This window comes from Enterococcus sp. LJL120 (assembly GCF_054871765.1).
This window is the reverse complement of the sequence record NZ_JBTXLV010000007.1, coordinates 115,344-173,014: the sequence shown is the minus strand read 5'-3', so window position 1 is coordinate 173,014 and position 57,671 is coordinate 115,344. Positions and strand designations below refer to the sequence as shown.

Sequence of the window (57,671 nt, the reverse complement as noted above, 5' to 3'; positions counted from 1 at the left end):
CTCCCTAATTTGACATTACACATTTATCCTTCTTTGTGGCTATTTGCCTGTGCTGTTTCAGTTGTTGGTTGTTTACTCGCCGGTTTATTGGCAATTTTCTCAGTCCTCAAGGAATTGCCGGCAGCATCCATGCGGCCGCGGCTGCCGAAAATGACGAAACGTAGTCTGTTTGAGCGAACTGCCTTTTTTTGGCAAAAATTGTCCTTTAACACACGTTATGCATTTAAAAGTAGTATTCGCAATAAAGGCCGTTTTTTAGTTATGGTGATCGGCATCAGCGCTTCGACTGCCTTACTTGTTTTTTCGCTGGGATTTAATGATTCGCTTCGTCAAGTGACGCGTCAATATTTTTCTGATTTCGCCTCTTATGATTTAGTCGTGGAAAGTGAAATAACGCCACTACAGCAAAATCTTTTGAGTCAGTACCCAACTATTTCTGCCAAGACACGGGCGTTGCAATTGCCGGTCAAAGTCAAAGGTGAAGATTATTCATTGACAATCACGGAAATTGATTCCCAGTTGCTTAATTTAAACTCCACTGCCTTAGAACACGGGGTTATTGTCCCAGAATACTACGCTGAAAAATGGCACGTTGCTGTGGGAGATTTGATTAGCATCGATGATGAAAAAGTTAAAGTATCAGAAATTATTCCCCTTGGCATGGGGCTTAGCATCTTTACTTCTTATAATTATGCTCAAAAGGTTTTTCCTGATTTACCACAGGCTTACAATCTAACCTATGTTAAAACAGATCAGCTAGCTCAATTAAAAGCTGCTTTACTCCGTGATAACCTAATGTTTTCGACGGCAGAGGACGATATTACTTCCTTTGATAATCTCTTGGAAAATTTACAAATTCTTATTTGGCTGCTTATCGCTTGTGGAGTCATTTTAGGGATTACAGTCGTTGCCTGTATGAATTTGATGAATCTTACTATCCGTGAATTTGAATACATGTTTATGAATATCATGGGCTATTCAAAAAGAAAAATTCTGATAGCGATTTTTAAAGAAGGCTTTGTGCAGCTTGCTTTAGCAATCCCCCTTGGTTTTGTTGCAGGCTATTTTTTACTAGTAGCGATTAAAGGGGAGTTTTCCCAAAACACCTTTGCGTTATATCCATTCATTACACCAACCAGCTTTATTATTAGCGGCGTAGTTATTTTTCTGGTCAGTAATTTGCGGTTAATTATGGCCAATCGGTTTATCAAGCGCTTAGACATTGTTGAAGGGCTAAAAATTCAAGATGATTAAGCCTAAATCAAACAGCAGCTGATCGAAAAATACTTCGCTCAGCTGCCTTTTTATTGTTCCCATCTTTGTATGTTCTTATTTCTTTATGAAATATTGTAACTACTTTTTTTTCCGTTAAACCCTGAGTTAGCAAAGTGATTAACTTCTCAATAAATTTAGTTCATTCTTTTAAATCCACAGAAACTCTTCGTAGTTACAGTGGATTCTCTCCTTAAGACGTCATTTCTGCGCTCTCCATGCCCGCAATATTCCCACTACATTCGCCAATACACCCTTGTGGTGAATCAACATAGCAAAGCCGACCATCAATACAAATGCGGCTAAGCTTACCGCTAGCGGTGGCCATCCAGAAAGTATCAAAAATTTTGTCACGTCTTCCTCAGGTGCTGACACCGTTAAGAGTGAAGCAATGGGCAATGCAACCCACACCAAAAGATTATACAGTGGCGTGATAGCCACTACAAAATAGCATAAATGATATCCGGCAAAGGCTACTTTGGGACGATACAGTAGTAAAGCAACTAGCACCACTAGAGAGGGTAATAGCATTCCTGCCGCCTGTAGTAACACTTCTCCGATAAACGTATAGCTAGCACCATAAGCGCTCACGTGAGCGCTTGGGCCAATTATCCAAAAGCTGTCAATGGTGCCGCCATAGGCCAGCATCACAAGAGCGTGACCGCCTTCATGTAAGATAGTATATTGTAGTAGCCACAACGGAGCAAATATCAGAAGACAAATGATAGATTTCTGCTGTTGGTTCATAGTTTGTCCACAGATTGACCAAAAGTAGAGTTGGCAAAATACAAAAAAAGTAACCCAATGAGTCTATCATCAATCGACAAACCTTGTCTCACTTTGTTTAGAAAAGGATATACACTCTCTTCATGAGAAAGTCGAAATGGTTCATTTATTGTTTGCCTTTCTTTTAGAGCTAGACTATATAGGGGATAGTGGTTACCCAGAATCTCTCTTAAAATGATGAATCTCTTCTTGAAAAAGTATGTCAATCTCAGTAAGTTTTTATTAAATTGGGTAAGACACTGCACTATGCCAAAGTTCAGTCGCTCGTTTACTTTTACGAGGTTTAAATTCATCGGTTACTCCTCCATCTTCAATGTTTATTCTAAAAAAACTTAATTTAGGCGAACTAGACAACTACACTTATTGATTAATTGGAATTCATACAAACCACATATACATTATGTGACCAGCTTACAATCCTAAAATAAAGATAAATCAATCAACTATAAGCTTTCGAGAATATTATGATTTCAATAGTGAAAAAATCAAAAATAACCTTTTGATCGCTTTTCTTTTTACAAATACTCCATTAACTGGATGCGGGACACACTGCGAATTTTTAAATAAAGATAACAAGCTGTACCTAATAAAAGTAGTAAATAACAGGCACTCAATAACAGGCTACTGTGAAACAAATAGATGATGCCAATCACTGGAATAAAAAAGACTAAGCCTAGAAAAGTGGCAAAATATAATCCTTTGCGGGGAGTTTTAGCAGCTAGACTTAATATTGCCATCGCAAAAATCATCACCAAACTAGTTGCTAAGCCAACACCAAATAATAAAATCAGTTGCGTTATGCTGTAGAAAATAAAGCCCTGCCCTAAACTCCAAGCAATCAGATTTGCACAAAGAATTGTTATTACAGCAGAAATAAGTAACATAATCCCCGAAATAAGCAAAGGTAAAAGAGCTTTGCCGAATAGTAAAGCTGTCGTTGAAAGCGGTGTGGCTAAAATAGCCTCCCCTGTCTTATAGACCTTTTCCCCACCCACCGCATAGGCAATTAGATTTGTTGGAATTCGTGGAATCATTGCGATTGTTAGTAAAATTGAATAATTTAAATCCAATTGTCCTAACAAAAGCCAAGCAGTCAGATAGATTCCCGCAGGGCATAATGAAAGAATAGTAAAATTAAAAGTCAAGCGTTTCAAAGTTTTGAAATAGTGATATTCGTGGGCAAAGACCGACATGTAGGCTGATTTTTTTTTCCCTGAATGATCACGGTTTGTTTGAGCTTTATCATGGACATCAATCTCAATTAGCTTCATACGACTCATATGAAATATTTTTCTTAACGTGACAAAGAGAATAAGCCCAGTCAAAATAAAATAAGCCGCAATAATAACAACTAATCCTATAAGAGGAAGTGTTTCTAACATTAGTGTACTTAAAACAATCACTACCAGTAGTGAGCAAAAATAAGTAATGATGGCTGGTTTTTTCCCAGCCTCACTAACTGTTGCCGAGATTCCTGAACAAAGAACGCCATAAAAGGCTGTGATCAAGATGACCATAATCGCTGATAGTAAATAAATCAGCCAATCTGTAGCTGAAAATTCTTGCGGTGTCTGAGTAACTAGTCTGGTGAAAAAAATTGCCAAAATAAGGAAACCACTATAAACAAGTCCACAACCCAGATTAAATAGGCTTTTACCTACTATTAAATGGGTCGTTTCCAATGGTGTACTTAGTAATGACTCCAAAGTTTTATTTTCTCGTTCACCTGCGATACTCTCAGCGGTCCACTGTTTCTGTAGTGTCGTGGTCATAAACGTGACGAGAGTCAATTGTGCAGTAATACTTTTGATAAAAAGCGGCAATACAATACCTAAACCTACTATTGTAACCCCATAAAAAACCAACATTCCCTTATCTTGGAAAAACAATTTTCGTTGGATTCTGACCACATTTTTGATGGCACTCATTTCATGCCACCACCTTCTAAGGTCAAGTAGAGTTTCTCAAGACTAAATTGGCCGTGTTCTTGATAGAGCTTTTCTTGGGCTAAAGAATCAATATCACTAGAGAAAACATTTTTACCATGACGGAAAATAATTATTTGGTCGCACATTTTTTGTACTTCATCTAAATTATGCGTGGTCATCACAATCGTAGCACCACTCTCTTTTGCCAAAATCACCAGCATTTCCCGCAATTCCTGAGTCATTACAGGGTCTAACCCGTTCGTAGGTTCATCCAAAAGTAAGAGTCGTGGCTGGTGCAGCATAGCCCGAATCAGTGCAACTTTCTTTTTCATTCCTCGAGAAAACCCCTTCACTGGAGAATCCATCACTTGGTACAGGTCAAATTTTTTCAATAGCTCTTCAATTCTTTGTTCTGCAACTGCTCTAGGTAGTCCATAAATATCTGCAAAATAAATTAAGTTGTCATAGACACTCAGCGGTTCATATAAACCGTCATCTTCTGATAACACACCGCAAATTTTACGAACTGCTTGACCATTTTGAATTGGATCTAATCCAAAAACAGAAATAGCTCCTTGGTCTGCCGCCAACAACCCAATTAATAATCGCAAGGTCGTTGTCTTACCAGCACCATTATGTCCCAGAAAAGCTACAATTTTTCCCTCTACAATCGAAAAATCCAAGCCATTGACTGCATGGACTTCTCCAAAAGATTTATACACATTTTCAACCCGAATCAACTTTTCTTTTTCCATTTAATCTCCCCGTTCCATAGCATTAGATGATGCCATTTTCATACTCACGTGAGTATGAAAATAAAAAAATCGTTATCAACCAAAGCCAATTGGTAGTGCTAGAAATGTAATAGCCTGTTTGAGTCCATAAAATCTGTCTTTTGTGGACTCACCAAATTAACTTTTTTAATTGTCCATTGCATGAAGGTTTTGAATATCAATCAAATCACTTTCCCGCAACTCATAGCCGCTGTGAAATAGTAATTGCGCCTTCTGTGAAATACAAGGAATTAGACGACCTTGATAATGAACGGATGTAAAAAAATCCTTCTCAAACTGATAGAAGCCGCCTTCTAAATCTGCTTGCTTTGCTGAGCCATCTGAGTCGAAGATAAAAGGATGAATATCTAAATAGCCATAGTCTGGATGCCACAATTCCATTCTGGCAGGTAGCCAATCTGTGACCGTTTCATAACCAAAGTCTTGCAATGTTGTTAACAACTCTTGCGTATAATTGGCGTCAAAATCAATATCAATGTCCCTGTGCTGACGGTGTTGCTTACCTGTCAAAACATCCACACCCCAACCACCATCAAGAAAATAGACGATATCAGTCTTATCAATGATATCAAGGACGGTAAATAAATCAGTTTCAGTAACAAGTTCTTTTTTCATTGGCTGTTTTTTCTCCTAAAAAATTTGTATTCTTCATTCAGTAGTGTATCAAACTAAAAATACCTATTCCAGTAAATTTAAAGCATCAAAATTAACCAATCGCTTTTTTTCATTATTTAGTCTTTTGATAGCTCCTCCTGATTCAATTAAACCCCAAGTTAGTTCACTCACGAAATCGATTAAACTTGGCAATTTCGTTTAATAAAAATACACTAAAACAATAAATGTAAAATTTATTTCTATTATATAACTTCACTATTTTCAGCCAGTCCCCATCTAAACAACTCACCCTAATTGCCTTTACATTCCATTATTCCCTTTCCATTTTACAAAAAGGCAAGGAGATTTCTACTGACCTCTTCCAGATTTATTCGAAATAAAAAAAGCGAGCTCGTTTGATAAGCTTGCTCTCGTTGACTACGGAAAAATAATCTTTATTTATCAAATTTTTTTGATCTAAAACAAATTACTTTCCAAATTCTCTGAATAAAAATAATTTGCCTACCAATCGCCAATCCTAACGTCGGCAAATGGTAGGCAAATCCTATGAAAGCTAATTAAATTCAATTTGTATGTTCAAACAAATACCTATTTCTTCGGATTATCGTCTTCATCCATTTTCAGCACAGCCATGAAGGCTTCCTGTGGGACTTCGACAGAGCCAATTTGTTTCATCCGCTTTTTACCTTCTTTTTGTTTCTCTAAAAGTTTGCGTTTACGGGAAACATCCCCGCCGTAACATTTGGCTAAAACATTTTTACGCAGGGCTTTGATATCAGACCGTGCGACAATTTTTTGGCCGATTGCCGCTTGGATTGGTACCTCAAATTGCTGACGCGGAATCAGTTTCTTTAATTTTTCAACAATCGCTTTGCCCCGTTCATAAGCAAATTCTCGATGGACGATAAAGCTTAACGCATCGACTTTTTCTGTATTTAATAAAATATCCATCTTGACTAGTTTGCTAGGACGATAGCCAGCCATTTCGTAATCTAATGAGGCATAGCCTTTGGTGCTGGATTTTAATTTATCAAAGAAATCAAAGACAATTTCTGAGAGTGGAATTTCGTAGACGACATTTACGCGATAATCGTCTAAGTAGTCCATCGTCACAAATTCCCCCCGTTTTCTTTGGGACAATTCCATCACCGCACCGACATAATCATTCGGTACCATGATTTGGGCTTTGACATAAGGTTCTTCCACACTGTCGATGGTCACAGGTTCTGGAAATTCTGCGGGATTATCAACAACGACTGTTGAGCCATCAGTCTTTTTCACATGATAAATTACTGATGGTGCCGTCGTGATTAATTCTAAATTAAATTCCCGCTCTAATCTTTCTTGTACAACATCCATATGAAGCAAGCCTAAAAATCCACAGCGGAAGCCAAAGCCGAGCGCTTGAGAGGTTTCTGGTTCAAATTGTAGAGCTGCATCATTTAGTTGTAATTTTTCGAGGGCTTCCCGTAAATCATTGTAGCGGGAAGTGTCGATGGGATAAAGACCACAATAAACCATCGGATTCATTTTTCGATAGCCAGGCAAGGCTTCTTTGGCCGGGTTGTTGGCCAAAGTAACGGTATCCCCCACACGAGTATCCTGAACGGTTTTAATGCTGGCGGTGATGTAGCCTACATCTCCCACCATTAGAAAATCTCGATTAACAGCTTTTGGTGAGAACACGCCAACTTCAGTCACTTCAAAAGTTTTGCCGTTACTCATCAATTGGATTCTATCACCGGGTTTGACAACTCCATCGGTAATGCGGACGTTTAAGACAACGCCACGATAGGCATCATAAACCGAATCAAAAATTAAAGCCTTTAAAGGTGCTTCCAAATCACCAGCAGGTTCCGGCACTAATTGGACGACTTGTTCTAAAATTTCTTCAATACCGATGCCGGCTTTAGCGCTAGCTAAAACGGCTTCACTGGCATCGATGCCGATGACATCTTCAATTTCTTTGCGTACCCGTTCTGGATCGGCTGCCGGTAAATCAATTTTATTGATGACTGGTAAAATTTCTAAATCATTATCCAAGGCTAGATACACATTGGCGAGCGTTTGAGCTTCAATCCCTTGAGCTGCGTCAACTACTAAGACGGCGCCTTCACAGGCTGCTAAGCTGCGGGAAACTTCATAAGTAAAATCGACATGTCCGGGAGTGTCGATTAAATGAAAAATATAGGTTTCGCCATCTTCTGCTGTGTAATTTAATTCGACGGCATTTAATTTAATCGTGATGCCCCGCTCTCTTTCCAAATCCATGGAATCCAATAGCTGGTCTTGCATTTCTCGAGAAGAGACGGTGTGGGTTTTTTCTAAAATTCGATCCGCTAACGTTGATTTACCGTGATCAATATGGGCAATAATCGAGAAGTTCCGAATTTTTTTCTGCCGTTCTTTCATTTCATTTATATTCATGTGTTTTCCTACTTTCCTAACAATCAGCACTTACGATTATAACAACGGAAGTCCTCCTTGAAAAGAGTTTTTAACATTTCTTGGGGAATAATCGCTAGAAAATCCCCATAAAAAAACTGACACTAGTTAAATTAGTGTCAGTAGATAGATTAAGCTTCGGTAATCGCGATTGCTTGCGAACCAAATTGTTCCCATGAAGCAATAAAGTCATTCAAGCTGGTTTGATAGTTTTCGTTGCCATAAGGGTCATTCAGATAAACATATTCTTCATCATAACCAATCAAAACAACACAATGCTCACTCATAGAAATTTCAACGGGGCCATTGACGGTTTCCCATGTTTCCAAATCATTAGTAGCGGCATAATTCGTCGTGGTGATTGCCCAGACTGGGCTGCCCGTCGACAAAAAGTATTGAACTTTAGAAAAATCACTACCGGTAAAATCAATAGCGGTTAAATCTTCCGTCAAATAATTTTGGGCCAGATTGAAAATTGGCTCGTGATACACAAAATAGCCCGCTCCGATATCGCCGGTAATATCGCCGACAAAGCCTTCATTAGGATCACCATAATAACCCTCTTCATCCTGATAAGCAACTGACGGCAGCGCATCAGCTAGGTCATTTTTAGATACCTCAATATTATAATAATTCAACATCATTGCTAATGAGGTGACCTCGCAACCATTTCGCAGACGGGGCGAATCCAGTTGATTTATCAATGGGACATTTTCGATAGCGGCGCTGGTCAAAATTTCTGCCGTTTGCGTCTCGGTTAATTCTGCTGTCCCAGAAGTAATCTCAATTATTTCCTCTGTCGATGATGTTGTAGAGGTTGTGGTGGTATCTGCCATTACCTCTTCTTCAAGGGGATCAGTGGCGGTTAGATTGGCTACAATGATGACCACAGCGATAAATCCCATAACAGCTGCGAGTCCCAATAAATATTTTTTATTCACTCAACTACCCCATTCTTTTTTATTATGTATAAGTATAAATTATTTTCCTTAAAACAAACTTAATATTCATAAAATGTAAAAAAAATGTAATAAACGACATTTAAAGCACATCATCGCCAAAAAAGACAAGGCTGTAAAGTTTTGCTATACTTAATCCATTAGAAATGGAGTTGAAAATATGGCGGAACAAGATTTTCGCGAAAATTTAGTTTTGAAGCCGGTTGGTGAAGAGCATGTCGCTCAATTCAATGAGTTATTGAGTTATGTCTTTCAATTTACGGAATCTGATTTAGAAGAGAGCGGTTTTTCCAATAAGCGGGAGCTGATTAAATCTAAACAGCCGATTTTAGAACTGTCAGAGGTGTTTGGCTGGTTTTATCAAGATAAATTAATTTCACAAATTGCAATTTATCCCTGTGAAGTAAATATTCACGGGACTTTATATCAAATGGGTGGGGTAACGGGTGTCGGCACATATCCTGAATATGCCAATCATGGCTTGATGCAGGATTTAATCCGCGTTGCACTAGGAAACATGCGCAAAGAAAAACAATGGATTTCCTATTTATATCCCTACAGCATTCCTTATTATCGCCGCAAGGGCTGGGAAATTATGTCGGACAAATTAAGTTTTAAAATTAAAGATGTCCAGCTGCCAAAAGCTGTTGAGGTTCCCGGCATGGTGGAGCGCAAAGAGGTATATGACCCAGATGTTTTCACTGTCTATGCCCGCTTTGCCAGACAAAATCATGGCGCTTTGATTCGCAGTGAGTTCCACTGGGAAGAATACTGGCGTTTTGAAAATGAAGAGGAACGAACGGCCGCCGTTTATTACGGCGCCAATCAAGAACCTTTAGGCGTTTTATTTTATTGGATTGCCGAAGATGTTTTTCATATTAAAGAAATGTTTTATTTGAACTTAGAAGCCCGCAACGGCCTCTGGAATTTTATCAGCGCCCATTTTTCGATGGTCGACTGGGTCTTAGGGGATATTTATAAAAATGAACCGCTAGCTTTTCTTCTAGATGACAGTCAAATTAAAGAAACGATTGAACCGTACTTCATGGCCCGTATTGTCGATGTGAAGGAATTTTTACAGAGGTATCCCTTTGATAGTACCGGCAAGCCGTTTCATTTTGTTGTGACCGACCCTGTGGCGGATTGGAATACGGGCATTTTTGGTCTGATTTGGGATGAAAACGATCAGGTAACTGTGACCGACGAAGCGATTGGCAAGCCGGTTGTACTTGACATCCAAACTCTAACTTGTCTGATGATGAATTATCGCCGGGCCAGTTATCTTTCTCGCATTGAACGACTTAGCACAGATAAGGAAACCCTGCACACCTTAGAACGGATTTTACCGGATACAGAAGCTTACTTTAGCGACTATTTTTAAACATAAAGGGTTCCGTGACTACTTTTAGATGGAGGAATTATTAATGAAGATTTACTTTGCAGCCCCATTATTTGCTCAAAGTGATTTACTTTATAATCAAAAACTTGTTGAAAAAATTCGGCAGCAACAACCAGATGCCACTATTTATCTGCCGCAGGAAAATGCGGCAATTAATGATAAATCGGCTTATGCCGACAGCAAAATGATTGCTTTAGCTGATACTGAAAAAGTTTTAGAAAGTGATTTGATGATTGCGCTATTAGATGGTATCACGATCGATGCCGGAGTTGCTTCAGAAATCGGCGTCGCCTATGGAAAAAATATTCCGATTTTAGGCTTATATACTGATACCCGCCAGCAAGGCAGCGACAATCAGCAAAAAATTCAAGCACTGCAAACTGTTGCTGAAAATCAGTTTCACTATACAAATCTCTACACAATTGGTTTAATAAAATTAAATGGTCAAGTGGTTAATTCTGAAGCAGCGCTTTTACAAGCTCTGCAAGAATACTGCTAGAAAGGTTGTCCCATGTCAAAAAAAATGAAACAAGCACAATTGGCGTTAACTGTTTTTGGATTGTTTGTCGTCGCTTATAATATCTTTGAGTTGATTACAAATAAGTATTCTACGAGTCAAGGCATCATCTTTGTCATTGAATCACTTGCGGGTATTGTCTTAATTTATCTGCCGAATATCGCCCGTAAATTATTGAAAATCGAAATCCCAGCGGCTATTGTCCTGTTCTACTGGTTTTTCTTAACCATTTCCGTTTTTATCGGCACTGGCTTACACGTTATTTCTTTAATTTTCTTCTGGGATAAGGTGCTCCATGCCGTCAGTCCTATGCTTTTAACCGTGTTGGGGTATGGCTTAATCGCAACCTTTTTAAAAGATGCCGATATTTCTAAAACCAGTCCCTGGCTCTTTATTATTATGGGTTTCGCCTTTGCTGGACTCTGTGGCGTATTCTGGGAATTTTGGGAGTTTCTCTGCGATCAATTTTTCAATATGAACCTGCAGCGTTATAATGCCTCCAGTGGTACACCATTTATCGGACGAGAAGCCTTGATGGATACAATGGGCGATTTGTTTACCAATACTTTGGGCGCTTTGGCGTTAACCATTTTTGCCGGAGTAAAAAGTCATAATCATCCAGAATATTTTGAGCAATTTAAAATTAAAAAATTGCCTTAAATGTAAGTCTAGAATGAACTTACTGGCAATCAGTTGATACTTTTCCCTCTGTGCTATACTTGAAATAACTTTAAAAGATATCAGGTCGTTTTTAAATAGAGGTGATTCATGTGAAAAGACTTTTATCCGGCTTTGCCACTTTTCTATTTTATCTACTAATTGTTGTCGTTATTTTAGGTCTCGCATATTTTATTTTTAGACCTAAGCTTTAAGCTTAATGTGAAACCGCCCTAATAATTGTGGGCGGTTTTTTATGTTGCTGCTACCTGCTATTTTCTCTCTTGCAAATCAAGAACCCATCGGTGACAATAGACTAAAATATTTGACTTTTCAGACACACCAAAAAAATTTAAAGGAGTTTATTTAATGAAACTAGAAATTTTACGGATACCCCTTTCAGTTATTCAAGTACCTGATTTTAATGGGCTTGAGCTTAGTATCAGCCCATTATTTATTGCAAATACTGAAGACGAGCGTTCTATCGTGTTACCGACTGAAAAAGTTCCAGCTATCACAGTGAATCGAGAAGATGGTTGGCGGGCGTTAAAAATCGTCGGTGTTTTAGATTTTAGTCTAGTGGGTATCTTGGCAAAAATCGCTAGCCTTTTGGCAGAGCAGAAAATCAGCATCTTTGCCGTTTCTACTTACAATACCGACTATATTCTTATTAAAGAAGACAAGTTAGCCAAGACCATCTCGGTATTAGGTGATGCCGGTTATGCAATTAATGAATAGCAATTAATTTTTTTATGACTGATGTCTTTACCGCTAAAGCTAAATTTTCACAATTTAGCTTACTTTTGCAAAAATATCTGAAATTTCTCCTCCTCAAAGATTTTTTTATGGAAAACTTCATGTTATGATGAAGTCAGTTTGGTAATTTTTTTAGAGGAGGAAATCATTTGCAGAAATTTTTTCAAAAACAATTGGTCCAAGACACATTATTTGTCACAGTGGGGGCCTTCGTCTTAGCCTTGTCGATTAATTCTATTTTACTGCCTAATCGGATTGTCGCTGGGGGCGCAAATGGAATTAGTGTGGTTTTAAATCATCTTTTCAACTGGAATCCCGCAATTATTTTATATGCTATTAATATTCCCCTTCTATTTTTATGCTTTATCCTATTAGGTAAAGAAACGGGATTGAAGACGATTTATGGCAGCTTACTCTATCCTTTTTTTGTTGGCATCACTAGTAATGTCCCCGTTTTGACCACCAATATTTTTTTGGCGGCTCTCTTTGGTGGCATTATCACCGGAATTGGTCTAGGCCTAGTCTTTCGCGGTAATGCGTCGACTGGTGGAACGGCAATTATCTCGCAGATTGTGCATAAATATTTAAAAGTCTCGCTGGGAATTGCGATTCTCTTTGTAGATGGCTTGGTGATATTATCCGCATTTTTAGCATTTAGTACTGATGTCGTTTTATTCTCGTTGATTGCCCTCTTTATTATCGGGCGAGTCGTTGATGGCATCCAAATTGGCTTGGTCCGCTCAAAAAATATTTTGATAATTTCCCAAAAACATCAAGAAATTCGCAGGGTTATTACCAATGAATTAGATTTAGGGGTTACTTTAATCCCAATTGAAGGCGGCTATAGTCAGCAGCCGGGAAAATTATTGATGACTGTTATTCGTGAAAAGGATTTTCCAAAAGTCAAAGAACGCATCCTTTCAATTGATGACCACTCTTTCTTTATCACCTTAAGTGCCAGTGAAGTCCACGGACGGGGCTTTAGTTTGAAAAAAGTGGCGGAGGATTATGGTGTTGAAATGAATCAGTTGTAGGCTGATATCTCAATCAATCTTTATCCAATTAACTAAAGAGATTTTGATTTTATCCCTTTTACTTAAAAAAGCTGAACCCCACAGATCAGCTTTTTTTAGGCTCTTCTTTTAATCGAAATAAAGTTTCGACTGGCACTTCAAAAATTTGAGCAATTTCCAAAGCCAGTTCTAAAGATGGGTTGTACTTATTTTTCTCTAAATGGACGATAGTTTCTCTTCTAACTCCGACTTGTTCAGCCAAGTCCTTTTGAGTCAGCCCCCGCTCTTCACGATATTCCTTTAAATTCGTTTCAATTTTTCCCATTGGATAAGCCTACATTTTCAAAAGTGAGAAAGGACAATGCATGGAAAGCTAACATAGCAGCTACAACAAACGACATAATACCAGCTGTTAATTGAATATGAAGAGAAAGTGCCAATAGGCTCACACCTAATAAAACGAAAAATGAAATTGCTGTAATAATAGTCAGATTACTGGCTTTTGATAGATTGTAGCGGGCTCGTTCATCCATTTTCTCGGAATTCATCAGAGATATCAAAAGAATAATTGCTGAAATTACAACTAGCATCACTCCCATAACAAGATATTTTAAATAAATTGGATTGGTGTTTGGTGTGCTTAATGAGACACCAATGCTATAAAACAACATTGCTGCTAAAAACTCGATTGAATAAATTTTACTAGTTAAGCGTATTTTCTTTTTCATTTATTAGTCCAACTTTCATGTGATATATTTATAACATGTTATAAATATATCACTCGAACTTTTTCTTGTCAAACTTTAAAAAATTCTAGCTTGGATATATTTTTAAACTATCTTAGAATACTCCACTATCGTTTTTTTCTGACAATAAAAAAACTGTTATCAAATTTAACCAACTTGATAACAGTTTTAATAGTTTACAAAATAATTTTTTTCACTTGAGGATTCATGATGGCTGTTCCAGTTATTTCAATAAAAGTTTTGCCAGCTTCTTTTGTCGCCGTTGCCAATAATTGGCCGGGCCGTTTCAAATAACGTCCTTGTTGAATTGAAATTGTCAGCGGATTTTTTTCTGGATAGAGATATCTTTGACTATAGGCTGCCATCACCCCTGAGGCCGTACCAGTCACCGGATCTTCAATGGTTTTAGAATACGGCGAAGAAAAATGTCGAGCGCTAAATAAGCCCTGTTCCTGATTTAAAATAGTAAATGGATGAATCGAGCTGCGGGGAATTTCCTTTAAAACTTCTGGAAAACGTAACGTTTGCGGCACCATTTTTGCTAAGACAGCTTCACTTTTCACAGGGACTAGCAAAGTCCAAGAACCAGTATTGCCATATTCAATCGGCAAATCCTCTAGCAAATCTTCTTCTTGAATGTTTAAGATGTTGCACAATTCTTTTTTTGATGAGAGAAAAGGTGTTTGCTTCGGTTGGCTTTGGGCCATCGTCAAAGCATCAGCGTTTATTTTGATTTCGATTGGACCGACTTCAGTTTTAAGGAGCGCTTGCTCTTGAATCAAGCCGGCATCTAAAAGGTATCTCACACCGCCAATTGTAGCGTGACCACATAAAGGCGTCTCATGCCCTGGTGTAAAATAGCGAAACTCAGCGGTACATTCTTCACTGGACAAAATAAAAACCGTCTCATTAAAGCCCATGTCGGCTGCGATTTTTTGCATCTGATCCGTTGTCAGATTGTCTGCCGCAGGAACAATTCCGGCTGGGTTTCCCTGATTCACTTTTGTGGTAAAGACATCCGCTTGATACACTGAAATTTCCATTTGATTAAGCCACCTATTTTATTATCAGACAAACAAAAGCTGCAACTAAAGTGTCCCATAAAATAAGTAACAGCCTGCCAGCAGGTTAATAAATCGCTGGCATTCCTTTGCTCATTTTGGTTTTACTTTTCGTCACAGACTTTGTTCACACTGTCTATTTAATTTAATTCTTCTACTAACTCATAGTCTTCGGGATTTTTAAGGGCGTGAAAATCTTCCTTAAAAAAGAGGACATATTGGTTATTGCGCTTGTCTTTAGCAATGACCAGTGGTTCTTTATCACGACCACTATCTTTTTCAATTTGAGCAGCGATATATAAGGCTTTTAAATCCACATCAGAGGTCACCGCATTACCTTGGTTAAAGAAAATTCTTTCTTCCATCTAAAATCCCTCCTTTTATACATTTATTTTAGCATTAAAAGAAGGCGACTTCCAATAAAGGCTGTTGAATCTTTTGTGATTTTTACGGGACTTTTTTGTCCGCCATATAATCTTCTAGCTTTTCCATGGCTGTTGCGACTTTTTCTGCTGTGATCGTCCCTCTCATCATATGAATCGTCTCGTCAGGTAAAACAGACCGCTCAGCCACGGCTGTTATTTCTTCAGCAGTTAAGGTCATTTCCATAGCGGCTAAAGATTTCGGCAAGTGCAGTTCCTCATAAAAAGGAAGCAATTCTTCCAGCTCCTGCCATTTGTCTTCCATTACCAGCTGCACTAGCACGCCATAAGCGACTTTATTACCGTGAAGTTGTTGATGGCTTTGAGGTAAGATGGTCAAGGCGTCATGAATTGAATGGGCCCCAGCCGTACGACCATATTCATCGCCGAAGCCCCCCACCATGCCGGCTAATAAAATATTCGTTTCGACAACATTTAAGAAGGCCTGATTTAGTTCATTTTTTTCCATCGCCGCTAAGGCCGCTTGACTGTCTCTTAGTAAAACAACTTGGCATTGCTTAGCGGCAAATTCTGCTACGCTTATTTCGATTGGTTTTTCTTCAATCTGTTCAATGATGGAAATGCCTTCATACCACTTAGCTAAAGTGTCACCAATCCCCGCCACCATCAATTCAATTGGCGATTCTAAAATTACCCGGGGTTCAATTAAAACTAAGGCGTTGCTAACGGGAAAAATATCATAACGATCCATTGAGCCGTCTTCATTGTAGACCACACTTAAAGCTGCATAGGCGGCACAGGTTGCGGCTAAGGTCGGCAGACAAAAAACGGGAACCTGTGCTCTAATGGAGGCCAGTTTGCCAGTGTCTAAAACTTTGCCACCGCCGATTGCCACAACCACTTCAAAATGTTCTTTTTTTATCATGTCCACAAATACTTGGGCATGGGCGTCCGTACACTCACCGCCATAATATTCATAATGAACTGAAAAATCAGTCAGGTCGGGAAAAAAATTTTGAACAGCCTGCCAAGATTTTTTACCGTGAAGGACTAAAACTTTTTTTAACTGGCGCCGTTCTAAATGCGCCGAAAGTTGCTGCCACGCTCCTTCATGACATTCATATTCCTGCGGAGCGCCTCTGACAATAAGTGGTTGATTCATATTCTTCTCCTTGTTTACTGAAATAAATTAAATCTTTATTAGTTTTAAACGAAACAAAAAAAGCGCCTTTAAAAAGGTTTTTCCAAAAAAAATTTCTGAAAAGTCCTTTTTGCCCTTTGACTTTAACAGATTTTATGATATTATAATTCACAGAAAAACACAAATGAATTTTTATGCAATTATTATTCATTTTATTTTGTAAAAGGGAGCGATTATTGAATGAAAAAATGGAAAAATTGGCTGTTTTCGCTGATTGCTTTGTTAGCAGTTGCCGGTTCATTTTTACCAGCAGCAGTCCAGGCAACTTCAACTTCTGGATCAGATACCGCAGTTGCCACAACTGCTGATACGGATGCAGCATATGAAAAGGTGATTTCTAGCGGCAAATTAATTGTCGGCTTGTCGGCTGACTATGCGCCTTATGAATTTCACGCAACTGTCGATGGTAAAGATACCATCGTGGGCTTTGATATTTCAATTGCTCAGCATATTGCTGATAGTTTAGGTGTTGAGCTGGAAATTCAAGAGCTAGGATTTGATGCTCTTTTAGGAGCACTAACGACAAATAAGATTGACATGATTATCTCCGGCATGTCTCCAACACCGGAACGGGAAGAACAAGTTGATTTTTCTGATCCTTATATGACGGTGACCCAAAAAGTGGTGGTGAGAGCTGCTGACAAAGATAACTACACTTCCACTGCCGACTTTGATGGCGTGCCGGTTGGCGTACAAAAGCAAACGACGCAAGAAGAATTGGCACAAACGGAATTGACTGGCTCTGTTTTAACTTCATTACAAAAAGTGCCAGATTTAATCACCAACCTAACCACTGGTAAAGTTGATGCGGTTGTTTTAGAAGGACCAGTTGCCGATGCTTACGTACAACAAAATACAACATTGACAATCGCCGATGATGTAACCTTCGTTAACGGTACCAAACAAACCGCTGTAGCTGTCAATAAAAATTCACCACAATTTTTAGCGGCTATCAATGACTCTATTAGTGAAATTACTAACTCTGATTTATTAGCTGAATATCAGGAAGAAGCCAATGAATTGATGTTCCAAGATGATACCAGCTTCTTTGAAAAATACATGCCTTACTTTATTTCCGGGACTGGTTATACTTTACTATTAGCCTTTGTTGGTGTGTTATTCGGAGCTGTCTTAGGTAGCGTCTTTGCTTTGATGAAACTTTCGAAATATAAAATTTTGCGGGCTCTAGCGATTATCTACATTGAATATGTTAGAGGGACACCACTATTGGTGCAAATTTTTATCGTTTATTTCGGAACCACGATGTTAAATCTCAATGTGTCCAATCTAGTGGCCGGCTGTATCGCCCTATCATTAAATAGTGCTGCTTATGTTGCGGAAATTATTCGGGCTGGGATTGGCGCTGTCAACAAAGGTCAGATGGAAGCCGCTCGTTCACTAGGAATGAACCAAACACAAGCGATGCGCTACATTGTCTTTCCGCAGGCAATTAAAAATATCTTGCCGGCATTAGGAAATGAATTTGTCACCGTTATTAAAGAATCTTCTGTCGTATCAGTAATTGGTGTGGCGGAATTAATGTTCCAAACTGGCGTGGTTCAAGGAGCCAGCTTCCGGGCCTTCATGCCTTACGTGATTGTTTCCTTAATTTACTTCGTCTTAACCTTCGCCTTGTCTCGTTTATTAGGTGTTGCTGAAAGGAGAATGAAAACTAGTGATTAATATAACTGACTTACACAAAACCTTTGGTGACAATGAAGTCTTAAAGGGCATTGATTTAAATGTTGAAGCTGGTGAAGTGGTCGTGATTATTGGCCCTTCCGGTAGCGGAAAGTCCACCTTCCTGCGGTGCATGAATTTATTAGAAATGCCGACCAAAGGTAAGATTGAATTTGAAGGTCAAAATATTTTAGAAAAAGGCGTCAACATTGATGCCCTGCGGCAAAAAATGGGGATGGTCTTTCAAAGTTTTAACCTCTTTCCCCATAAAACTGTTTTAGAAAATTTGACGATTAGTCCCATTAAAGTTAAAAAAGAAGATGCTGAAGCCGCCAAGAAAACGGCGTTGGCTTTACTCGAGCGGGTTGGCTTAAGTGATAAAGCTGAAGTCTATCCCTCTAGTTTATCGGGTGGACAACAACAACGGGTGGCCATCGCCCGCGCCTTAGCGATGAATCCAGATGTGATGCTTTTTGATGAACCGACTTCGGCCCTTGATCCAGAAATGGTCGGTGAAGTATTATCCGTTATGCAAAGTCTGGCGAATGATGGTATGACCATGGTGGTCGTTACTCATGAAATGGGCTTTGCCCGCCAAGTAGCTGACCGGGTAATCTTTATGGATGCCGGCATTATTCAAGAGGAAGGCACCCCAGAAGAAGTCTTTGGCAATCCGCAAAATCCGCGGACTCAAGATTTTCTGGCAAAAGTTCTCTAAGTCATTTAGCTAAACTAAAAGTGTCCGCGACACAAGTTACTACAAAATTTATTCCGAACAATATTGAAAAGAGACAAAAAATATTGTGTAATTGTCATAAGGATTCAGCAGGCGGCTGGCTAAACTACAGAAACATTCTGTTAGCTAGTCCAGTGAATTCCAAAAACAATTTGATTCGGATGAGACTTTTGTTAAAGGCTTGTGTCGCAGCCACTTTTATTTTTTATCGTGAAGGGAAATTGAAAATGAAAACATCAAAAATCGCTAAAAGATTTCATGCACCAAAGGAAAATATTTTAATGGAGATTGGTGCTCTAGCCAGTCATACAGACAACTTAATTAATCTTTCCATCGGTGATCCCGATTTAATCACTGATGAGAAAATTATTGATGCAGCCATGACTGCCGCCAAAGCGGGTCATACAAAATACACGGCCTCAGAAGGCAGCCAAGAATTATTAGCTGCTATTCAAAAATTTTACCAGACGCAATATGGCTTAGCTTTTGAATTAAATCAGATTTGGGCTACAGTGGGCGCACTTCATGGCATCTATCTAGCTTTTCAAGCCATCCTTGATCCCGGCGACGAAGTAATTATCCATGAACCCTACTTCTCTCCTTATAAAGATCAAGTTATCTTTGCTGGCGGTGTCCCAGTTTTTGTACCAACCTATGAAAAAGACGACTTTCAATTAGATGTTAGCTTGTTAGAGGCCGCTATCACACCAAAAACCAAAGCAATTTTATTGAACTCGCCGAATAATCCAACCGGAGCAGTTTTTTCAAAGGAAACTTTTCAGGCGATAGCCGACCTAGCCATTAAACATGATCTTTTGATTTTATCCGATGAAGTCTATGAAGCCTTCACCTATTACGAAGATTTTATGCCGATGGCCAGCTTTGCCCCGGAAAACACGATTACCTTTGGCAGTTTTTCTAAAGCTTTTGCCATGACTGGTTGGCGTTTGGGTTATATGATTGGCCCTGCTGATATCAATGCAGTTGCCAAAATGATTAACGAAAGCGTAGCCTACTCTGCCCCGACCCTTTCTCAACGGGCAGGCATTTACGGATTAGAGCATTACGCTGAATTAGTTCCGCAAGTCACCAATGTTTTTCAAGAACGCTTGGAATATATTGAAAAACGCGTTGCTGAAAATCCCTTTTTATCACTGCGACCGATTAAAGGCTCCATCTATGCTTATATCAATATCGCAAAAACCGGTTTGGATTCCGTCGCCTTCACGGAAAAACTTTTAAAAGAAACCAAAGTTTTAGTCATTCCCGGTAAGGCCTTCGGGGAAACCACCGGCGATCAACATGTTCGCCTAGCCGCTACCCAAAATTTAGAGATTTTGCGGGAAGCCTTTGACCGAATCGATCAATTAACCTTTTAAAAAAACTCAAGTTCATTTTTCCTTTCAAAAGTAGCTGCTACAAAAAGCTTCCTGAAAAGAAAAGTGACTTGAGTTTTTTATAGTGACTTGAGTTTTTTTATTTAGTCTTTGAGTAAATATTGTTTGAAGAATAGTTCTGCGTAAGGTTGAGCCTCTGTTAAATAGCCTTTAGCGTGAGCCGAGCCGGTAATGAATTTAGTCATGACGGGTACGCCAACTTCTGCTAAGGCGGCTTCTAAGAGCCAGACGCCCTCATTTGGTACCAATTCGTTCAATGAGTTGGCAATAAACATTGGACCGGCTGTTGCAGAAACACGATTCAGCGGCGACATAGCTTTAATTTTTTCCGTTTGATTACCGGCATAATTTAAAACAAACCATTTATAAAAACGATCATCGCCACCGTCTTGGTCGATTAAGTTACTAGCAAGATTAGGATTGTTAACTTGCGCCGCTTTTGGTTGTGGCGTCACATCTTGATGAGTTGCTAGCCAATCTTCTATTTGGATAATGCCTGATAAAGAAACAGCCGGCAAACCAAATGCCAAGGATAATTCAATTGCCAGATTACCACCAGCGGAAGAACCATACACGCCAATCTTATCCTTTTCTAAATAATCACTTTTCTTTAACCAATGATAAACATTTTTCACATCATCTAAGGCCGTGGGATATAAAAATTCCGGAGCAAGCCGATAATTCGGCACTAACACGAGATACCCTTTGGCCGCCCAAATTTGCGCCCAATCTTGATCCTTCGCTTTATCTCCTTGGAACCAGCCCCCACCGTGAATATCAATCAGCGCCGCTCCATTGCTTTTTTCTGGTTGGTAAATATCCATCTTCAATTGATTTTTTTCATCATAAATAACGTCTGTCAAAATTTTCATGTCCTTCACCTCTCTTAAAATTATACTCCCAATCAAAAAAAGACCGTAGCAATCCGTTTCAAAGCAGAAGAAAAAAGTGAAAACAGGTATAATAAAAGAAAAATCAGAAATTGGAGGAATGATTATGCCAATGCTTTATGGAAAAGACGATCGTGAAGAGGCGGATTTTTTAGAGCCGATTTTTGCAGAAGCCGCAGAAAATCATGATTTGCCTAAATATAAATTAGCCGACACGGGTTTGGATTCTCAGGCGGCCTATCGTTTAGTCAAAGATGAATTATTAGACGAGGGTAATTCCCGCTTAAATTTGGCGACTTTTTGTCAAACCTATATGGAACCAGAAGCGGTTGCTTTGATGAGTGAAACGCTGGATAAAAACTTAATTGATAAATCAGAATATCCCCGCACTGCTGAATTAGAGAATCGCTGCGTCAATATGATTGCCGAACTTTGGCAGGTCAATCAAAGTGAAAAATTTATCGGGACCTCTACGATTGGTTCATCAGAAGCTTGTATGTTAGCGGGCATGGCCCTAAAATTCCGCTGGCGCAAAGAAGCCGCAGAAAACGGCTTAGATATTTTCCGAAAACGGCCGAATCTAGTGATTTCCGCTGGCTATCAGGTCTGCTGGGAAAAATTTTGTGTCTATTGGGACATTGAGCTGCGGGCGGTACCGATTGATTCGCAACATTTGTCCTTGAATATGGAGACTGTGATGGATTATGTCGATGATTACACCATCGGCATTGTCGGCATCATGGGTATAACCTATACCGGTCAATATGATGACATAAAGACTTTAGACAGTCTCGTTGAAACATATAATCAAGAACATCACAGAACACTTTCCATCCATGTCGACGCTGCCTCTGGCGGATTTTATGCCCCATTTGTTGAAAAAGATTTGGTTTGGGATTTCCGTTTAAAAAATGTCGTTTCCATCAACGCTTCTGGTCACAAATATGGGTTAGTTTATCCAGGGGTTGGCTGGGTCTTATGGCGGGATCAACAATATCTGCCGGAGGAATTAATTTTTAAAGTCAGCTATCTCGGTGGCGAAATTCCCACGATGTCAATTAATTTTTCCCATAGCGCATCGCAGGTAATCGGACAATATTATAATTTTGTCCGCTTAGGTTTTGCTGGCTACCAAGAAATTCAACAACACACCCATGACGTCGCCATCTTTTTAAGTAAAGAAATCAGCCAATTAGCCGATTTTAAAATTATCAACGATGGCAGCCAATTGCCATTAGTTTGTTATAACTTGAAATCAGATGATGCCCGAGAATGGACGCTTTACGATTTATCCGATCGCCTATTAATGAAGGGCTGGCAGGTGCCGACCTATCCTCTGCCAAAAGGGCTAGATCAAACGGTGATTCAACGAATTGTCGTACGGGCCGATTTTGGCATGAATATGGCCCATGAATTTATGCAAGACTTTAAAGATGCCATCGCTGATTTGAAAAAGGCCCATTTAGTCTTTCACGAAAAAACTGAAATCAAAAAACAAGGCTTCACCCATTAAACAAAAAACGCATCTGAAGAGGCAGTCAATCACTGCCTCTTCAGATGCGTTTTCGTTTTTGTAATTATCAATTTTATTAAGCTGCTATTTTAATTAAGCTTAAGCTTCCACAACTTCTTCTACCACTGCTTCGTTTTCAAAAACCAGTTGATCGGCTAGTAAGCTAATCGTCACTTTAGTTTTTGGTAGGACACGACCGGCAATAATTTCCTTTGCCAAAGGTGTTTCCACTTCTTTTGTGATAAAGCGGCGTAAAGGTCGCGCACCAAAAGCTGGCTCATAGGCGTTGTCAGCAATCCAAGTTTTAGCTTCATCAGAAATGGTTAAGTAAATTTCTTGATGTTCTAAGCGGCGGGCCAACTGTTCAACAATTTTCACAACAATCCCCTTCACATTATCTAAACTCAATGGTGTGAATAAAATAGTGTCGTCAATCCGATTTAAAAATTCGGGTTTGAAGTGTCCCTTCAACATGGTCATCACCGCATCCTCGACAGTTTCTGGAATGCTGCCGTCTTCCGTCACACCTTCTAATAACAGCTGCGAACCGATATTGCTGGTCATAATCATCACGGTGTTTTTAAAATCGACTACGCGGCCTTTTGAATCGGTTAAGCGACCGTCGTCTAAGACTTGCAGCAAAATATTAAAGACATCTGGATGAGCTTTTTCAATTTCATCCAAAAGGACAATCGTATAAGGATTCCGGCGCACAGCTTCTGTCAACTGGCCGCCTTCTTCAAAACCGATATAACCTGGAGGCGCTCCAACAAGTCGTGAGATGGAATGTTTTTCCATGTACTCACTCATATCAATGCGCACCATATGATCTTCTGAATCAAATAAATTTTCGGCCAAAGCTTTAGCTAATTCGGTTTTCCCGACACCAGTTGGTCCTAAGAATAAAAATGATCCTAAAGGTCGGTTCGGGTCTTGCAAGCCGGCCCGTGACCGTAAAACAGCATCACTGACAGCTGTGACAGCTTCGTCTTGTCCAATGACTCTTTGATGGAGGGTGTCATTGAGCTTCATCAATTTTTCCCGTTCGCCTTCGACTAATTTTGTCACCGGAATGCCGGTCAAACGGCCAACCACTTCGGCGATTTCATTTTCAGTGACCGACTCTTGAACCATCCGTAAATTGCTGGCTTCATTTTTAGCTTCCAAAGCCTTCAACTCTTTTTCCAATTCAGGAATAGTCCCATGGCGCAAGACAGCCGCCCGTTCTAAATCATAATTGTTTTCGGCATCTTCCAGTTCGTGGCGGGCTTTATCAATTTCAGCCCGTTTATTCGACACTGAATTAACTTCTTCTTTTTCAGTTTCCCACTGCAATTTCATGGCATTGGCTTCTTCTCTTAAATCAGCCAATTCCTCTTGTAGATTACCTAACCGTTTTTTAGATGCATCGTCGGATTCTTTCTTCAACGCAGCTTCTTCAATTTCCAATTGCATTAAACGTCTAGTCACTTGGTCCAACTCGGTCGGCATGGAATTCATTTCAACCCGAATAGTAGCACTGGCTTCATCGACTAAGTCAATGGCTTTATCCGGTAAAAAACGATCCGTAATATAACGATAGGATAAAGTTGCTGCTGCGACCAATGCATTATCATGGATATTGACGCCATGATGGATTTCAAAGCGTTCCTTCAAGCCCCGCAAAATACTGATGGTATCTTCAACAGTCGGTTCTTTGACTAAAACCTTTTGGAAACGCCGTTCGAGGGCTTTATCTTTTTCCATGTATTGACGGTATTCATCTAAAGTTGTGGCTCCAATAGTATGGAGATCTCCACGAGCTAGCATCGGTTTTAATAAATTGCCGGCATCCATACTGCCTTCTGCTTTGCCAGCGCCGACAATATTGTGAATTTCATCGATAAAAAGAATGATGCGGCCATCGCTTTTTTTGACTTCAGCGAGAACAGATTTTAAGCGTTCTTCAAATTCACCACGGAACTTGGCACCGGCAATCAAAGAGCCCATATCTAAAGAAAAAATGGTTTTGTCCTTTAAATTTTCGGGGACATCTTTGCGGACAATCCGTTGAGCCAAACCTTCAATGATGGCTGTTTTACCAACACCTGGTTCGCCGATTAAAACTGGATTATTTTTGGTTTTACGAGTTAAAATCCGAATGACGTCGCGAATTTCTTCATCTCGCCCGATAATCGGATCCATCTTGCCGCTTTTGACTTGTTGGACCAAGTCAACACCGTATTTTTCCAGTGCTTGATATTGTTCCTCTTGATTTTTTGAAGTAACTTTGTCGCCACCTCGCATATCTTCAATGTTCTTACGCAGTTCTTTTTCAGTAATGCCTTGTTTTTTCAAATAAACTGTTAAGCGATAATTTTTTAACTTCATTAAAGCTAAAATCACAATTTCCGTTGACAGAAATTCATCGCCAAAACTATTTTTTAATTGGTCCGCTTCATTTAATAAGCTGAATAAATTTTGGCTCATATTTTGACCGTACTGAACATTACCGCCAGCAACTGTTGGATATTCATCCAAAGCCCGGTCAACTTCTCTTTCAAAAGCATCGACATCTAAGCCGGCATCCGTATAAAAGTTACGCCCGAAGTGACTGGGTTGCAAAAAGATTTTCCACAGATGGGCAATGTCAATTTCTTGATGGCGGCGGGTAACAGCCACTTGTTGTGCTTCAGCAATCGCCTCTTGTAAGGTGCTAGTCATTTTTTCTGGATTCATATAAGTACCTCCCGTTTAACTAATTTTTCTTTTACTAGTTAACGATCTTTTCTTGTTTAGTGAGAAAGCAAATTCTTTTTCATTTCTCTGACAATAATTATACACATTTGGTCAGTAAAGGTCAAAAAATAACCCTTGAAAATACAAAAAAATCAAAAAATAATTTCCCGCAGGAACTATTTTTTGATTTTGATTTAGCTATTATTTTTTTCTTTGCGAACTTCTCGTAATTCGCTGGAAATTTGCCGTCTCTTTTTCAACAGCACATAGACTAGCCCGATTAAAAATGGCAAGACATAGGTTGAAAAACGATATAACAGCAGCGAAGAAAGTGTGTCCACCTCGCCGACTAACGGTCTAAAAAGTAGTAAGTAGATAAATTCAAATGAACCTACGCCGGCTGGTGTCGGAATTACCCCAGCTGTCACCACCACCATCGAGATAAAAGATAGCGAGGTTAAAAAGTTCAGATTTGGATGCAGTTGAAATAAAATTGCATAAGGAATTAAATACCAGAAAAATAATTTGAATAAGCTCCAATAATAAATTCGCAAAATTTTGGTTCTATCTTGGACAATCGTTTGAAAGGTTTCCCGCAAAGAAAAAATTTGCAGGTTTAAATTATCAATCCAATCGCGAATTTTTCGACTCTTAAAGACCTTGTTACAAAAAAGCATCACACCGACTTGTAAATTGATGCTTGAGGCAAGCAATGCCAAGGCAATGACAATAATGGCTGTGACGACAATCCCAAAAAGCACTAATGCAATATACTGCGGGCGTTCATGCCATAGCCTACTAAATTGCAGCACTAGACCAAAAACGGCATAGGTTAAAACGGCTAGTTTATACATCATCATGTGCAGTACAGTTACACCAATCCCCTGAGACATTTTCATGCCTTTTTCCCGATAGTATTGGACTTCAGATACAAGAGTGCCGGCGCCTAGAGTAATCACTCGATAAAAAGCCACCGATCCAGATAAAAAGAAGCCATCCTTTTGTGAAAATTCCTCACAGAAAGGATCAGCAATTAGCTGAACCACTTTGCCTTCTAAAAGCTGATATAAAAATCCCAGTAACACTACAATGAACAGCGTCAATAAACTAGTGGAAGCTAATTGTTGAAAGATGTCTTTAAAGGAATTTTCCCCGACAATGATAATGAGCACGAAAATTACCACCAAAAAGGCAATATTCATGATCAAACGATTTTTAGAATTTTTTTGCATGTTAAACTCCCAACGATTTATCAAACATATAAATAAGAACAAGTGCCACAATCACACCAATCAAAAATGCAGCATAGAATTTGGCCTTGCGGGTTTTATGATGAAACACCTGTTGACCAATCAATCCGCCAAAGCCGGCCCCGATGATTCCTAAAGCCAATAAAGTTTTTTCCGGAACCCGCCATTGATGCTTTCGAGCCTTCTGTTTATCAAAGCCCATCAATAAAAACAACAGCACATTGACACTCACCAAATAACCATATACAACCAACTAGTCACCTACTCTGGAACAAATATTTGTAATTTTTTCGTTTCGACTTTCATATTTAACGGTAAATAATCAGCTGGGTCGCCATCAATCCGAGCCTGAGCTTTTTTCATTCCTGACAATTTTAAAGTGCTGGTATGAAAATACTGGACATCCGGTAGCTGATAAATGCGGCCGCTAAGAATTTTCGGTAGATAAAAAAGATAGCGCCAAATATGCAGCCGTGGCAAAATCGTCACATGAAAGAGACCATCATCGACCCGTGCAGTGCTGTCAAAATGGGTAAAGCCGCCAATTGAGTTGGTCATCGTGACCGCTAAAAGCTGACAAGATTCCTGCCAAGTTTTTTTAACTGTCTCAATTTCAAAACGATAGCGTTTCTTTTTCAACACCATTTTGATAAAATTTCTGACAAAAATAAGTTTACCATACTTTTGCTTATCTTTTTGAGAAATTGAAGCCGCGGTATCTGCTAAAATCCCGACTGTCATACTGGAAACCATCACATCTTGATTAACCACGCCGTAATCACAAAGGCGCTGATGCCCTTCAAAAATAATTGGAAAAGCCGCCTCAGCATTGACTGGCAACTCCAACGAACGGGCAAAGTTATTGACCGTTCCACCGGGAATAATCCCGATATTATATTTGTCAATTGAGCGTGAAAAATCCTGCACCATATGACGAATTGTGCCATCGCCGCCGATAAAAACTAAGGTATCAACTTCTTTAGCCTCAGCTTTTTTGGGATAATCTGCCGGCTTTAAGTCCTTTGAGATTTCCTGTAGAAAAACCTCTTGCTGGGGATGATGCTCTTTTGTGTAATGGGCGAACTTCTCCGCAATTTTCAATGCTTGATCATTACCAGAACTCTGATTATAAAAAACCATAATCCGCATTATTTTCACCCTCTTTAAAAAAAGTAAAGTCTGGGGCACAAGCTGTCAGCAGAATCTCTTTTGCTAGTTTATCGTGCAAAACTGTCTTGAGAAATTTTGACTGTAAAAAAACTTATGCCACAGACCAGTTAAAATTATTTTGCGTTATTTTCTGCGATTTTAACAATGACATCAACAGCTTTTTCCATCGCCTGTAAAGAGACAAATTCAAAGCGGCCGTGCATATTTTCACCACCGGCAAAAATATTTGGCGTTGGAATTCCCATATAAGAAATTTTAGAACCGTCTGTTCCACCCCGCACTGGTTCGATAATCGGCTCGATTGCCAATTCAAGCATAGCGTTTTTAGCCAGCTCCACAATGCTCATATCTTTTTCAATGATTTCCTTCATGTTGTAATACTGATCGTACATGTCCACAATGACCCGCTCTTCATTAAAGCGGCTATTTAATTTATTTTGGATGTCGGTAATCATTTGTTTGCGGGCTAAAAATTTATTGTGGTCATGGTCACGAATGATATAGCTCATCTTCGCTTCTTCGACATTCCCGTTTAGAGCCATCAAATGGAAAAAGCCTTGATAGCCGTCAGTTTTTTCCGGTACTTCGTCTTGAGGCAAGCTATTTTGAAAATCAATCGCCAATTGCAAAGCACTAATCATGGTATTTTTAGCCGTGCCAGGATGGACATTTTTTCCGTGAATTGTGATATTGGCTTGAGCTGCTGAAAAAGTTTCATACTCCAATTCACCAACTGGGCCGCCATCCATCGTATAGGCAAAATCAACCGCAAATTGCTCTACATCAAATTTATCCGCACCGACACCGATTTCTTCATCAGGACCAAAGGCAACTTTAATTAAGCCGTGTTTGATGTCAGGATTGTTAAGCAAAATTTCCATCGCTGTCATAATTTCAGCAATCCCCGATTTGTCATCAGCGCCTAATAAAGTCGAGCCATCAGTCGTAATCAAGGTTTGACCGGCATATTTTTTTAAATTGGGAAAGTCTTCAATATTTAAGGTGTAGCGGCCGGCCTTATCTAAATTAATGACTGACTGACCATCGTAATTTTCGATAATTTGTGGATTGACATTTTCGGCATTGAAATCAGCGGTGTCCATATGGGCAATAAAACCGATAGAACGCACCTCTTTCTCGGTATTGCTAGGCAAGGTTGCCATCACAAAACCATTTTTTTCATTATAAAAGACATCAGACATGCCTAAGTCAATTAATTCTTGTTTTAAAGTTTGAGCAAAGGCTACCTGCGTTTGCGTTGAAGGAGTCGTAGTGCTCTCAGGATTCGAGCGGGTTTCAGTTTTGACATAACGTAAAAATCTTGGTAATAAATTTTCGTACATTTTCATAATCTCCATTCTGTTTAGCGATAAGTAAAAGGATTTGTACTGACAGCTGAAGGAAAAACTTCCAGCTCCCAGTTATTTTCTATTTGCCAACTCTTTAATAAAGCGGCAATTTTTTCTTTGCATAAAGTTTCAATATAATGGCCGGGATCTAAGACCGTTAGCCCGGCTGTTTGCATGTCGTGGGCTGTATGATAATAAACATCCCCGGTGATATAGACGTCCGCTCCCAAGCGTAAGGCATCTTTATAAAAATTGCCACCGCTGCCACCGCAAATCGCGATTTTTTTGACCAGTTGTTTCGTCTCAGTCGGAAACACCACTTTGATTTCGGCCAATCCAAAAGCTTTTTTACTGCGCTCAATAAAGTCATCGATTGAAATTGCGGTTGGCAATTCACCAATCCGCCCGATGCCAAAAGTTTGTGGAGCATTTTTTAATTCATAAAGATCATATACTACCTCTTCATAAGGATGGGCAGCTAATAGCGCAGTCACAATTTTTTCCTTCAGCGATTCAGGAAAAATCACTTCAATTTTAGTCTCCTGCACTGTCGTAGCTTCGTCAATTTTGCCAATTGCCGGCTGGGCGCCTTTCACGGGAGTAAAACGGCCGGTGCCAGTTGTTGAAAAGCTAACATGCTGATAATTCCCTTGAACGCCTGCCCCCGCTTTGCCTAAAACCTCCCGCAAAGCTTTGGCTTCATCTGTCGGAACAAAAACCGCCAGTCTCATCATCGGAAAACGATGGGTTTCAGAAAGATAACCCGTCACAGGTACAGCTAAAGCTTCCATAAACCAATCATTTAGGCCGCCGTCAACAATATCCATATTCGTATGGGCGACATAGACGGCAATATCATGGCGAATTAAATCCATCGTCATTTTCGTCTGCACATCTTGATCGGTGATCATCTGAACCGGTCGAAACAGTGGCGCATGTTTGGTGATAATCAAGTCAACCTTTTTTTCAATCGCCTCAGCCACTACTTGGGGGCGGATGTCTAAGGTCACCATCACATTTTTTATTTCCTTGTCCAGACTCCCCACCTGCAGACCAGAGATATCGCCCTCCATTGAGAGCCATTGCGGACAAAATTCTTCAAAGCGTTGAATAACGGTTTGTGCTTTTACCATGGTTAACTCCTTTACTTAAATAATCTGTGGCGCAGCTTACCTGAAATTTCATAAAGCTTGCGGCTAGTTGCGCTTATTGATTTGCCAATGCAGTTTCAATTAGTTCAATTTCTGCTTGGAACTGGGCAATCTTTTCTGGTGTGGCGCTAGTAGCTGAATTTAATTGATTGAGAATCCGTTGCCGATTGCTTAACTCCCGCTGCCATTTCTTTATAAAAACGGGATTTTTTTCTTGGCTCAAAAAAGGACCAAGTAAAATTTCCGCTGGTGAATACGCAACTGCTGTCGCTGCTTTTTCGGCGACAATTATTTCATAGGTTTTATGATTTTCCTCTAAAATTGTTTCTGCGACAATTTGATACTCTTGCTCTTTTAGCCAACTGCGTAAAATATTTTCACCAATATTCGGTTGCAAAATGAGCCGTTCACTGCCGTTTAACTTTTCCTGTTGCACACCCGCTGCCAAGATATCTCGAATCAGACTGCCCCCCATGCCACAAATTGTCACAGCGGTAATCTGGTCGGTCTTTTCAACGGCCGCTAGACCATCTGCTAAGCGGACTTGAATATTTTTTTGCAAGCCGTTTTTTGCGACTTGCTTTTGTGCCGATTCAAAGGGGCCTTTAACCACTTCACCGGCAATTGCAAAATTTATTTTCCCCTGCAGCACTAAAGCGACTGGCAGATAGGCATGGTCAGAACCGATGTCGGCTAGTCGGGCATTTTCTAAAACATATTCACCGACGCTAGCTAAACGTTTGGATAACACTTGCTGATTCATAATTCCTCCAAAACTTGTACTTTTCACAAGAAACATTATAGCATTTTTATAGGGGATTAGCTGAGAAAATCACTTTTGTTGGCAATAGTTTACAAGGAGACCTCTGACTCGCTGCATTTTTTCCTTTTACAAATAAAAAACTGATTTGCGCTTTTCAATTCAAAAAATTGTCCTAGCTATTTTCTAGACAAATTTCTCAAATAAAAGCAGCAAATCAGTTTTATAAGTGAATCGTTAAAGAAAGCTTACCTTTCAACAGCGGCTTGAATGCTGCCATAAAGGACACCGGCGATTGGAAAAACAATCCAAGAAATACTCCAGGCGTGGAAGATAAAGCCGCCGATTAAGAAGATGGCGACCACAATCGGCCAGTAAATTCCATTTAAAAAGACGATAAAGGGAGGCAGATTTTTCGCTTGACGAGCTCTAGGTCCCGGCTGATCTTCATCTGCTACAAAAATCCGTTCACTGGTTAATTTCTCAAAACTCCCTTGCACCATGCCGCCATAGACGAGCAGGGTTACCCCAAAGCCAACACCAAAGAACATCATACTAACTCCGAGACCGTCGCCACCTAGCATTTCACCGATAAAAAGTAAGCCCACCGAAAAAATAATAATCAGTACGCCAAGTGTAATACTGGCTGCAAAAGAACGCCGGAAATCATTTTTAATCGTTGAGACTTCTTGGGCAACATTTCTAGGGATTGGCCGATCATCTAAAGATTTGGAGACATTTGTGATGGCCATTCCTGCGACAATAAACAAGGCCACACCACAACCTATCAAAATGAAAAATAGAAAAAGACCAACATATTCGGCATACATCTCACTAAGGAAAATCAGCTGACTGACACTTAAAAGAATTAGTAAAACACCTAAGCCAATTTTTAAAGCAGAACGGCGATATATTTCTAAAAAGGCAAAGGCTTCCTCTCGAGAAATTGCATCGTGCCAATTGTCATCTGCTGGTTCCGCTTGTTGATGCCCATCTTTCAAAATTTCTAAATCAGCTAGCAACTCATCAATTGACCCAAATTCAGTAATGGTGATGCCAATTGCTTCATGCTCTCCTTTGCCTTCACTAATTAATTCCTCGTAGCGGTCTTCCATGTTTGCCATTAAATCGGCTTTTAGTTGGTCTTTTTCCAGACTTTCAGGCACTCCTAAAAATAGGCTCTCCAAGTAATCCCGAATAGTTTTCATTTTCCTGTCCTCCTAAATAAATAAATCAACAACTGCTTTTGTCAGCTGCCACTCAGCTTCTTTTTCTGTTAAAAAAATTTTGCCTAAATCGGTAATTCGATAGTAGGTGCGTTTTTTTCCGTGGGTGATTGCCCCGGGAAACGATTCGATATAGCCGTTTTTTTCCAAACGGTTAAAAGCCGAATACAAAGTCGTCTCTTTGATAATATATTTTCCTTCTGTTACTTCCCGAATGGCTTTTGAAATACCATAACCGTAGGATTCGCCGGCTTTTAAAATGGATAAGATAATCACATCGTTATAGCCTCTGATCCCGTCGCTTGAGATCATCTGCTCCCCTCCTAACAATTACTACGTCTGTCGTTGTAAATAGTATAGCAAAATTACTACGACAGGTAAAGTAAAACTGTATAAAAAAAACTGTGACACAAAATTTAATTAATGATATTTTTTTCCGAAAAATAATTAGTGACAGCTACTAACTATTGTGAGTTTTTGCATCAAATCAGCTAGATTGTAAAAGCAGCTAGATTTTCTACCAATCTTCTTATTAGACTGGAAAGACAAACTCAATAAGCTTCGGAAGTAATATCTAAAAAATTATGTAACAGCTTTTGAATATTTTTATGTTTAATGTACTTCTAATGTACTTCAAAAATCTTTAATGGACTTTAGTCAATAACATTTCTGCCGAGACCTCAGTGATGCCGGTATTGCCATTTTTATATTGCCCCATCTTGGCAAAAGGCGTGTCGTGTAAAAAACTTTCCAACGTCATAATCACCGCACTGTGGGTGACAAGTGCAACATCTTGAGAATTTTCGCCAATAATTGTCACCAAAGTTGGTAGTAACCGATCCAGCAAGTCCTGATAAGACTCCCCAGCTGGTGGTCGGGTCCTCCGACGATTTTCGTACCATTGCCGATATTCCAACGGATATTTTTCCGCAACTTCGGGCCAAGTGAAGCCTTCCCAAACGCCCAGATTAATTTCCTTTAAGCCTTCTGCAACAATTAATTCTAGCTTTAGCTGTTGACTAAGAGTGTCGGCTGTTTCAACGGCCCTTTTCAAAGGGCTGCTATAAATTTTGCTAAAATTCAGAGGATTTGCTACCAGTTTCTCAGCCAATTGCTCAGCTTGAGCCTGTCCATTGGCATTTAATGGAATATCTGATTTCCCTTGAATTTTACTGGCAACGTTCCAATCAGTTTCTCCGTGACGAATTAAATAAAGTTTCATACCTGCTCCTTTACTATTTTGCTATCTTTAGTGTATCAGGTAAAACACAAAAAAGCTTGCTGAATAGTTTAGCCAAAATTTCGCCTAGTCAGTCTCAATAATTTTCGGACTGACTGCTTTCTATCAAAAGTTGATAGGCTTTTTGGTAAAACTATTAAACAAGCTTCATAAAATTTAGATGGTGTCACCGTTAAAAATTGAATTTTTAACAATCACATAGTCCACTTTGCGAATCGCCTCAAGGTCACGACCACCGGCATAAGAAATAGAAGATTGCAAATCTTGTTCCATTTCAATTAAGGTGTCAGCTAAACTACCCTTGTGTTGAATCCAGATTTTTTTGCCTTCGACATTTTTCTTCTCGCCCTTTTGAAATTCTGAGGCACTGCCGAAATATTCTTTATAGACAACGCCGTTTTCAACTTTAGTTTCTCCAGGTGATTCTTCATGACCGGCAAATAACGAACCAATCATCACCATAGTAGCACCAAAGCGAATCGATTTGGCAATGTCGCCGTGGGTCCGAATACCGCCATCGGCAATAATCGGCTTGCGGGCAGCCTTCGCACACCAGCGCAAGGCTGCTAATTGCCAGCCGCCTGTGCCAAAGCCAGTTTTAATTTTGGTGATACAGACTTTTCCTGGTCCAATGCCAACCTTAGTTGCATCCGCACCAGCATTTTCTAATTCTCTGACAGCCTCCGGAGTCCCAACATTGCCGGCAATCACAAAACTGTCTGGCAAATGCTTTTTAATATGACCAATCATGTTAATCACGGCATTGGAATGGCCGTGGGCAATATCAATGGTAATATAATCCGGCACCAAATTTTCTTTGGCCAATTGTTCAACAAAAGCATACTCGTTTTCTTTGACACCAACAGAAATTGAGCTGATTAAGCCTTTTGACTGCATTCTTTGAATAAAAGAAATGCGGTCATCTTCATCAAAACGGTGCATAATATAGAAATAATTGTTTTCAGCTAAGAATGTCGCAATTGTTTCGTCCACAATCGTTTGCATATTTGCAGGCACGACTGGCAAACGGAAATTATGCTTGCCTAAAGTGACAGTTGTATCACATTCTGAACGGCTGTTCACAATACATTTATTCGGTACTAACTGGATATCTTCGTAATCAAATACTTTCATAGTAAATGACCTCCCATTATTCTGGCAAAACACGAACATTAATTTATTGTTTCGCTGATTTATTTCGCCATAAGTAAATTACACGAAATCAATCAAAAAAGCAAGCCCTTCTCCAACAAAAAATAACTTTTTTGCAAACAAATCAAAAAAATGTTCGGCTTTCCTCTCGTCAATCAAGAAAAAACCGAACATTTTTTATTTATCCTTGTACCAGAGGGGATAACGGTCTAAAAAAGTAGCGAACTCATCGGCTACTGTCTCTTCAACCAGTTGATGAACCTCGGGATTGCGCAACTTCAACTTGGTAATTCCAAAATATTTCGCATTCGGCAACTTGACAGCCACGGCCAAATCAAAACGGGTCAATAATTTTTCTTCATCAAAGACAGCGATATTGTTCTGCTTTTTGAAATAATCATTTAAAGCCAACAGCGCTCCGTCAATCAAGCCTTCTAAATGGGTTCCGCCTTGATACGTTTGTAAATTGTTAGCAAAACTAGCGGCAATTCGCCCCTGATCATTGCGGGATAATGCAACCTTTAGCTGAATATGCTGAATTTGTTTTTCAAAGTAAAAGGGTTTGCGGCGGCGGGAGGAAAATTCATCCTGCTCATACAAATACTCCACTAGTCCTTGGCGAAACAAAAAATAATTTTTTTGCGTTTGATTTTCCTTCAGCTCAACAATCAGCCCATCGTTTAAAAAAGCCAGCTGATGACAAAAATTATAAAACACACCATAAGCTAAAGGCTGACTGTCAAAACCTTTAAAGTCTGGAATAAAGCGCAGACTGACTTTTTTGAAATTACCTTCAAACAAGGCCTGTTGCTTCTCTTTTAGAAGTCCATCATGATAAGTTTGACTGATAAACTGCTGCTGATTTTGAACTTCAATCGTAAAATAAGAGGAAAGATTTTTTAAGACTAACAGCTCACTAAAATCGATGATATTTTGGCTGTTTAACCAAGGCTCTAACGGCTGTTCCTCTGGCAAACGCAAAGTCGCCGTCAGCTCGTGATTATTAATTGCTAAAAGCAGATGGCATTGCCGCAGGTCATTAGCAATCGAAACTAGACAGTCTAAGGCCCCAAGAATCATTTTCTGCAGAGCTGTTTGCCCATCTTGGCCGACAAAATTTTCGGGATTTTGGCGAATTTTCACCCGCAGATTTTGATCTTCAAGATTTTTCCATAGTAGTTGCATTTGTCTCCCTCCGATAACTGCTTGCCATTTTTATTTTACTGAATTGATAGACAATCTTAATATATATAGTCTAAACAGTGTCAATAAATTTTTCATTATAGGTTACTTATATTGTAATGATATCGATGGGAAGTCACTCTATTTAACTGGTATCCTTCTTCTATTAGAAGATCTCGAATTTCCTCTCTGATTTCATATGGTTGTTCTTCGTTAAAAACAATAACTACCCTTTGTTCATTTTCTTCAAAAATGATCCCCTCAATTACCTGAGAAAAATTATCACATAAAATTTTTTTTAACTTGTTTTTATCTTTAATGATTTCTTTAGTTCTCACAACAACTTCAAGTATTAAATTTGCTGGATTTAATAGTGTCTCACCATCATTTGAGGTAGTTTGAGTAAGCTGCATAACATAACTTAGTAGAGCTATATTATCTTTATCACTTTGTTGATTTAATAATTCAATAAAGTTTTCAGTAAATTCTAAACATTTCCCCCAGATATTTGCGTTTATATCAGAACCCTCAATTTCAGTTGCTTCCTTAATTTTTTTAATTTCTTCGCTCGGGTTATTTAGTAGACTCTCGATTTTACTATCGTTTGATAAATTTGAATATAGATGTTTATACAGCGGCTCGTAAGCTAACTGCATACATAGCATAGCAAAAAGTAATACATTTATTTGTTTTCTATCAAAAGGAACTTCTTGTGACTTTTTTTCACTAATAACTAACAATAAAAGCCAATAAGCATTCATAACTCTTTTAATGTTTCTTGGGTTGAATTCCACAGAAAGAGTAATCAATTTTATATAGTTCTTGAGTTCAACACCAGTAGTCTCAAGAGGGGGAATTTGATTTAAAAGTTTTTCAACATAATGAATTATATTGTCAGAAGTTCCAGGTGGAATACTGAATGGCAATTGAATAATTTTGTCAAAAAAATTTCGAGCTTTGGAAGTTGCTTGATGTTCCCCAATTTTTTCTTTTACTCCTTGAATAACAACATCATAATCGATAGCCAAGACAAATACACAGTGTTCTATTGTTAAAAACAATTGTAAAACTTCCAGCAAATCAACTGCCTTACTAGGGTTCAATCGATCTAAATCATCAATAAATACAATGATTCTTTCAGCTTTATTTTTCTCAATAAGTGTATTAACCTCTGCTTGTAATTGCTCTTTTAAATTTCCCAACTGATCTGCTGTACTTAGGAAATTCGTATCGGCAAAACTTTCAGCCACATCTTGCGAAATTATTCCATTAGATACACCTTTCAAAACAGAGAAACTTAAGGTTTTAATTATCTTCTTTATTTTTTTCGCTTGTTCACTTTTTTCAGTACTTATAATAGTTTCAGAAAATTTATTTAAGAATGATACCGTTAACATATCATCTAAATTAAACTTTGAATATAACCACGTGTTAAACTCAGCGATTTGATATTTTTTTCTCGTATCTACATTATCATTTTCTAGGTCTTCTATGACCATTTTCATGAAACTTGTCTTTCCTGATCCCCAATCACCTTGAATTGAAATCGTCATCGGTGTTTCGCATGTTTTAATCAGTTTAGATAGTGATTTTACATATGGCTCTAAACCTAATTCGTCCTCTTTCAACAAACCAATTGGACTATCAATCAAATTTTTTGTGACCTTCATATTTTCATTTCCTTTTCCTTTTTTTTAAATAAAAAATGGAATTAAATTTTCAAACTCAACTCCATTCTTTATTTTACTATTTTATTTTAGTATTTAGTGCATTGTTATGGCAAAATATTTCCAGCAGCTAAATACACATCATACCAGTCATCTTTTGACATTTTAATCTCTGAGGCAGCCGCAATTTCTTTAATGCGGCCAAGATTCATTGTGCCGGCAATCACTTGCATATTTGGTACACGTAAAATCCAGCTAGAGGCAATTCCTGTTGGCGTAGTATTGTATTTTTCAGCCATCTCTTCAAGCTTTTTGTTCAACTCAGGGAATTTTTCATTGCCGATAAAGACGCCTTCAAAGAAACCATATTGATATGGTGACCACGCTTGGATTGTCATATCATGCAGGCGGGAATAATGATAAATGCCGCCGTCATGATCAACGCTGCCCTCATCAGTCATATTGACATGAATACCTGAATCAATCATGCCAGTGTGCATAATGCCAAATTGCAATTGGTTGGCAACTAATGGCTGCTTAACTGTTTTTTTCAATAAATCAATTTGGCTTGGATTTTGGTTGCTGACGCCAAAGTGTTTGACCTTACCGCTAGCTGCTAGCTCATCAAAAGCCGCTGCGATTTCTTCCGGCTCCATTAAAGCATCTGGACGGTGTAACAACAAGGCATCTAAATGATCCATTTGCAGGCGTTTTAAACTGCCTTCTACAGATTCAATAATATGGTCCTTTGAAAAATCAAATAATTTTCCTGGAACAATGCCGCATTTACTTTGAATAAATAAATCTTCCCGTTTAATTGAGGTTTTCTTGAGGGCCTCACCGAAAATTGTTTCGCAGTTGCCTGCTCCATAAATATCAGCGTGGTCAAAAAAAGTAATGCCTGAATCAACGGCTGTTTCAATCACTGCCTGAGGATTTTCCGCATTATTAATCCGCATTGCTCCTAAAATCACTGCATCAACTTTTTGATCGGTTGGTCCAAATTTCATTGTCCGCATTTTGATGATTCCTCCCTATTCTTGAAAAACGATAAAAAGACTTTTTGGTTCCATCTTAAAGTGTACCACAATTTCTTTAAAAGGGGTTTCATTATTTCAAATGAAATAACAGAATCAAATAAACTGACAAAACTTTACTGTCAGCATAAAAAATTAAATTTTTTTAAGACTTTCTAGTTTTTTTGTGGTTCAGATTATACTTTTAAAGTCAGCTGTGCTATGATTTTACAAGTGAAGGAGCCGGTTTAAAAGACCGTCTGACCTTTATTTTTAAGAACAGAACAAGTTTACCTTTTGGAAAATGGAAATAGATATGGGAGGCAATAACATGTGTGGTTTCGTTGGCTGTGTTCACTACAATGAAGCAGAGGATTTTCGTCCGCAAGTAAAGAAGATGAGTGAAAGAATTATTCATCGTGGTCCAGATGATGAGGGATATTATCAGGATGACGCTGTGACTTTAGGCTTTCGTCGTTTGAGTATTATTGATATCGAACACGGCGGACAACCATTGTCTTATGATAATCAACGCTATTGGATTACCTTCAATGGCGAAATTTATAATTATGTGGAATTAAGAGAAGAATTAATCGCTGAAGGCTATTCTTTTGTGACCCATAGTGATACCGAAGTGATTTTAGGCATGTATAAAAAACATGGTAAAGATGTGGTCAATTACCTGCGGGGTATGTTTGGCTTTGTTATTTGGGATACTCAAGAAAAAACCTTATTCGGTGCCAGAGATCATTTTGGAATTAAACCTTTTCACTATACAGAAGTGGGCGACCGCTTGTATTTTGCCTCTGAGTCAAAATCTTTGCGGGGGATTTTAACTGAACAGACCTTCAGCAATGAAGCGTTGCAACAATATATGACGTATCAGTTTGTACCTGATCCAATGACAATGACCCATGAAATTAAACGCTTGGTCCCCGGTCATTACATCTTTAAAGAGGCTGACAAGCCGTTAGAAATTAAACGCTACTTTACCCCAGCCTTCCATCCGGTTCATACGGAGGAAAAAGTTTTAGTTGAAGAAATCCGCAATGTTTTATACGACAGTGTTGAAAAACATATGCGCTCTGATGTGACCGTTGGCTCCTTTTTATCCGGCGGGATTGATTCTTCGATTATTGTTGCCTTGGCCCGGGAATTTAATAATGATTTAAATACCATTTCTGTTGGTTTTGAACGGGAAGGCTATAGTGAAATCGACTTGGCCAAACAAACTGCCGATGAACTTGGTGTCAAAAACCACAGCAGTCTGATTACCCCTGAAGCTTTTGCGGAGAGCTTCCCGGAATTTGTTTGGGATATGGATGAGCCCCTTGCAGATCCGGCGGCTGTGCCCCAATACTTTTTAGCCAGCGAAGCCCGGAAAATTTGTAAAGTCGCTTTAAGCGGTGAAGGCGCCGATGAATTATTCGGCGGCTATACGATTTATAATGAACCAAATTCTTTAGCGATGTTCGATAAATTCCCTCGGAGCTTAAATTCAGCTTTGCGGCAGATGTCAAAAATCATTCCTGAAGGCGTTAAAGGTAAGAGCTTTTTAGTTCGGGGAACGACCCCGATTGAAGAGCGCTATGTGGGAAATGCCAAAATCTTCAACGAAGAAGAAAAGCGGCAATTTATGAAGCAATACCGCAATGATGTGAATTATATGCAGGTAACAGCACCTTTTTATAATGATTCAAAAAATATTGATCCAATCACCCGTATGCAATACATTGACATGAACACTTGGTTGATTGGCGATTTACTGACAAATGCTGACCGGACGACAATGGCCTCTTCTTTGGAATTGCGAACACCATTTGTTGATAAAGAAGTCTTTAAAGTGGCTAGCAAAATCCCCTCTGATATGCGGATTGCCCACAATACGACAAAATATATTTTACGGAAAGCAGCGGAAAGTTTTGTGCCAGAATCTGTGATTTACCGTAAAAAATTAGGCTTCCCTGTGCCAATTCGTTTTTGGTTAAAAAACGAATTGTACGACTGGGCTAAAAATATTATTCAAACGGCTGATGTCGATCAATGGATTGATAAAAATTATGCCCTCTCCCTGTTGGAATTACACGCCAGCGGCAAGCAAGATGTCTCTAGAAAATTGTGGACCTTATTAACCTTTATGGTCTGGGTGCAAATGCAGCAAGAACGCAATCCCCAAGCTTTAACTTCTGAAAAAAAGATTGAGATTGCTTAATTGATGTGGAAATAAATTTTAAAATTAAAAACCCTTCATCCGTTACTCTAAGTGAGTAATAGATGAAGGGTTTATTTTATTCTTGAATCGCTTTTGCACCAATATCATGGCGATAAAAGGTCCCGGTTGTATCAGCTCTATCTAAAATCTGATAGACCTTAGTTTGCGCCTCTTTTAAAGTTTCACCAGAAGCTTCAACTAGATAAACTCTGCCGCCGTTAGTTACTAAGCCGCCATCTTCTTCGGCAACACCTGCATAATAGACATTGCCTTCTGTGAACTCAGGAATGACTTGCCCTTTTTGATACTCCCCAGGATAGCCATCCGCAGCCACGACCACTCCTAAAGAATAACCAGTTTTTTGCCAAGAGATTTCAGGGGTTTTACCATCTAATAAATCTGAAATAATTTTCGCTAAATCACTTTCTAAACGCTGCAGGACCACTTGGGTTTCAGGATCGCCAAAGCGAGCATTAAATTCGATAACCTTTGGACCCGCTTCTGTTGCGATTAAACCGGCATATAAAATCCCTGTAAAATCGCGGCCCTCTGCCAATAAGCCAGCAGCGGCAGGCTTCAAAATCTTTTCGATGGCTTCGGTTACCATCGCTTCTTGAATTTGCGGCACCGGTGCATAAGCGCCCATTCCGCCAGTATTTGGACCTAAGTCATTGTCATAGGCCCGTTTATGATCTTGGGCAATCACCATTGGATAAACTTCTTGATTGCGAACAAAAGCTAATAGTGAAAATTCTTCTCCGGCTAAAAATTCTTCGACAACTACCTTGGCACCAGATGCGCCGAATTTATTATCCTTCAGCATATCTTTTAAAGCAGCCGTCGCTTCTTCTATGGTCAATGCCACGACGACTCCCTTGCCTGCAGCTAATCCATCCGCTTTAATCACAATTGGAGCACCCATTTTTTCAACATAAGCTTTAGCTTTTTCAAACTCATAAAAGGTTTGGTAGGTACCTGTTGGAATTTGATATTTGGTCATAATTTCTTTCGCAAAATCCTTTGAACCTTCAATCATCGCCGCCGCCTTTTTCGGACCAAAGGCTTTCAGACCAGCTGCTGCGAAATCATCGACAATTCCATTTAATAAAGGAACCTCTGGACCGATAAAACTCCAGTCGATTTGCTGGTCTTTGGCAAAAGCAATTAACGCTTCGTGGTCATCTTCAGCAATATCGACAATTTGAATACCGTCTTTGATCATGCCAGCATTTCCCTTTGCACAAAATACTTGGCCAACAAGAGGACTTTGTAAAAATTTCTGACAGATGACATGTTCCCGACCACCTGAACCGATTACTAAAATATTTAATCCCATGATTTCCTCCAATTTTAAAAAGGTCTGCAGCAGCGGTCACTTAAGCCTTTGCTACAGACCTTAATTTTAAATTTTGGAGAGCACCGCAAAATCTAGCGCTCTCTGTAAGATTTTAATGTCTAAAATGTCTGATGTCGGTGAAGACCATCGCAATACCATATTTGTTGGCCATATCAATTGACTCTTGGTCACGAATGCTGCCGCCAGGTTGAACGATGGCTTTGATGCCGTGTTCCGCTGCATATTCGACACTGTCCCCCATTGGGAAATAAGCGTCTGAGGCCAAAACAGCCTCTGAAATGCGGTCGCCTGCTTGTTCGATGGCAATCTTCACTGAGCCCACTCGATTCATTTGACCTGCACCAATGCCCAAAGTCTGATGATTATTTGCCACGACAATCGCATTGGATTTCACATGCTTAACAGCTCTCCAAGAAAATTCTAAGGCTTTTAATTCCTCTGCTGAAGGTTGGCGCTCGGTCACAACTTGCCACTCGCTAGCGACTTCTTTGACCGTATCTTGGTCCTGCACTAACAGTCCGCCTAAAACAGAAACAGTCTCAACACCGGCAGCTTTAGCTTTTTCAGAAAAATCTAGAGTCATTAAACGGAGATTTTTCTTCTTGGCTAAAATATCATAGGCATCATCAGTAAAGCTTGGCGCAATGATAATTTCTAAAAATAATTCATGCATTTTACTAGCTGTCTCTAAATCGACTTCCCCATTCAAAACAATGATACCCCCGAAAATTGAAACAGGATCAGCCTCATAAGCATAATCGTAGGCTTCTAAAATAGTTGCCCCTGTACCAATGCCGCAAGGATTCATATGTTTGACCGCCACCACAGTTGGCTCTTCAAATTCTCTAGCAATCCGGATCGCTGCATCAGCATCACGAATATTATTATAAGACAATTCTTTTCCGTGAAGCTGTTTTGCTTGGGCAATTGAAAAGGCAATCGGTAGGCCGCTTTGATAGAAGGCAGCCTCTTGGTGGCTATTTTCCCCATAGCGAAGTGTTTGTTTCAAGTCATAAGTCAGCGTCAAGCTCTCCGGTGTTTCCTCTGCAACTAAGTCTGTAAGGTAGCCGGCAATCAATGCATCATAAGCCGCTGTATGGCGGAAAACTTTAGCCGCCAAGCGTTGCCGTGTTGAAAGAGTTGTCGCATTTAATTCCTGCAGCTCACCTAAAACAACTTGATAATCTAAAGGATCTACAACGACTGTCACTGCTGCATGATTTTTAGCTGCGGAACGAAGCATACTTGGTCCACCAATATCAATATTTTCAATGGCTTCAGCCTCGGTAACGCCGGCTTTTAAAATCGTTTCTTTAAAAGGATATAAATTCACCACGACTAAATCAATTGGCTGAATGTCATGATCAGCCATCGCCTGCATGTGGCTGTCTACATCACGACGGCCCAATAAGCCGCCATGAATTTTCGGATGCAAGGTTTTAACCCGGCCATCCATCATTTCTGGAAAACCAGTCACATCATCGATGGCGATTGTTGCTAGTCCAGCGTCCTCCAAAGCTTTTTTTGTGCCTCCGGTTGAAATAATTTCAATCCCTAAGGCCGTTAAACCTTTGGCAAATTCGACGATACCGTTTTTATCAGATACACTGATTAATGCTCTCATGAACTATTTACTCCTTACCTTTATCTATGATAAATTCGTTTATTTAAAGTTTTCTGCTATGACTTTAGCAACCACCTGCGGATAAAGCTGGTGTTCTAGGGCATGAATTTTTTCCTCTAGAGACTCGAGGGTGTCATCCTCACTGACGGTAACTTTCCCTTGGGCAATAATTGGGCCGGTATCAACACCATCATCAATATAATGAATGGTGACACCAGTCTCCGTGACGCCAGCTTCAAAGGCATCTTGAATCCCATGCAATCCAGGAAAATCCGGCAGCAATGAAGGATGGATATTGATAATCCGATTGGGATAAGCCTTTAAAAGTGTGTCACCAATAATTCGCATATAACCCGCCAGTAGAATTAAATCAATTTCTTTATCCATTAAAAGTTGCAAAAGAGTCACTTCATAGGCTTTTTTTGAAGCAAACTTCTTCGGTGAAAAGCTTCTTGCCTCAATCCCTAGCTGTTGGCTCCGCTCCAAAACATAAGCTTTTGGTTGATCACTAAAAAGTAAGACTAACTCACCAGCAATGCTCCCTTTTTGGAAGGCTTCCGCTAAAACTTGAAAATTACTACCGTTACCCGAAGCTAAGACTGCAACTTTGGGCCTAGTCATTTTTTAATACCACAGCTTCATTGGTTTTATCAACCACTTGTCCGATTTCAAAATAAACCTCATGGGCGTCAGTTAAGGCTTGCTTAGTTGCAGCGGCTTTATCCGGTGCGACAGCCAAGACCATACCAATACCCATATTGAAAATTTCATACATTTCTAAAGCAGGAATTTTACCGTATTTTTCTAAAGCTGTAAAAATTGGTAACGCCGGCCATGAACCTAGCTTGATTTCTGCTGCTAAGTTTGCTGGCAGCATGCGGGGAATATTTTCAACAAAACCGCCGCCGGTGATATGAGCGATACCATTGACCAATTGATTTTTGACTAAAGGCAACAAGGCATTAACATAAATTTTGGTCGGCGTTAACAGTTCAGCCCCTAACGTTTTACCTTCTAATTCAGGTAGCTCAGCTTGTCCGTCAAATTTATTTTCCTCAAAGAACACCTTACGAACCAAAGAATAACCATTCGAATGGATGCCAGTTGAAGGCAGGCCCAATAAGATGTCACCTGCTGCAATTTTTTCACCAGTCACGAGGTTGCTCTTTTCCGCAACGCCAACGGCAAAGCCAGCTAAATCATAATCATTTTCGCCGTACATGCCGGGCATCTCAGCAGTCTCGCCACCGATTAAAGCAGCACCGGCCTGCAAGCAGCCTTCAGCGACACCAGCCACAACTTGTTCCAAACGAGCAGGAATATTTTTTCCTGTAGCAATATAATCTAAAAAGTATAACGGCTCGGCTCCTTGAGCAACAATGTCATTGACACACATAGCGACACAGTCAATCCCGATTGTATCGTGCTTGTCCTCTTGGATAGCCACCATTAATTTAGTGCCCACACCATCTGTTCCCGAAATTAAAACTGGTTCCTTCACATCCACCTGAGATAAATCAAAACAACCGCCGAAACCGCCTAAAGCTCCCATCACTCCTAGACGCTCGGTTTTTTTGACATGTTTTTTTATTCGTTCGACTACTTCATAACCAGCTTCAACATCAACGCCGGCTTTTGCATAGGCATTCGCCATTAGACTTCCTCTTCTCTTTAATAGAATGAAACATGTTCCTTCAATGACGCCAAGTAACGATCTTCATAATCGTATAGTGGCGTTGGATAATCGCCGTTAAAATAGGCCATACACAACCCAGAATAAGGCGCATCAAAATTTAGGCCAATCGCATCAATTAATCCCTGTTCACTTAAATAACTCAAGCTATCAGCAGTAATCACATCACGAATTTCATCAACTGTATGATTTGCGGCAATCAATTCTTTACGGGTTTGAATATCAATCCCATAAAAACAAGGATAACGCAATGGCGGCGAAGCAATTCTGACATGGACTTCTTTTGCGCCGGCTTCTTTTAATAATTGCACAATGCGCTTACTGGTCGTGCCCCGCACAATTGAATCATCCACCATGATGACCCGCTTGCCTTCAACAACGCCTCGAACCGCTGAAAGTTTCATCCGCACGCCCTGCTCCCGTAGCTCTTGTGTCGGCTGAATAAAAGTTCTGGCAATGTATTGGTTTTTCACCAGCCCCATTTCATAGGGAATTCCGCTTGCTTCAGCGTAGCCACTGGCAGCCGATAAAGAAGAATTCGGCACGCCGACAACCATATCAGCTTCGACTGGTGCTTCTTCGGCTAAAATGCGGCCCATATTTTTTCGTGCAGTGTGGACATTAACACCGGCAATATTTGAATCTGGTCGTGCAAAATAAATATATTCCATTGAACAAATGGAATGCTGAGTGTCCTCGGTGTATTTGTCATAATGAATCCCCTCATCATCAACAATTACAATTTCTCCCGGATTGACATCGCGAATAAATTCAGCACCGATTACTTCTAAGGCACAGGTTTCTGAGGCAATTACGTAGGCGCCGTTTTTCATTTGGCCAATCGATAATGGCCGAAATCCATTGGGGTCAAGGGTGGCAATCATGCAGTCTTCCTTCATTAAAAGATAAGCAAAGCCTCCTTTGACTTGGTTCAACGCTTCTTTTAACTGATCCAAAAATTTCCGTTTAGGACTGGTGCGAATCAGATGCATCAAAATTTCCGTATCGGAATTAGAATGAAAAATGGCGCCGAGTTTTTCTAAATTTGTTCTTAGCGTTTTGGCATTGGTCAAATTGCCATTATGAGCTAGGCCAACTGAACCGTCGTAAAATTTAAATAAAAACGGCTGAATATTATCGACACTACCATTGCCGGCAGTCGCATAGCGGACATGCCCAATTGCTGCATTCCCTTGCAGGCGGTCTAAAATTCGTTCGTCTTTAAAAACTTCTGACAACAACCCTAAGTCACGGTAGCCATCTAGTTTGCCTTGATGATTAGCAACAATACCGGCTCCTTCTTGTCCTCTGTGTTGGAGGCTATGGAGACCAAAATAGGTGACGCGGGCGGCATCTGGGTGACCCCAGACGCCAAACACGCCACATTCTTCATTTAGACTTTTTACTTCATAAGACATGGAATAGCTTCCTCCCAAAGTTGGTTCGCTTCCTTCGTCGCAACATCAATTAAGCCGTCTTCGGCGGTAAGTTTAATTTGTGGAGTTTGGGTAACTTTACCAATTAAAGTCATTGGTACTTTTTCCGACTTCAACAAGTCTTCAAAAGCAGCTTGATTTTCTGGCGCCACTGAAATTACAAACCGAGATTGGGTTTCTGAAAAAAGATTCGCTTGAGATATAGAAATGCTGGCCTCTACCCCTAAATTATTTTTGAAGCTGGCTTCGGCGATGGCAACAGCCAAACCACCCTCAGCACAATCGTGAGCACTGGCAACTAAACCGGCTTGAATCGCTTTTAAGACAGCTGCTTGATTGGCTTTTTCGACAGCCAAATCAAAGTCCATCAAACGTCCTTCAATTTTGCCTAATTGCATTTTTTGCAATTCAGAACCGTTAAAATCAGCTTTAGTGTCACCAACTACATAAACTAAGTCAGCAGCTTTTTTAAATTCCTGTGTGGTGATGTCTTCTAAGTTTTTAATTAAACCAACCATGCCGATCATCGGCGTTGGGTAAATCGCTTTGCCGTTTGTTTCATTGTACAAAGAAACATTTCCGGAAATAACCGGTGTATCCAAGATATTACAAGCGGCCGAAATTCCGTCTGCAGAGGTCCATAATTCCCAGAAGCCCTCTGGTTTGTCTGGTGAGCCGTAGTTTAAACAGTCGGTAATTGCTAAAGGCTGGCCGCCACTAGCGACAATATTTCTAGCAGCTTCTGCGACGGCAATTTGTCCGCCAACTTCTGGGTTCAAATACAAATAGCGGGCGTTACAATCAGTGGTCATCGCCAAAGCTTTATTCGTGCCGCGAACGCGTAAAACGGCCGCATCACTACCTGGGCGCACTACGGTATTCGTGCGAACCTGTGAATCATATGTTTCATAAATCATTCTCTTAGAAGCAATCGTTGGCTGTTGTAATAAAGCCATCAAAGTTTGTGAGGCATCAAAAATTGCTGGTTGAAAATCATTCATCTCAGCGAATTCTTGAATGCGGGCAGGCTCTTTGCGTTCTTTATTGTAGACCGGTGCATCTTCTGCTAAAGCGTCAACTGGTAGATTCGCTACCTCAACGCCTTTGTGGAATAAGCGATACAAACCATCATCGGTTACTTCACCGATGGTCACCGCATCTAAGTCATACTTTTCAAATAGTTCAACCACTTCAGCTTCATGCCCTTGTTCGACACAAATCAGCATTCTTTCCTGAGATTCAGACAACATCATTTCATAAGGCGTCATATTGGTTTCCCGTTGCGGTACATCGTCTAAATACAATTTCAAACCAGAACCGGCCTTTGAAGCCATCTCTGAACTTGAAGAAACTAAACCAGCGGCGCCCATGTCTTGGATGCCGACTAAAATATCAGCGTGATCTAAAATTAATTCTAAGCAGGCTTCTAATAAAAGTTTTTCCATAAAAGGGTCGCCGACTTGGACGGCTGAACGTTGTTGTTCTTCCCCTTCAACGAATTCTTCCGAGGCGAAGGTCGCACCGTGAATGCCATCCCGGCCAGTTTTAGCACCGACATACATAATCGAATTGCCAACACCTTTGGCTTGACCCTTTTGAATATCTTTATGATCAATTAAACCAACACACATTGCATTGACTAAAGGGTTTCCTTCATAACAAGGATCAAAGGCCACTTCACCACCAACTGTCGGAATGCCGATACAATTTCCGTAGCCGCTGATACCGTGAACCACTTCTTCTAATAAATATTTGGTGCGGGCATTATCTAATTCACCAAAACGCAATGAATCTAAAACAGCAATTGGTCGAGCTCCCATGCTAAAAATGTCGCGAATGATACCACCCACGCCTGTTGCCGCACCTTCATAAGGTTCGACTGCTGAGGGATGGTTGTGGCTTTCCGCTTTAAAGACAACCGCCTGATTGTCGCCGATATCCACAATACCCGCGCCTTCTCCTGGACCTTGCAGGACTTGCGGGCCGCTTGTCGGAAATTTTCTAAGAACGGGTTTGGAATTTTTATAAGAACAATGTTCGCTCCACATTACCGAGAATAAACCCGTCTCTGTGTAATTAGGTAACCTGCCGAGGATATCTTCTGAAATCATCCGATATTCTTCATCGGTTAAGCCCCATTGTGCATAAATCTTTTGATCTTTAATCTCTTGGCCAGTTGGTTCTGTGATTGTTTTCATTTAAGCTGTGACCCTCCCGAAATTTTTCAACATTGACGCAAAGAATTTTCTGCCGTCCTCTGAACCCAACAGACTTTCCATCGCCCGTTCTGGATGGGGCATCATACCCATCACATTACCGGCTTTATTGGTGATGCCGGCAATTGCTTCGACACTCCCGTTAATATTTTCACCTTCATAGGTAAAGACAATCTGATTGTTAGCTTTTAATTCCGCTAAAGTCGCCTCGTCACAATAATAATTGCCATCGTTATGAGCAACGGGAATCTGAATCACTTCACCGGCTTCGTATTCTGAAGTGAAGTTTGTCTGATTATTTTCAACTTTTAAAGGAACTGTTTTGCAGATAAAATGTAGCGAATCATTTCTTCTTAAAGCCCCCGGCAATAAACCAGCTTCTGTTAAGACTTGGAAACCATTACAGGTACCAAAGACTGGTTTGCCTTCTTCAGCAAAGCGCACCACTTCTGACATGATGGCAGAAAAGCGAGCAATCGCACCACAGCGTAGGTAGTCACCATAGGAAAAACCTCCGGGTAATAAGACACCGTCAAAACCAGCTAGGCTCTCTGCATCATGGCGCACGTATTCAGCATCGGCTCCCATAATATCTTTGATTGCCCATAACATATCCATATCGCAGTTTGAACCAGGAAAAACGATCACTGCAAATTTCATGTTAAACTTCCTCCAATTCAGCAATTTCGTAACGGTAGCTTTCCATATTGACGTTGGCCAATAATTTATCACAAACTTCTTCAATCATCGCTTCAACTGGACGGTCGCTTTTCGCAACTTTCATTTCAAAGTATTTCCCAATCCGAATCTCTTCAATTTCTTCGTAGCCCATCCGATGGACTGCACCCTTCACGGCTTCTCCTTGAGGGTCTAAAACTGAATCCTTGTATGTAACATAAACTTTAACGAAATACATGAGTTTGCTCCTTTTATTGTGTAATTGATTTATTGTGAAATTTTTTCTAAACGATTTAAGACTTCTTGATAAACGGGAACTAAATCCCCTAAGTCACGGCGATAAATATCTTTGTCCAAATGTTCGCCAGATGCTAAATCCCATAAACGACAAGTATCGGGAGAAATTTCATCTGCTAATAAAATTCCGTCTGCTGTGCGGCCAACTTCAATTTTAAAATCAACTAATTGAATGCCGATATTTTTAAATAAATTAAGCAACGCTTCGTTGACTGCAAAAGCAAGAGATTTGATTTGGTCGATTTCTTCTTGCGTGGCGATGTCTAAAACTAAGACATGGTCATCATTAATCATTGGATCATCTAAGGCATCTTCTTTGAAATAAAATTCGAGGATAGGAAAGTTTAAGGGTGTTCCTTCAGGGATTGCCAAGCGTTTTGAAAAACTGCCGGCGGCCACATTGCGGACGACAACTTCAAGGGGAATAATGTCGACCTTTTTAATTAATTGTTCGGTTTCTGAGAGGATTTGCTGGAAATGATTGGGAATATTGTTTTTGTTTAGCTCATCAAAAATACGGCTGGTAATCTGATTGTTCAGTTGGCCCTTTCCTTGAATCGCATCTTTCTTGGCACCGTTTAAAGCCGTTGCTTGATTCAGATATTCAACCCATAAGATATCAGGGTTGTCCGTACGATACAGTTTTTTGGCTTTGCCTTCATATAGCAGTTCCAATTTTTCCACGGGTGGTTTGCTCCTTTTTCATCAATTATTTCTAAAAACACGAAATATTTTCTGCCTATATTGTAACAACGGAAAAAATCTTGGTCAACGATTTTCTTGACGTTTTAATAATTCTATTAGAAAAATGTTCGTGTTTTCGGCAAAGCGAAAAGCAAGCTCATCATGGTAACGTTTACTATGCTTTCTGGATATGATATAGTACCAATAGAATTGCATTTGCGGATGGAGGATTTTGATGAATAATTCGTGGCAAACGGCTCAGGATTTTTTACAAAGCTTAGCGGATGAGGAAAAAAATCGCTTATACAATGATCTTTTGGCGATTTCCCGCGTCCATGAAAAAAACCAAGATGTCAAACACTACTCTTTACGGAAAATTCGTCGCGCTAGTCGTCGGCTTTTTAGCGACAAGAAAAAACATTTTGAGTATAGAAATGACAATCATTGCTTAGTGATTGAACAAATTCAAGAACAGCATTGGCTGAAGACCTGCTACAATCTGACGGTCTCTTTTGATGATCAGGATTTGAACATGACCTTTGTGGAGTCTTTAGAAAAAGAACTCCGGAAAAACATGCTAAAAAACAATTTACAACCTGCATAATAATAATCAATTCGCCAAGCCTGTCAGCTCATGTTGCAGACTTGGCTTTTTTTTAGTCAAAAAAATTGCGCCTTACTGAAGAGTCCGCTAAAATTTTCTTAAAGGTGGTGTAAAAATGGAACGTGTCAAAGAATTTCTAACCATTAAACGCATTATTGGGATTGTGGTGAGTCTTTTTGTAATTGTTTTTGCCTTTCAAAACTGGACGCCTGTGACCATTGATTTTATTTTCTTCTCTGTCCGCTGCCCCCTCCTAGTTCTGATTTTAATCCTGTTTATCTTAGGGATTGCAATTGGCTGGTTGATGAAGCGCAAGGATGTTAAAACAGCGGCTAAAGCCCGTAAATAAAAAATTGCGCCCTCAGCTAGGTAGCTGAAGGCGCAATTTTTTTATGCTCCTAAACCGACCCGATCAAAGATCACGTCGACATTTTTTAAATGATGATGATAATCAAAGGCGTCATCTAAATCTGCTTTGGTTAAAACATCCATAATTTTGGCATCTTCTTCTAATAAAGGTCGGAAGTCAGTTTGGTTATCCCAAGCTAAGGCTGTCTTCGGCTGAACCAAATCGTAAGCCTCTTCTCTAGTCATGCCGCTGTCAATTAATTTTAGCATCACCCGTTGGCTGTAAATCAGGCCAAAAGTAGCCTGCATATTGCGTTGCATATTTTCTGGGAAGACTGTCAAGTTTTTGACAATATTGCCAAAACGATTCAACATATAATCCAATAAAATTGTAGTATCCGGAATGATAATCCGCTCCGCTGACGAGTGGGAAATATCTCTTTCATGCCAAAGGGAAACATTTTCATAAGCAGTCAACATATGTCCGCGAATCACCCGAGCTAAGCCTGCCATATTTTCTGACCCAATTGGGTTGCGTTTATGGGGCATTGCAGAAGAGCCCTTTTGTCCTTTGGCGAAAAATTCTTCGACTTCACGGGTTTCTGATTTTTGCAGGCCGCGGATTTCCGTGGCAAATTTTTCAATACTCGTCGCAATTAAAGCCATGGCGGCAAAATATTCTGCGTGCAAGTCTCTTGGTAAGACTTGCGTTGAAATATCCTGTGGGCGAATGCCTAATTGGGTGCAAACATAGTCTTCGACAAAGGGTGGAATATTTGCAAAAGTTCCGACGGCACCAGAAATCTTGCCGGCTTCAACTCCTTTGGCTGCATGTTCAAACCGTTCAATATTACGTTTCATTTCAGAATACCACAGGGCTAATTTCAAGCCAAAAGTCGTTGGTTCGGCATGGACGCCATGAGTCCGACCCATCATCACCGTGTATTTATGCTCTTTGGCTTTTTCGCCGATAATTTCTGTGAAGTTTTTCAAATCTTTTCGCAAAATGTCATTGGCTTGTTTCATCAAATAGCCATAAGCTGTGTCAACCACATCGGTACTGGTTAAGCCATAATGAACCCATTTACTTTCTTCCCCAAGGCTTTCAGAAACTGCCCGGGTAAAGGCCACCACATCATGGCGGGTAGTTTCTTCAATTTCTAAAATGCGGTCAATATCAAAAGTCGCTTTTTCACGAATTTTTTTGACATCCTCAACGGGAATTTCACCTAGTTCAGCCCACGCCTCATCTGCTAAAATTTCCACCTCAAGCCACGCTTGATAACGATTTTGATCTGTCCAAATTGCTCCCATCTCTGGGCGAGTATAACGCTCTAACATCTTGTCTGCTCCTTTATCATAAATAAAATATTAATCCCAAATTTTTGTTTGGTAAACTTCTTCCAATGTTTCTTCGACATTGTCCGTTAAAATGGTAATATGCCCCATCTTACGACCTTTTTTAGCTTCGGCTTTTCCGTAATAATGAAATTGCCAAGCCGGTTTTTGCGAAATTAAATTGTAGGTTTCTAATAAAGCTTCCCCTAAGACATTGACCATAACGGCACTCTCTAGCAATTGGACTTCAGGCAAAGGCCAATTACAGATGCCGCGAATGTGCATATCAAATTGACTGACATTGCAAGCTTCAATTGTATAATGACCGGAATTATGCGGCCGAGGCGCTAACTCATTGACGTAGATGCCACCATTTTTTGTTAAAAACATTTCCACTGCTAAAACTCCCGATAAATCTAAGGCTTCAGCGATTACTTTGGCAATCCGCTGAGCTTCTTCAGTGATTTCATCATTGATGCGAGCCGGTGCAATAGTTTCATGTAAAATATTATTCCGATGGATATTTTCGACGACTGGAAACACTTGATAGTCTTCACCGTTACCGGCTACCATCACTGAAATTTCTTTTTCAAAGGGAATCCATGCTTCTAGAACACAAGTTCCTTTACGAAGTAAATTCATGCCTGAAGCTAAGTCGCTGGAGCTATAGATGACATGTTGTCCTTTGCCGTCATACCCGCCCCTTGTCGTTTTCAAAACACAAGGGTAACCGATACTGTCAATTTCATCTAGAATATCTGACGGATTGATAATCGTCGCATGGGGTGCAATAATAATATCATTTTCCTCTAAAAAAGTTTTTTCTAAAATGCGGTCTTGAGTGATTGCTAATAAATCTGTTCCTTGAGGCAGGGGAACAAGTTCTTCGACGGCTACCAGGGCAGCCACATCGACATTTTCAAATTCATAAGTCACGACATCTGAGCGTTTGGCTAATTTTTCAAGGGCTGTAATGTCGCTGTATTCAGCTTTAATTTGCCAATCAGCGACTTGCGCTGCCGGACAATTTTCCACCGGATCTAACACTCCGACCCGAAAGCCCATTTCTTTGGCGCTAATCGCCATCATCCTGCCTAATTGGCCGCCACCGACAATTCCGATAACGGCGCCGGGCAATAATGCTTTATCCAAGTTGATCACTACTTTCCAGCACTGCTGCTGTCATTTTTTTGCGTTTGTCTGAAATTCTTTCGGCAATATCTAAATCATACATGGAAAGCATTTGGGCTGCAAGCAAGCCAGCGTTTGTGGCGCCGGCTTTTCCGATGGCAGTGGTCGCTACCGGTACGCCGCCGGGCATTTGAACAATTGACAATAAAGAATCCAAGCCGTTTAATGTTCGGGATTGTACCGGCACGCCGATGACTGGCAAGGTTGTTTTCGCCGCGACCATTCCCGGTAAATGAGCTGCTCCACCAGCGCCGGCGATAATCACTTTAATCCCCCGCTGACGAGCATTTTCTGCAAAGGAAAACATTAAATCCGGTGTCCGATGGGCTGAAACTACTTTTTTTTCATAGGGTATTGCTAATTCTTCGAGACTTTCACAGGCGTGCTTCATGGTTTCCCAATCTGAAGTGCTGCCCATAATTACTGCAACTTGTGGCGTCATGTTTTTCGCTCCCTTTACTTATTCCTCCATATTCTAGCAACAATCTATTTAGCTTGTCAAAATAATATCGAATGTTTTATAAATAAAAATAAAAATTGTTCGTAAATTTCTCATCGAATTTTATTGGAAAATTTTTTTAGAAAAAAATCACCCTCTGAACTGTCAGAAGGTGAAACAAATTTAAAATTAAACGCGACTGGTTTCACTGAAATCCGGCGCTTCATCTTGCACGCCATTAAAAATCAAATTTAAAATGATGGCAGCAAAACTTGACATCACAATACCGTTACCAGCAAACATTTGGACTGTTTCCGGCAATTGTACAAAAATTTGCGGCATCACATTAAAGCCCAAGCCAAAGCCAAGAGACACAGCGATAATCAAGAGATTTTTATCGTTGGCAAAATTAATTTTTGACAACATCCGCATCCCTTGGACTGCGACCATCCCAAACATCACCAGCATGCCACCGCCTAAAACTGGATCAGGAATGATCTGGGCCAAGGCACCGATTTTCGGAAACAGGCCGAGAATAATCAAAAAGATAGCTGAAAAATAAATTGGTTTTTTGGTTTTAATACCTGACAGCTGAACTAAACCAACGTTTTGAGAAAATCCCGTATAAGGAAAAGTATTGAAGATACCGCCGAGGATTACGGCCAATCCCTCTGCCCGGTAGCCTTTTTTCAGTTCAGTTTCACCGATTTTTTTGCCGGTGATATCCCCTAAGGCAAAATAAACCCCAGTGGATTCCACCATGCTGACAATCGAAATGATAATCATCAATAAAATAGACCAAATATCAAAGGTCGGCATGCCAAAATAAAAGGGCTGCGGCAAATGGAAGACCGGCGCTTCACCAATGGCGCTGAAATCCACTAAGCCCATGAGAATCGCAATTACTGTTCCGCCAACTAAACCGACTAAAACGGCAATCGACCGTAAAAAGCCTTTTGCAAAAATCTGCAACAAAATAATCAATAAAATTGTAATAAATGCTAAAGCTAAAAAGTTCGGGTCACCGAAGTTTGCTGCTGTTGCACTGCCGCCGCCCATTTTTTCAATGGCAACGGGAATTAAAGTCAACCCAATTGTCGTGATGACTGTTCCTGTGACAATCGGTGGAAATAGTTTTTTCACCTTAGAAAAGACACCAGCAATCAACACTACAAAAATACCTGCAACAATTATCGCCCCATACATTGCACCGATGCCCTTTTGACTACCGATAATAATCAATGGCGCGACTGCTTGAATGGCACAGCCTAAAACCACCGGCAGACCAATCCCGAAAAATTTAGTGACCGTCAATTGCAATAAGGTCGCCACGCCACACATAAAAATATCAATTGAAATTAGATAGGTCATCTGCTCTTGATTAAAACCTAAACCTTGGCCGATTAATAAAGGAACTGCAACAGCTCCGGCATACATCGCCAATAAATGCTGTAACCCTAAAACAGCCGCTTTTCCATTTTGTCTTTCCATCAATTAAGCATCTCCTTCTAAGAATTCTACTGCGCCATCTTTAAAGCCGCTGATTCTCGCTAAACTGACAACTGGTAAGCCCATATCCTCAATCAGCTGGCGGCCTCCTTGGAAGGATTTTTCAATCACGATACCGATGCCGACAACCTCTGCTCCGGCTTGCTGGCACAATTCAATCAAGCCTTTAGCTGCTTGACCATTGGCTAAGAAGTCATCAATGATTAAGACCTTGTCTGTTTCATTTAAAAACTTTTTCGAAATCGAAACCGTGCTGGTAACCTGCTTAGTAAAGGAATAGACTTCAGCAGTCAACAATTCTTCATTCATCGTTAAGCTTTTCGCTTTGCGGGCATAAATCATTGGCACCTGCAATTTTTGCGCGGTAAAAATAGCTGGGGTAATCCCAGAAGCCTCGATGGTTACCACTTTGGTAATCTGCTGACCTTTAAAGGCGTCAGCAAAAACGCCGCCAATTGCCGCCATCAAATCGGCATCGACTTGGTGGGTTAAAAAGCTATCCACCTTCAACACATCTTGATTTAAAACTAAGCCATCTTTTTTGATTCTAGATACTAGCTCTTCCACTTTTTTCCTCCTTGGGAATTTTCCCGTTAAAAATTACTAAATCAGCACAACTGCAAAAAAGGTCCCGCTCTGCTACTTCTTAAAGTAAGCAAAAAAAAGCGTGGACCTTCCTTTTTTTGCTTATAGTCCGGTGTTTACGGCACCGGGTAGAGACTGTCAACCAGATTTTGACGATATACAAGCAGTGATTTAGTTTTGAATAAAAGCTATTATGAAATTATATAACAAAAAAAGCAAGAAATTTTCTTGCCTTTTTAGCATTTTTTCATTTTAAATTTTCTTTCTCCTGTTTGCGGTACTTTTCCATCTTGTAGCTGAAGAGGTCCCCGCTTGATGGTGGCGTATAAGTAATCGCATTGGCACCAGCGCGAATGGTCTCCAAAATATTTTCATCACTAGGACCGCCGGTTGCAATAATCGGCAGCTCAGGATATTTTTTTCGGAAGTGAGCGACCGTTTCTGCCGTCTCTTTGCCGGCACTAATATTGATGATCGTAACGCCGGCCTTCAATTTTTCTTCAATTTCGGTATAAATTGACGTCACTGTTGCAATCACGGGGATATCCACCACTTTACAGACTTCGATAACGGTATCTAAAGGCGTCGGGCCATTTAAAACTACGCCCAATGACCCCTGCGCCTCAGCAAACATACTCATGTACATGCTGCGGGCACCTTGTGTGGTCCCCCCGCCAACGCCAGAGAAAACGGGAATATCGGCGGCCTCAATAATACTTTTGGTAATCGCCGGATGAGGCGTAAAAGGATAGACAGCAATGACTGCATTGGCATCTGTGTTGCGGATAATAGCAATGTCTGTGGTAAAAATAATCGATTTAATTTTTTTAC

The 57,671-nt window shown here is 40.0% G+C and carries 54 protein-coding genes and 1 riboswitch (2 of these 55 cut by a window edge); of the genes, 13 read left to right on the top strand and 41 right to left on the bottom strand.

Features of this window, described 5'->3' with window-relative positions; translation table 11 throughout:
* Positions 1-1,254, top strand: partial view of an ABC transporter permease gene (locus ACYSNU_RS13005; protein ID WP_461737637.1) — the 3' portion only. Its footprint begins 954 nt before the window's first position; the window shows 1,254 of its 2,208 coding nt (coding positions 955-2,208); its start codon lies beyond the left edge, outside the window; its stop codon occupies positions 1,252-1,254.
* 219 nt (positions 1,255-1,473) lie between these two features.
* Here the strand turns inward: ACYSNU_RS13005 and ACYSNU_RS13000 are convergent, their stop codons facing one another.
* The 6 genes from ACYSNU_RS13000 to ACYSNU_RS12975 all read right to left on the bottom strand — a co-directional run bounded on the left by ACYSNU_RS13000 (position 1,474) and on the right by ACYSNU_RS12975 (position 8,781).
* Positions 1,474-2,019, bottom strand: a complete 546-nt coding sequence (locus ACYSNU_RS13000; RefSeq protein WP_461737636.1) for a hypothetical protein — start codon at positions 2,017-2,019, stop codon at positions 1,474-1,476.
* Between the two features lie 554 nt (positions 2,020-2,573).
* Positions 2,574-3,986: a hypothetical protein gene (locus ACYSNU_RS12995; protein ID WP_461737635.1), complete on the bottom strand. Its 1,413-nt coding sequence runs from the start codon at positions 3,984-3,986 to the stop codon at positions 2,574-2,576.
* Positions 3,983-4,741, bottom strand: a complete 759-nt coding sequence (locus tag ACYSNU_RS12990) for an ABC transporter ATP-binding protein (RefSeq protein WP_461737634.1) — start codon at positions 4,739-4,741, stop codon at positions 3,983-3,985. The genes ACYSNU_RS12995 and ACYSNU_RS12990 overlap by 4 nt, the downstream gene beginning before the upstream one ends.
* Before the next feature lie 165 nt (positions 4,742-4,906).
* Positions 4,907-5,395: a nucleotidyltransferase domain-containing protein gene (locus ACYSNU_RS12985; RefSeq protein ID WP_461737633.1), complete on the bottom strand. Its 489-nt coding sequence runs from the start codon at positions 5,393-5,395 to the stop codon at positions 4,907-4,909.
* A gap of 588 nt (positions 5,396-5,983) precedes the next feature.
* Positions 5,984-7,822: a translation elongation factor 4 gene (lepA, locus tag ACYSNU_RS12980; protein ID WP_461737632.1), complete on the bottom strand. Its 1,839-nt coding sequence runs from the start codon at positions 7,820-7,822 to the stop codon at positions 5,984-5,986.
* A 149-nt stretch (positions 7,823-7,971) separates the two neighbouring features.
* On the bottom strand, positions 7,972-8,781 hold the full coding sequence (locus ACYSNU_RS12975) for a C39 family peptidase (protein ID WP_461737631.1): 810 nt from the start codon (positions 8,779-8,781) through the stop codon (positions 7,972-7,974).
* A 178-nt stretch (positions 8,782-8,959) separates the two neighbouring features.
* On the opposite strand from ACYSNU_RS12975, the gene ACYSNU_RS12970 reads away from it, so the two are divergent.
* The 5 genes from ACYSNU_RS12970 to ACYSNU_RS12950 all read left to right on the top strand — a co-directional run bounded on the left by ACYSNU_RS12970 (position 8,960) and on the right by ACYSNU_RS12950 (position 13,162).
* A complete protein-coding gene (locus ACYSNU_RS12970) occupies positions 8,960-10,180 on the top strand; it encodes a GNAT family N-acetyltransferase (RefSeq protein WP_461737630.1) in 1,221 nt (406 codons plus the stop codon).
* Positions 10,181-10,223: 43 nt separating this feature from the next.
* Positions 10,224-10,697: a nucleoside 2-deoxyribosyltransferase gene (locus tag ACYSNU_RS12965; protein ID WP_265457205.1), complete on the top strand. Its 474-nt coding sequence runs from the start codon at positions 10,224-10,226 to the stop codon at positions 10,695-10,697.
* Between the two features lie 12 nt (positions 10,698-10,709).
* Entirely contained in the window at positions 10,710-11,375 is a 666-nt protein-coding gene (locus ACYSNU_RS12960; RefSeq protein ID WP_265457204.1) for a hypothetical protein, read from the top strand.
* 366 nt (positions 11,376-11,741) lie between these two features.
* Positions 11,742-12,110 (top strand): ACT domain-containing protein, encoded by a 369-nt coding sequence (locus ACYSNU_RS12955; protein ID WP_461737629.1) that lies wholly within the window; start codon positions 11,742-11,744, stop codon positions 12,108-12,110.
* A 167-nt stretch (positions 12,111-12,277) separates the two neighbouring features.
* A complete protein-coding gene (locus tag ACYSNU_RS12950; protein ID WP_461737628.1) occupies positions 12,278-13,162 on the top strand; it encodes a YitT family protein in 885 nt (294 codons plus the stop codon).
* Positions 13,163-13,247: 85 nt separating this feature from the next.
* On the opposite strand, the gene ACYSNU_RS12945 is transcribed toward ACYSNU_RS12950, so the two are convergent.
* The 5 genes from ACYSNU_RS12945 to ACYSNU_RS12925 all read right to left on the bottom strand — a co-directional run bounded on the left by ACYSNU_RS12945 (position 13,248) and on the right by ACYSNU_RS12925 (position 16,493).
* Positions 13,248-13,466 (bottom strand): helix-turn-helix transcriptional regulator, encoded by a 219-nt coding sequence (locus tag ACYSNU_RS12945; RefSeq protein ID WP_461737627.1) that lies wholly within the window; start codon positions 13,464-13,466, stop codon positions 13,248-13,250.
* A complete protein-coding gene (locus tag ACYSNU_RS12940) occupies positions 13,453-13,869 on the bottom strand; it encodes a hypothetical protein (RefSeq protein ID WP_461737626.1) in 417 nt (138 codons plus the stop codon). The genes ACYSNU_RS12945 and ACYSNU_RS12940 overlap by 14 nt, the downstream gene beginning before the upstream one ends.
* 194 nt (positions 13,870-14,063) lie before the next feature.
* Positions 14,064-14,930 (bottom strand): PhzF family phenazine biosynthesis protein, encoded by an 867-nt coding sequence (locus tag ACYSNU_RS12935; RefSeq protein WP_461737625.1) that lies wholly within the window; start codon positions 14,928-14,930, stop codon positions 14,064-14,066.
* 158 nt (positions 14,931-15,088) lie between these two features.
* Positions 15,089-15,313, bottom strand: a complete 225-nt coding sequence (locus ACYSNU_RS12930) for a hypothetical protein (RefSeq protein WP_461737624.1) — start codon at positions 15,311-15,313, stop codon at positions 15,089-15,091.
* Between the two features lie 82 nt (positions 15,314-15,395).
* Positions 15,396-16,493 carry an iron-containing alcohol dehydrogenase family protein gene (locus tag ACYSNU_RS12925; RefSeq protein WP_461737623.1) on the bottom strand — a complete coding sequence of 366 codons (1,098 nt, stop codon included), beginning with the start codon at positions 16,491-16,493 and terminating at the stop codon, positions 15,396-15,398.
* A gap of 219 nt (positions 16,494-16,712) precedes the next feature.
* Here ACYSNU_RS12925 and ACYSNU_RS12920 point away from each other — a divergent pair, with 219 nt between their 5' ends.
* The 3 genes from ACYSNU_RS12920 to ACYSNU_RS12910 all read left to right on the top strand — a co-directional run bounded on the left by ACYSNU_RS12920 (position 16,713) and on the right by ACYSNU_RS12910 (position 20,327).
* A complete protein-coding gene (locus tag ACYSNU_RS12920) occupies positions 16,713-18,215 on the top strand; it encodes an ABC transporter substrate-binding protein/permease (protein WP_461737622.1) in 1,503 nt (500 codons plus the stop codon).
* On the top strand, positions 18,208-18,930 hold the full coding sequence (locus ACYSNU_RS12915; RefSeq protein WP_461737621.1) for an amino acid ABC transporter ATP-binding protein: 723 nt from the start codon (positions 18,208-18,210) through the stop codon (positions 18,928-18,930). The genes ACYSNU_RS12920 and ACYSNU_RS12915 overlap by 8 nt, the downstream gene beginning before the upstream one ends.
* Before the next feature lie 245 nt (positions 18,931-19,175).
* Entirely contained in the window at positions 19,176-20,327 is a 1,152-nt protein-coding gene (locus ACYSNU_RS12910) for a pyridoxal phosphate-dependent aminotransferase (protein ID WP_461737620.1), read from the top strand.
* 101 nt (positions 20,328-20,428) lie between these two features.
* Here ACYSNU_RS12910 and ACYSNU_RS12905 read toward each other — a convergent pair whose 3' ends face one another.
* Positions 20,429-21,217 (bottom strand): alpha/beta hydrolase, encoded by a 789-nt coding sequence (locus tag ACYSNU_RS12905; RefSeq protein ID WP_461737619.1) that lies wholly within the window; start codon positions 21,215-21,217, stop codon positions 20,429-20,431.
* Between the two features lie 130 nt (positions 21,218-21,347).
* Between ACYSNU_RS12905 and ACYSNU_RS12900 the strand changes: the two genes are divergently transcribed.
* Positions 21,348-22,748 carry a glutamate decarboxylase gene (locus ACYSNU_RS12900; protein ID WP_461737734.1) on the top strand — a complete coding sequence of 467 codons (1,401 nt, stop codon included), beginning with the start codon at positions 21,348-21,350 and terminating at the stop codon, positions 22,746-22,748.
* A 99-nt stretch (positions 22,749-22,847) separates the two neighbouring features.
* Here ACYSNU_RS12900 and clpB read toward each other — a convergent pair whose 3' ends face one another.
* From clpB to ACYSNU_RS12830, 14 genes are all read right to left on the bottom strand, one after another.
* Complete coding sequence (gene clpB, locus ACYSNU_RS12895) at positions 22,848-25,466, bottom strand: ATP-dependent chaperone ClpB (RefSeq protein ID WP_461737618.1); 2,619 nt, start codon at positions 25,464-25,466, stop codon at positions 22,848-22,850.
* Positions 25,467-25,660: 194 nt separating this feature from the next.
* Positions 25,661-26,698: a lysylphosphatidylglycerol synthase transmembrane domain-containing protein gene (locus ACYSNU_RS12890; protein WP_461737617.1), complete on the bottom strand. Its 1,038-nt coding sequence runs from the start codon at positions 26,696-26,698 to the stop codon at positions 25,661-25,663.
* 1 nt (position 26,699) lies between these two features.
* Positions 26,700-26,969, bottom strand: coding sequence for a DUF1294 domain-containing protein (locus tag ACYSNU_RS12885; RefSeq protein WP_461737616.1), 270 nt, complete (start codon positions 26,967-26,969; stop codon positions 26,700-26,702).
* An 8-nt stretch (positions 26,970-26,977) separates the two neighbouring features.
* On the bottom strand, positions 26,978-27,865 hold the full coding sequence (locus ACYSNU_RS12880; protein WP_461737615.1) for a diacylglycerol/lipid kinase family protein: 888 nt from the start codon (positions 27,863-27,865) through the stop codon (positions 26,978-26,980).
* A gap of 134 nt (positions 27,866-27,999) precedes the next feature.
* Positions 28,000-29,229, bottom strand: a complete 1,230-nt coding sequence (gene pepT / locus ACYSNU_RS12875; RefSeq protein WP_461737614.1) for a peptidase T — start codon at positions 29,227-29,229, stop codon at positions 28,000-28,002.
* A 20-nt stretch (positions 29,230-29,249) separates the two neighbouring features.
* Positions 29,250-30,368: a Nif3-like dinuclear metal center hexameric protein gene (locus ACYSNU_RS12870; RefSeq protein ID WP_461737613.1), complete on the bottom strand. Its 1,119-nt coding sequence runs from the start codon at positions 30,366-30,368 to the stop codon at positions 29,250-29,252.
* A 73-nt stretch (positions 30,369-30,441) separates the two neighbouring features.
* Positions 30,442-31,149 (bottom strand): tRNA (adenine(22)-N(1))-methyltransferase, encoded by a 708-nt coding sequence (locus ACYSNU_RS12865; protein WP_461737612.1) that lies wholly within the window; start codon positions 31,147-31,149, stop codon positions 30,442-30,444.
* A gap of 245 nt (positions 31,150-31,394) precedes the next feature.
* The gene (locus ACYSNU_RS12860) at positions 31,395-32,354 is read right to left on the bottom strand and encodes a permease prefix domain 1-containing protein (protein WP_461737611.1); all 960 of its coding nucleotides are present in this window, start codon (positions 32,352-32,354) and stop codon (positions 31,395-31,397) included.
* 12 nt (positions 32,355-32,366) lie between these two features.
* The gene (locus ACYSNU_RS12855) at positions 32,367-32,684 is read right to left on the bottom strand and encodes a PadR family transcriptional regulator (protein WP_461737610.1); all 318 of its coding nucleotides are present in this window, start codon (positions 32,682-32,684) and stop codon (positions 32,367-32,369) included.
* A 331-nt stretch (positions 32,685-33,015) separates the two neighbouring features.
* Positions 33,016-33,594: a histidine phosphatase family protein gene (locus ACYSNU_RS12850; protein ID WP_461737609.1), complete on the bottom strand. Its 579-nt coding sequence runs from the start codon at positions 33,592-33,594 to the stop codon at positions 33,016-33,018.
* Between the two features lie 174 nt (positions 33,595-33,768).
* Complete coding sequence (gene guaC / locus ACYSNU_RS12845) at positions 33,769-34,746, bottom strand: GMP reductase (RefSeq protein WP_461737608.1); 978 nt, start codon at positions 34,744-34,746, stop codon at positions 33,769-33,771.
* Between the two features lie 195 nt (positions 34,747-34,941).
* The gene (locus tag ACYSNU_RS12840) at positions 34,942-35,949 is read right to left on the bottom strand and encodes a DNA topoisomerase subunit B (protein WP_461737607.1); all 1,008 of its coding nucleotides are present in this window, start codon (positions 35,947-35,949) and stop codon (positions 34,942-34,944) included.
* A 95-nt stretch (positions 35,950-36,044) separates the two neighbouring features.
* Complete coding sequence (locus ACYSNU_RS12835; RefSeq protein ID WP_461737606.1) at positions 36,045-37,616, bottom strand: KAP family P-loop NTPase fold protein; 1,572 nt, start codon at positions 37,614-37,616, stop codon at positions 36,045-36,047.
* A gap of 104 nt (positions 37,617-37,720) precedes the next feature.
* Positions 37,721-38,632: an aldo/keto reductase gene (locus ACYSNU_RS12830; RefSeq protein WP_461737605.1), complete on the bottom strand. Its 912-nt coding sequence runs from the start codon at positions 38,630-38,632 to the stop codon at positions 37,721-37,723.
* Between the two features lie 328 nt (positions 38,633-38,960).
* Between ACYSNU_RS12830 and asnB the strand changes: the two genes are divergently transcribed.
* Positions 38,961-40,841, top strand: a complete 1,881-nt coding sequence (gene asnB / locus ACYSNU_RS12825; protein ID WP_461737604.1) for an asparagine synthase (glutamine-hydrolyzing) — start codon at positions 38,961-38,963, stop codon at positions 40,839-40,841.
* Between the two features lie 76 nt (positions 40,842-40,917).
* Here the strand turns inward: asnB and purD are convergent, their stop codons facing one another.
* The 9 genes from purD to purC form a co-directional block, all read right to left on the bottom strand.
* A complete protein-coding gene (purD, locus tag ACYSNU_RS12820) occupies positions 40,918-42,177 on the bottom strand; it encodes a phosphoribosylamine--glycine ligase (protein ID WP_461737603.1) in 1,260 nt (419 codons plus the stop codon).
* Positions 42,178-42,289: 112 nt separating this feature from the next.
* Positions 42,290-43,822: a bifunctional phosphoribosylaminoimidazolecarboxamide formyltransferase/IMP cyclohydrolase gene (purH, locus tag ACYSNU_RS12815; RefSeq protein WP_461737602.1), complete on the bottom strand. Its 1,533-nt coding sequence runs from the start codon at positions 43,820-43,822 to the stop codon at positions 42,290-42,292.
* Positions 43,823-43,861: 39 nt separating this feature from the next.
* A complete protein-coding gene (gene purN, locus ACYSNU_RS12810) occupies positions 43,862-44,443 on the bottom strand; it encodes a phosphoribosylglycinamide formyltransferase (RefSeq protein WP_461737601.1) in 582 nt (193 codons plus the stop codon).
* The gene (purM, locus tag ACYSNU_RS12805; protein ID WP_461737600.1) at positions 44,436-45,476 is read right to left on the bottom strand and encodes a phosphoribosylformylglycinamidine cyclo-ligase; all 1,041 of its coding nucleotides are present in this window, start codon (positions 45,474-45,476) and stop codon (positions 44,436-44,438) included. The genes purN and purM overlap by 8 nt, the downstream gene beginning before the upstream one ends.
* A gap of 17 nt (positions 45,477-45,493) precedes the next feature.
* Positions 45,494-46,933 (bottom strand): amidophosphoribosyltransferase, encoded by a 1,440-nt coding sequence (gene purF / locus ACYSNU_RS12800; protein ID WP_461737599.1) that lies wholly within the window; start codon positions 46,931-46,933, stop codon positions 45,494-45,496.
* Complete coding sequence (gene purL, locus ACYSNU_RS12795) at positions 46,918-49,149, bottom strand: phosphoribosylformylglycinamidine synthase subunit PurL (RefSeq protein ID WP_461737598.1); 2,232 nt, start codon at positions 49,147-49,149, stop codon at positions 46,918-46,920. The genes purF and purL overlap by 16 nt, the downstream gene beginning before the upstream one ends.
* The gene (purQ, locus tag ACYSNU_RS12790; RefSeq protein WP_461737597.1) at positions 49,150-49,827 is read right to left on the bottom strand and encodes a phosphoribosylformylglycinamidine synthase subunit PurQ; all 678 of its coding nucleotides are present in this window, start codon (positions 49,825-49,827) and stop codon (positions 49,150-49,152) included.
* Between the two features lies 1 nt (position 49,828).
* A complete protein-coding gene (gene purS, locus ACYSNU_RS12785; RefSeq protein ID WP_265457147.1) occupies positions 49,829-50,083 on the bottom strand; it encodes a phosphoribosylformylglycinamidine synthase subunit PurS in 255 nt (84 codons plus the stop codon).
* A gap of 29 nt (positions 50,084-50,112) precedes the next feature.
* Positions 50,113-50,826 (bottom strand): phosphoribosylaminoimidazolesuccinocarboxamide synthase, encoded by a 714-nt coding sequence (gene purC / locus ACYSNU_RS12780; RefSeq protein ID WP_461737596.1) that lies wholly within the window; start codon positions 50,824-50,826, stop codon positions 50,113-50,115.
* Positions 50,827-51,061: 235 nt separating this feature from the next.
* On the opposite strand from purC, the gene ACYSNU_RS12775 reads away from it, so the two are divergent.
* Entirely contained in the window at positions 51,062-51,430 is a 369-nt protein-coding gene (locus tag ACYSNU_RS12775; RefSeq protein ID WP_461737595.1) for a hypothetical protein, read from the top strand.
* 115 nt (positions 51,431-51,545) lie between these two features.
* Positions 51,546-51,779 (top strand): lipopolysaccharide assembly protein LapA domain-containing protein, encoded by a 234-nt coding sequence (locus tag ACYSNU_RS12770; RefSeq protein ID WP_461737594.1) that lies wholly within the window; start codon positions 51,546-51,548, stop codon positions 51,777-51,779.
* Positions 51,780-51,820: 41 nt separating this feature from the next.
* On the opposite strand, the gene purB is transcribed toward ACYSNU_RS12770, so the two are convergent.
* The 6 genes from purB to ACYSNU_RS12740 form a co-directional block, all read right to left on the bottom strand.
* Positions 51,821-53,119, bottom strand: coding sequence for an adenylosuccinate lyase (purB, locus tag ACYSNU_RS12765; RefSeq protein WP_461737593.1), 1,299 nt, complete (start codon positions 53,117-53,119; stop codon positions 51,821-51,823).
* Between the two features lie 30 nt (positions 53,120-53,149).
* Positions 53,150-54,277: a 5-(carboxyamino)imidazole ribonucleotide synthase gene (gene purK / locus ACYSNU_RS12760; protein ID WP_461737592.1), complete on the bottom strand. Its 1,128-nt coding sequence runs from the start codon at positions 54,275-54,277 to the stop codon at positions 53,150-53,152.
* Positions 54,261-54,749 carry a 5-(carboxyamino)imidazole ribonucleotide mutase gene (gene purE, locus ACYSNU_RS12755; RefSeq protein WP_265457134.1) on the bottom strand — a complete coding sequence of 163 codons (489 nt, stop codon included), beginning with the start codon at positions 54,747-54,749 and terminating at the stop codon, positions 54,261-54,263. Before purE ends, purK begins: the two co-directional genes overlap by 17 nt.
* Positions 54,750-54,935: 186 nt before the next feature.
* Positions 54,936-56,237 (bottom strand): nucleobase:cation symporter-2 family protein, encoded by a 1,302-nt coding sequence (locus ACYSNU_RS12750; protein ID WP_461737733.1) that lies wholly within the window; start codon positions 56,235-56,237, stop codon positions 54,936-54,938.
* A 3-nt stretch (positions 56,238-56,240) separates the two neighbouring features.
* A complete protein-coding gene (locus ACYSNU_RS12745; RefSeq protein WP_461737591.1) occupies positions 56,241-56,822 on the bottom strand; it encodes a xanthine phosphoribosyltransferase in 582 nt (193 codons plus the stop codon).
* Between the two features lie 103 nt (positions 56,823-56,925).
* A riboswitch (purine riboswitch) is annotated at positions 56,926-57,023 on the bottom strand.
* Positions 57,024-57,087: 64 nt separating this feature from the next.
* Positions 57,088-57,671, bottom strand: the 3' portion of a protein-coding gene (locus tag ACYSNU_RS12740; protein ID WP_461737590.1) for a beta/alpha barrel domain-containing protein. 100 nt of this gene lie beyond the right edge of the window; only the last 584 of its 684 coding nucleotides appear in the window; the start codon falls outside the window, past its right edge; the stop codon is at positions 57,088-57,090.

What these genes read in the sequence shown, in the direction of transcription:
- ACYSNU_RS13000 (WP_461737636.1), bottom strand. Translation starts at nt 2,019, where the DNA reads ATGAACCAACAGCAGAAATCTATCATTTGTCTTCTGATATTTGCTCCG.
- ACYSNU_RS12995 (WP_461737635.1), bottom strand. Translation starts at nt 3,986, where the DNA reads ATGAGTGCCATCAAAAATGTGGTCAGAATCCAACGAAAATTGTTTTTC.
- ACYSNU_RS12990 (WP_461737634.1), bottom strand. Translation starts at nt 4,741, where the DNA reads ATGGAAAAAGAAAAGTTGATTCGGGTTGAAAATGTGTATAAATCTTTT.
- ACYSNU_RS12985 (WP_461737633.1), bottom strand. Translation starts at nt 5,395, where the DNA reads ATGAAAAAAGAACTTGTTACTGAAACTGATTTATTTACCGTCCTTGAT.
- lepA (WP_461737632.1), bottom strand. Translation starts at nt 7,822, where the DNA reads ATGAATATAAATGAAATGAAAGAACGGCAGAAAAAAATTCGGAACTTC.
- ACYSNU_RS12970 (WP_461737630.1), top strand. Translation starts at nt 8,960, where the DNA reads ATGGCGGAACAAGATTTTCGCGAAAATTTAGTTTTGAAGCCGGTTGGT.
- ACYSNU_RS12965 (WP_265457205.1), top strand. Translation starts at nt 10,224, where the DNA reads ATGAAGATTTACTTTGCAGCCCCATTATTTGCTCAAAGTGATTTACTT.
- ACYSNU_RS12960 (WP_265457204.1), top strand. Translation starts at nt 10,710, where the DNA reads ATGTCAAAAAAAATGAAACAAGCACAATTGGCGTTAACTGTTTTTGGA.
- ACYSNU_RS12955 (WP_461737629.1), top strand. Translation starts at nt 11,742, where the DNA reads ATGAAACTAGAAATTTTACGGATACCCCTTTCAGTTATTCAAGTACCT.
- ACYSNU_RS12945 (WP_461737627.1), bottom strand. Translation starts at nt 13,466, where the DNA reads ATGGGAAAAATTGAAACGAATTTAAAGGAATATCGTGAAGAGCGGGGG.
- ACYSNU_RS12940 (WP_461737626.1), bottom strand. Translation starts at nt 13,869, where the DNA reads ATGAAAAAGAAAATACGCTTAACTAGTAAAATTTATTCAATCGAGTTT.
- ACYSNU_RS12935 (WP_461737625.1), bottom strand. Translation starts at nt 14,930, where the DNA reads ATGGAAATTTCAGTGTATCAAGCGGATGTCTTTACCACAAAAGTGAAT.
- ACYSNU_RS12930 (WP_461737624.1), bottom strand. Translation starts at nt 15,313, where the DNA reads ATGGAAGAAAGAATTTTCTTTAACCAAGGTAATGCGGTGACCTCTGAT.
- ACYSNU_RS12925 (WP_461737623.1), bottom strand. Translation starts at nt 16,493, where the DNA reads ATGAATCAACCACTTATTGTCAGAGGCGCTCCGCAGGAATATGAATGT.
- ACYSNU_RS12920 (WP_461737622.1), top strand. Translation starts at nt 16,713, where the DNA reads ATGAAAAAATGGAAAAATTGGCTGTTTTCGCTGATTGCTTTGTTAGCA.
- ACYSNU_RS12910 (WP_461737620.1), top strand. Translation starts at nt 19,176, where the DNA reads ATGAAAACATCAAAAATCGCTAAAAGATTTCATGCACCAAAGGAAAAT.
- ACYSNU_RS12905 (WP_461737619.1), bottom strand. Translation starts at nt 21,217, where the DNA reads ATGAAAATTTTGACAGACGTTATTTATGATGAAAAAAATCAATTGAAG.
- ACYSNU_RS12900 (WP_461737734.1), top strand. Translation starts at nt 21,348, where the DNA reads ATGCTTTATGGAAAAGACGATCGTGAAGAGGCGGATTTTTTAGAGCCG.
- clpB (WP_461737618.1), bottom strand. Translation starts at nt 25,466, where the DNA reads ATGAATCCAGAAAAAATGACTAGCACCTTACAAGAGGCGATTGCTGAA.
- ACYSNU_RS12890 (WP_461737617.1), bottom strand. Translation starts at nt 26,698, where the DNA reads ATGCAAAAAAATTCTAAAAATCGTTTGATCATGAATATTGCCTTTTTG.
- ACYSNU_RS12880 (WP_461737615.1), bottom strand. Translation starts at nt 27,865, where the DNA reads ATGCGGATTATGGTTTTTTATAATCAGAGTTCTGGTAATGATCAAGCA.
- pepT (WP_461737614.1), bottom strand. Translation starts at nt 29,229, where the DNA reads ATGTACGAAAATTTATTACCAAGATTTTTACGTTATGTCAAAACTGAA.
- ACYSNU_RS12870 (WP_461737613.1), bottom strand. Translation starts at nt 30,368, where the DNA reads ATGGTAAAAGCACAAACCGTTATTCAACGCTTTGAAGAATTTTGTCCG.
- ACYSNU_RS12865 (WP_461737612.1), bottom strand. Translation starts at nt 31,149, where the DNA reads ATGAATCAGCAAGTGTTATCCAAACGTTTAGCTAGCGTCGGTGAATAT.
- ACYSNU_RS12860 (WP_461737611.1), bottom strand. Translation starts at nt 32,354, where the DNA reads ATGAAAACTATTCGGGATTACTTGGAGAGCCTATTTTTAGGAGTGCCT.
- ACYSNU_RS12855 (WP_461737610.1), bottom strand. Translation starts at nt 32,684, where the DNA reads ATGATCTCAAGCGACGGGATCAGAGGCTATAACGATGTGATTATCTTA.
- ACYSNU_RS12850 (WP_461737609.1), bottom strand. Translation starts at nt 33,594, where the DNA reads ATGAAACTTTATTTAATTCGTCACGGAGAAACTGATTGGAACGTTGCC.
- guaC (WP_461737608.1), bottom strand. Translation starts at nt 34,746, where the DNA reads ATGAAAGTATTTGATTACGAAGATATCCAGTTAGTACCGAATAAATGT.
- ACYSNU_RS12840 (WP_461737607.1), bottom strand. Translation starts at nt 35,949, where the DNA reads ATGCAACTACTATGGAAAAATCTTGAAGATCAAAATCTGCGGGTGAAA.
- ACYSNU_RS12835 (WP_461737606.1), bottom strand. Translation starts at nt 37,616, where the DNA reads ATGAAGGTCACAAAAAATTTGATTGATAGTCCAATTGGTTTGTTGAAA.
- ACYSNU_RS12830 (WP_461737605.1), bottom strand. Translation starts at nt 38,632, where the DNA reads ATGCGGACAATGAAATTTGGACCAACCGATCAAAAAGTTGATGCAGTG.
- asnB (WP_461737604.1), top strand. Translation starts at nt 38,961, where the DNA reads ATGTGTGGTTTCGTTGGCTGTGTTCACTACAATGAAGCAGAGGATTTT.
- purD (WP_461737603.1), bottom strand. Translation starts at nt 42,177, where the DNA reads ATGGGATTAAATATTTTAGTAATCGGTTCAGGTGGTCGGGAACATGTC.
- purH (WP_461737602.1), bottom strand. Translation starts at nt 43,822, where the DNA reads ATGAGAGCATTAATCAGTGTATCTGATAAAAACGGTATCGTCGAATTT.
- purN (WP_461737601.1), bottom strand. Translation starts at nt 44,443, where the DNA reads ATGACTAGGCCCAAAGTTGCAGTCTTAGCTTCGGGTAACGGTAGTAAT.
- purM (WP_461737600.1), bottom strand. Translation starts at nt 45,476, where the DNA reads ATGGCGAATGCCTATGCAAAAGCCGGCGTTGATGTTGAAGCTGGTTAT.
- purF (WP_461737599.1), bottom strand. Translation starts at nt 46,933, where the DNA reads ATGTCTTATGAAGTAAAAAGTCTAAATGAAGAATGTGGCGTGTTTGGC.
- purL (WP_461737598.1), bottom strand. Translation starts at nt 49,149, where the DNA reads ATGAAAACAATCACAGAACCAACTGGCCAAGAGATTAAAGATCAAAAG.
- purQ (WP_461737597.1), bottom strand. Translation starts at nt 49,827, where the DNA reads ATGAAATTTGCAGTGATCGTTTTTCCTGGTTCAAACTGCGATATGGAT.
- purS (WP_265457147.1), bottom strand. Translation starts at nt 50,083, where the DNA reads ATGTATTTCGTTAAAGTTTATGTTACATACAAGGATTCAGTTTTAGAC.
- ACYSNU_RS12775 (WP_461737595.1), top strand. Translation starts at nt 51,062, where the DNA reads ATGAATAATTCGTGGCAAACGGCTCAGGATTTTTTACAAAGCTTAGCG.
- ACYSNU_RS12770 (WP_461737594.1), top strand. Translation starts at nt 51,546, where the DNA reads ATGGAACGTGTCAAAGAATTTCTAACCATTAAACGCATTATTGGGATT.
- purB (WP_461737593.1), bottom strand. Translation starts at nt 53,119, where the DNA reads ATGTTAGAGCGTTATACTCGCCCAGAGATGGGAGCAATTTGGACAGAT.
- purE (WP_265457134.1), bottom strand. Translation starts at nt 54,749, where the DNA reads ATGACGCCACAAGTTGCAGTAATTATGGGCAGCACTTCAGATTGGGAA.
- ACYSNU_RS12750 (WP_461737733.1), bottom strand. Translation starts at nt 56,237, where the DNA reads ATGGAAAGACAAAATGGAAAAGCGGCTGTTTTAGGGTTACAGCATTTA.